This is a genomic window from Haladaptatus sp. R4, from assembly GCF_001625445.1.
Taxonomy (GTDB): domain Archaea; phylum Halobacteriota; class Halobacteria; order Halobacteriales; family Haladaptataceae; genus Haladaptatus.
The window spans coordinates 170,298-227,968 of record NZ_LWHG01000011.1; the positions used below are offsets into that span (position 1 = coordinate 170,298).

Consider the following 57,671-nt stretch of genomic DNA (forward strand, 5'->3'; position numbering starts at 1 on the left):
TGCTCACCGACGACCGGCACGAACTGAGCACCGGAAACGTCCCCTACCGCCTCCGCGTCACTTGCACGGAGTGCTGGGCGATGGCGAACCTCCCCGTTGGTTGTCTCGTCCGCGACCACCCCCGCGTCGTCGGATTCCACGCCGAACGCGACGCCTCGCTCGACGCACATCCCCTCTGGAACCTCGACTGGGCGCTTCACGGGGACTTCCTGACCGTCCTCGACGACAACCCGCCGCGCGTTCGACTCCGAATTCCCGCCGACGACGACGAACTCCGACTGACGTTCGATGCCGAGGGCTCGGTCGTTTCGACCAGCGTCGTCGAACGGTGAACCGAGGTCTTCGGATCCTTATCGCTCCGGGTGAATCGACGCGTCGAACCCACCCCTGACGAGCGGCTTGGCGATGTGGCGGCGCGCTTCCGGCGGCACCTCGTACCACCCGAGTTCGAGGTCGCGCTCGATTTTCCGCTCGACTTTGCCGTCCGCATCCGTACCGCATCGGCGACAGCGGTAGCCCTGTCCCGCACCTGCGCTCTTCATCGAGCGGCCACAGTCGGGGCAGTTCGGCGTCACGAGTTCGGTCGTGTCGAGGCTCCGGACGGCGAACTTCTCCAGCTTGAGGGTTCCGTCGGTGACCTCGCCGCAGGCCGCAATTCGGTCGCCGGGGCGGAGGTTCCGAACGTGATTTCGAAATCGCTTCGTGGGTTCGAAGGCGGCACACAACTGTTCGGTCGTGCCGTCCTCGATGGTGAAAAAGACGTGGCCGCCACGTCGGGTTTCCGGCTTCGAAGCGACCGTTCCGGCCACGCGGTAGGCGCGGTCGTCCTCGATTTCCTGGAGTTCGGCGTCCTGCAAGTGGGCGTCGGTCCCCTGATTCGTCACGAACAGCGCCGTTTTGACGACGGGTTCGCCCTCGATTCGCTCGGCGACTCGCCGGACGTCGTCCGGGTCGTCGCCGCGAATACCGTGGAGGATGGGACAGGGTGTGTGCGGAACACAGACCGCTTCGCCGGTGCCGCGGTCCACGGTGTCCCACACGTCTGGATACCCCGAATCGGCGGCCGCGAAGGTCGAATCGAAGTCCACCTCGCGGGGCGTTCCCCACCGTTCGTCCTCGCGGTAGGAGATGTGTTCGTAGGTCCATTCGGAGAACGCGGCGTGCGCGCCGATGGCCGCCAGCGCGCCGATCTTTCCGCGGCCGTTCTTCCACCCGACGTGTCGGTAGCCCGCCGCGTCGATCCGTCGCTCGGCGTCCTCCCGCGATAGTAACTCCCGAATCGCCTTCCGCGAGAATTCCGCGACGTCGTCCGGAATCCCGTCGGGAGCGTGCGGCGCGACGACGAGACCGGGATTCGTCCGCGGGTCGTCGGTCTCGGCGGCCGAATCGAGCGCCGAACGCGCGAGCGCGAAGGCGCGCTCGGGATCGAAATCCGTGTGTATCGCCAACGCGGCGTTCCCCCGTGTTTTGTGTTTCACGGCGGGATTGAGTCGGACGAGGAGCAATCGCTCGATGGTTCCCCCGGCGTCTCGAATTCGTTCTGCGAGTTGCGCCGCGAGGTAGGTCGTACACATCCCGCGTTCGCGGGAGTCGGTGTCGTCGAGACCGATGACGGTCACGTCCGGTGGTTACGGCGTGGCGAATTAACAGTTTTCGAAGAAACTATGCTATATAAATATACTGTCGGCAATTTACGTAATCGCAAGACTGCGGAGGGGTGGGTCGCCAAAGGGCTTTTATATGAGACTCACTTACCTCTCACCATGTCCCGGTCTGCACTGGTCGGAAACGTGACTGCGATGTTAGAGGATGCGGGCTTCGTAGTTAGCGACCGGTGTGCTATCCGACCAAAGAGCTTCGACGTGGCAGCGCGACGAGGACCAGACCTCCTGTTGCTGAAGATTCTCGGCAACATCGACGCGTTCGACGCCCAAACCGGCATCGAGATGCGCCGCCTCGGCACGTATCTCGACGCGACGCCGCTGGTACTCGGGCTTCGGACGCGAAATCAGGACCTCGAACCCGGCGTCGTCTACTTCCGTCACGGCGTTCCGGTGTTCAGCCCGGACACGGCAGTCGATCTGTTCGTGGAGGGCGTCCCGCCGCTCGTCTACGCCGCACCCGGCGGCCTGTACGTCAACATCGACGGCGACATCCTCCGCGACGAGCGCCAGGACCGCGGCTGGAGCCTCGGTCAACTGGCCTCCGAACTCGGCGTCTCGCGTCGCACCGTCTCCAAGTACGAAGGCGGCATGAACGCCAGCGTGGAAGTCGCCGTCGAACTGGAAGCGTTGTTCGACCGCGAACTGACGAGCCCGGTCGAGGTGTTCGACGGTGCCGACGAGGTGACGGCAGAGGACGAACCGGACCAACCGGAAGCCGAATCCGACGACCAAGACATGTTCTCCACGCTCACCCGCGTCGGGTTCACGGTTCACCCCACGAGCAGAGCGCCGTTCCGGACGGTCAGCGAGGACGACCGCGAGGACCGCGTTCTGACGAGTCACTCGGCGTTCACCCGCACGGCCGAAAAACGCGCTCGGATCATGAGTTCCATCAGCCAGGTCGCACGGACCCATTCGGTCTACTTCGTGGACAAGACGCGACGGGAAACCGTGGATGGCACCGCACTGGTCGAACGCGAGGAAGTCGAGGACCTCGACGACGCCGACGAACTTCAGAAGCTGATCCGCGAACGCGCGGAAGCCTGATCGATTCAGTCCTTCATCGCGGCGAGGAGCAACCGGACGTTCGTGCCAAACTGCTCCACGAATGCGCGAGGGAACCGTTTTCGTGCATGATCGAGCGCATCGTCGAACGCGGCGCTCGCCTCCTCGAACACGCCGCTACCGTGTCCGAAGAGGATACGCTCCGGTTCGAGTTCGCCGAGTGCGTCCCGCGGCGGAAACAGCCGATGGGAGAGCACGACGCCGATTCGCTCCTCGCCCACGGTGTAGCCCGGACCGGATGCGAGCAGGTCCGGAACGATAAGCGTCCTATCCTCCTCTCGGTAGGCCACCGCTTCCTGCCACAGCGAGAGCGGTTCGAACCGTCGGACGCGAAATCCTGAGTCGCCGAACGTCGTCTCGAATCGCTCGATGGGAGCATCGACCCGCTCCCCGACGCGACCCATCCAGCGCGGAACGTGAACTGATACGTCGTGCCGGGCCGCGATGATACCGGCGTCCCTGGCGTGATGACTACACAACACCGCAACGCCGACGACGTTTCCGAGGTCATCCAACAGCGCGTCGAGTTTCGGCGCGTCCAGCGGGTCGATGAGCCAGACGCCGTCGTCTGCCGTAACCGCGTGGCTCGTGCGCATCCCTTCCTCGGTCGGATGCGCCAGCCAACTGAAGCCACCATCCCAGCGGTCGATCACCCGAAAATCGGTCGCCGACGACCGTTCGTACACCGGCATGGCCCGGTATTTCCGCCCCAATCGTATCAATTAATTTGTCTGTACTCATCTCTGTACTGACGTCCTCCGACAAGCAACTCGCGGAAAAAAGCACGATACGCGACTGCGGTCGTCGTGGACCGACGTTCCGTCGTGATCGTGTGGTTTGTCGGTGCGGGAGTCCCCGCTCTCGTCACTGACGCGCTTTTACGCGCCGTAGGTCTCTTCGAGATACTCGTTGATGTCGTCGCTCTCCGGCATCCCTTCGACGCCGTGTTCCTTGTCCACCAGTACCGGAACGCCGGTCTGGCCGCTGATTTCTTCGACTTCTGTCCGCGCCGAATGACTCCGTGGGACGGAATGTGATTCGTACTCCAGACCGAGTTCGTCGAGTTTTGACGTGACTTTCGCACAGAACGGGCATCCCTTGAGTTCGTACAGTTCGAGGTTCGGCATACGAACGCGTAGGGAGGTGGGAAATAAGAGTGTGGTGTTCAGGAGAAAATCCGCTGGTTTTGAAGGCGAACCCTGGATCAGACGTTCCCTTTCAGGAGGTCGCTCGTCCGGACGAAGAAGTAAACGACGAACGCGGCGGCGAGCACCCAGTGTCCGGGCCGGATGTCATCGCGCTTGCCCGCGGCGAGTTTGACGATGGGGTAGGAGACGATGCCCGCGGCGATGCCGTAGGCGATGGAGTAGGTGAACGGCATGACCAGGATGGTCATTCCGGCGGGGACGGTGTTGGTGATGTCGTCCCACGCGATGTCCACGACGTTGCCGAGCATCACGACGCCGATGACGACCAGTGCGATGTGCGAGGCGTACTGGGGCACTGCGGTGGCCAACGGGACGAAGGCGAGCGAGAGGAGGAACAGGACCCCGATGACGAGCGCCGTCATTCCGGTGCGGCCACCCTCCTCGACACCTGCGGCGGATTCGATGTACGTCGTCACCGTCGAGGTTCCCAGCATGCCTCCGACCGTTGTACCGATGGCGTCGGCCATCAGCGGCTTGTCAACGTCTGGGAGGTTGCCCTCCTCGTCGAGGAAGCCACCGACCTTACGACGCCGACGAGCGTTCCGGCGGTGTCGAAGAAGTCCACGAAGAAGAACGTGAAGACGATGAGTCCGAAGGAGAACAATCCGCTGACGGAGGCCAAATCGTGAGCGCCGAGACCGCTCACGAACGCTCCGGCGACGGGCGTGATGTCGTAGGTTGCACCCGTCATCGTCGGGGTGAGGGTACCCGGCGCGACGAGGCCGAACCACTCGGAGGCGTAGCCGATGAGCGTCGTCAGGCCGATGCCGATGATGATCGAACCCGGAATTCCGCGTGCGTAGAGCGCGAAGGTGATGAAAAGACCGACGACCGAAACGACCGCGACCGGGTCGGTCGCGACGGGGCCGAGCGTGACCAACGTAGAGGAGTCGGCGGCCACGACGTGCATCGCTTCGAGACCGATGATCGCGAGGAACAACCCGATACCAGTCCCGACGGCGAATTTGACGGGGTCGGGGAACAGACGAATGATATATTTTCGTGCACCGATAGCGGTGAGCAGAATGAAGAGGATTCCTTCGACGACGACGGCGGCGAGCGCCGTCTGCCACGAAATTCCGAGCGTGCCGACGACGGTGAACGCGAAGAACGCGTTCAGGCCGAGGCCGGGTGCCTGGGCGAACGGTCGGTTCGCGTAGAAGGCCATCGTCAACGTCGCAACCGCGGCGGCGATGATGGTGACGACGGCGAGCATCGCCATCGTCTGGTCGTAGGAATATCCCGCTATATTGATTCCGTCCTGAATCGGTACATCTGGGCTGTCCGCGAGAAGGGACGGATTCACGATGACGATGTAACTCATCGTCAGGAACGTCGTTATTCCCGCCGTGACCTCCGTTCCGAGGTCGGTGCCGTGCTCCTCGAAGCCGAAATAGTCAGCCAGCAAGCCGGTTATCCCGGATCCCTGCTGATTACTGTTGATGTCCTTTAGCCCCATGATTCACAGATGAGCATAAACGCGAATACCTACTTAACAGTTCTCATAGTATCTGGGCATCTATACGCAATTATGCATATGTCTGGTTCCAATTCGGATTTGAGAGGGAAAAATTAACACAACGGTGATTATTGGTGCTCGTTACCGACGAACTCACTCGAACGACGCGAGTGCCCCAACCGGCGCGTCCGTGCGCTTCTCTGCCCGTTCGATGCCCTCCGTCCGGCGGCGATGAGCGCGAAGACGCCGCCGACGTCGGCGTCGGCCTCCTCGGCGATGTCCAAGAGCAGTTCCTGCGTCTCGCCGGAGCGAATGAGGTCGTCCACGACGAGGACGGTTTCTCCGGGGGCGATGGCCGAGGAGGGGAGATAGTACGTGAGTTCGATACCGGAGGCGAGTCGCTGGCGCGCCTCGATGAACTCCTCGACGGCGGTCTCCTTCGACTTCTTCGCGTAGGCACAGCGGGCACCGAAGTAACTCGCCATCGCGGCGGCGAGGGTGATGCCGTCCGTCGCGGCCGTGAGCACCACGTCGGGCAGGTCGAAATCGAACGTCTCGACGGCGACGGGTGCCACGAGGTCGAGGAACGACTGGTCGAAGACGACCCCGGAGTTGTCCACGTAGCCTTCGGGGTCGAGTCGGGTTCGTGCCTGTAATTCCTCGGCGAGTTGTTCACGCCCGACGCCTTCCACGACCGCTTCCGCACGGTCGGGACTGGGAAGGACGTGGCCGTTCACGTACCGATTCAGATCACCCGCCGGAAGTTCCGTGACTTCCGCGAGTTCGTCGTAGGTTCGGGTCTCCTTGAGCATTCGGAGGACTGAGACGGCCTGTAGTTGGAGATTGGCCTTCTCTGCTCGGTTCATACCCATCTAGTCATCATCGTGCAACCTTGAACACTTCGATGATAGTTTGCCGCCGTTTAGGCACACCTATGTTGGTTCGGCTGCTATCGGGTCAGTCGAGGAAATCCGGCCGAAGCCGCTTTTCGCCGTACTCGCCGTCCAGATGATTCCGGAAATCGGCGATCTCGACCGCCCCTTGCTGTCGTTCTTCCCTGTCGCGCACCGAGAGCGTCCCCGATTCGGCCTCGTCGCTCCCGACGATGACCATGTAGGGGACCCGGTCGTCGTGGCCCGCCCGAATCTTCTTTCCGAGCGTCCAGTCCCGCTCGTCGACTTCGACGCGGTACGCGCCGAGTTCGTCCGCGATTTCCGCCGCATACCCCGCTTCATCGTCCGTGATGGGAAAGATTCGAACCTGCTCGGGTGCCAGCCAGAGCGGGAATTTCCCGGCAACGTGCTCGATGAACACGCCCATGAATCGCTCCATCGACCCGAGGAGCGCGCGGTGGACCATCACCGGCCGGTGTTCCTCGTTGTCCTCGCCGACGTAACTGATGCCGAGGCGTTCTGGTTGCACGAAGTCCAACTGCACCGTTCCGATCGTCCACTCGCGACCGATGGCGTCCTCAACGTTGATGGCGATTTTCGGCCCGTAGAACGCGCCTTCGCCCTCCGCAACCTCGTAATCGAGTCCCTCGTCCTCCAACGCGTTTCGAAGCGCCTCGTGTGCTCGCTCCCATAACTCGTCGTCGCCGATTGCGTCGTCGGGTTTCGTCTCCAGTTTGAGGTGAGCGTCCAAGCCGAACACCTCGTACATCCCGTCGATGACCGACAGCGTGCGGGCGATTTCCTCCCGAATCTGGTCCTTGCGAATGAACGCGTGGCCGTCGTCCTGCGTGAATCCCCGAACGCGCAACATCCCCGAGAGCTCGCCGGATTGCTCGTTCCGATAGCACGTGCCGAACTCCGAGAAGCGAAGCGGCAGATCACGATACGAGCGTCGCTGCTCCCCGTAGATGTACGCGTGATTCGCGCAGTTCATCGGCTTGAGTCCGTACTCGTGGCCGTTTTGCTCCCACGCGAACATCTCCCCTTCCTCCTTGAAATGGTCGTAGTGGCCCGACTTCTTCCACAGTTCGGCGTGGTTGAGTTCCGGCGTCTTCACCTCGTGGTAGCCCAACTCGTCGTTCTTCTCGCGGACGTACTCCTCCAGCTCGCGGCGAATCGCCATCCCGTTCGGGTGGAAATTGACACACCCCGGCGAGTGGTCGGGCACCGAGAAGAGGTCCATCTCGCGTCCGATCTTTCGATGGTCGCGCTTTTCGGCTTCCTCCCGGCGTTCGAGGAACGCTTCGAGGTCGGCGTCCCGCTCGAAGGCCGTGCCGTAAATCCGCGTGAGCATCGCCTCGTCCTCGTCGCCGCGCCAGTAGGCACCCGCGATTTCGAGCAACGAGAGCGCGCCGACCGCTCCCGTCGATTCGACGTGCGGCCCGGCACAGAGGTCCTCGAACTCTCCCTGTCGGTAGAACGTGACCTGCTCCCCGTCCGCGACGATGTCGTCGAGCAGTTCTAGTTTGTACGGTTGGTCGGCGAGTCGCTCCCGCGCCTCCTCGGGTGACATCTCCTCGCGCTCGATGTCGTACCCCGCCGCGACGATGTCCTTCATCTCGCTCTCGATGGCCGCGAGGTCGGACTGCTCGATGTCGAGGCCGTCGAAGTCGTAGTAAAACCCGTCGTCCGTCGGCGGGCCGATGGCGGGCTTTGCGTCCGGAAACAGTTGGAGGACCGCTTGTGCGAGGACGTGCGCGGCGGAGTGTCGCAGCACCCGAACGTAGTCGTCACTCCCCGGCGTGACGATTCGCAGGTCGGCGTTCGACTCGATTCGATATTCGGGGGCGACGAGGTCGCCGTCGACGATTCCGGCGACGCAGTCCCTGCCGAGTCCCGGCCCGATGTCGTCGGCGACGTCCCCGACTGATGGTGCGTTCTCGAATTCGCGTTTCGATCCGTCCGGAAGCGATACGATTACCGATTTCTGTGATTGTTGGTTCATAGTTGTGACTCGTGATTCCGAAAGAGCGCTGGCCCGCTTCGACCGACCGGAAGCGCGTTCGGAGACGCGCGGCTCTCGGCTTCGAAGACGGGCGGGAAAACGACGATGGTGGTGACTAGATTAACGGGTGCGAACCCGGCGTGTAAAGCAGTCACCCAGCATCGTGTTGCTCGACTGATCGTAGTCGCGCCACGGTATTTAATCCTTGTGCGGGCCGCAACCGCTCGCACTTTCGACGACGAACCCGAACGCTTTCCCCGATTTGTGTCCATCACTCGCGTATGACCAGTATCGACGAAAAACGGGTGTACAGCGACCAGGAGGGGACGACGACGGTGTACGTCGGGACCGAACTGGGCGTCGCCCGCGTGGAAGTCTCCGGGGACATCATCGGCGAGTTTTCGTTGGCACACCGCTGTGTCTCCAGGGATACGGCGGCGACAGATGGCGCTCTCGCGGTAGCGACGGACGAAGACGTGCTCGATGCGGAGTTCTCACCGCTCGATTTCGGACCCGCCGTCGCGGTCGGGTTCGACGGCGAGGACCTCCTCGCGGCGGGCGACGACGGCCGACTCGCACGGTACGACGGCGAGTGGAACGAGTTGGCGACGCTGGACGACGTGCGAGCCATCGACGGAAATCTGGTCGCCACCGCCGACGGCGTGTACCGGGTTTCGTCCGACGACGTTCAACACGTCGGCCTGACGGACGTACGGGACGTCTCGGCAGCGGGCGGTCCGTTCGCTGCCACCGCCGACGGGTTGTACCGACTCGGCAACGGCTGGATGGACGTTTTCGAGGGTTCGTTTCGCGTCGTGAGTGCGACGACGGAGGATGCCTACGCCGCCACCGCCGAAACAGTCGTTTCACGCGACGGCGACGATTGGCAGGAAGTTTCCCTCCCGGTTTCGGGCCCCGTCGCGGCTATCGGGTTCGGTGACGGCGTGTACGCGGCGACCGATTCCGGAACGTTTCTGGTACGTTCCGGTGATGGATGGCGAAATCGCCATCTCGGATTGACCGGCGTCACGTCCCTCTCGGTTCGGTAGTCTCAATTCGATAGTCTCGATTCGACAGTCTCGATTCGACTTGCCCGGCTACTCCTCATCCAGCGCGTACAACCCTCGGTGGACGCGCCGGACGAGACCGAGTCGGGTGATATCCCGAAGTCGGTTTTTCACGCACTCTTGAGTGACGTCGAGTTCCTGTGCGAGGTATGCGGGTGTCGCACGTCCCCTCGAAAGCAGATTCAAAATCCCACGCTCGGTCGGCCTGAACTGGTCGTCTTCGAACGGAACGTCCACCAAAACCGTTTCGGTGGTTCGGTATTTCCCGTCGCCTGCCGGTTCTTCGAGTGTTAATTCGTACAGGCCACGATACGGTTTTTGCACGATATCGACCTCGCGGAATCCATCGAGAAGCGACCGGGCCGTCCCCGATTCGATCGCTAGCTCACTGGCGACGTAGGCGGGTGTACAACGGCCCTCCCCGAGGAGGTTCAACACCCCTTTCTCCGCCGGTGTCAACTCGTCCTCGTCGAGTGGAAGCGACGTTCCGATGTTCAACCGGGTTACCGAAACCATCGAACGATACTACTACCCTCCTGCATAAATAATATATTATATTAGCATATCAAATATTTCGTCATAGATGTAAGTTTTCATGTGTTGGTGTCCGTTTCTCACTGTCTCTCCACCTATCTTCCGATTCGGGGCACTGCCACGTCTTCTCGGCGACGAGTGAAAATCGGTTTAACCTGGCATATCCAGTGTGCTCGTATGATACTCAGTGGGTCTGCCTCGCAATCTTTGGCGGCCACACTCGCCGATGAGCTGAACGAACCGCTCGGATTCGTGGAGTACCAGTCGTTCCCGGACGGGGAACTGCTCGCAAGCGCACCGGACTTCGAAGCCCACCGTGCCATCGTCGTCGCTTCCACCGTCTCCAGCGACGCACATCTCGAACTTCTGCAACTACAGGACGCCGCCCGTGAATGGGGTGCCGAGGAAATCGTCACCGTCCTCCCGTACATGGGCTACGGGCGACAGGACAAGGCGTTCGACCACGGGCAACCGATTTCCGCCCGAGCAGTCGCCCGTGCCATCAGCAGCGGAACCGACCGCGTGTTCACCGTCAACCCGCACGAGGAATCCGTCTGCGACTTCTTCGACGTTCCCGCCGAATCCATCGACGCCGCGGGTCGCCTCGCGGACCCGCTACCCGACGACTTGACCGACCCCGTCTTTCTCTCCCCCGACGAGGGCGCACTCGACATCGCCGAAACGGTCCGCAACGCGTACGGCGACGGCGTCACCGATTACTTCGAGAAAAAACGCCTCTCCGGCACCGAGGTCGAAATGACGCCCAGCGACACCGACGTGACCGGCCGTGACGTGGTCATCACGGACGACATCATCGCCACGGGTTCGACCATGAGCGAGGCCGTCTCGCTCCTCCACGGGCGTGACGTCGGCCGGGTCTTCGTCACCTGCGTTCACCCCATGCTCGCCGGGAACGCCCGCCTCAAACTCGCAAACGCGGGCGTCGAGGCCGTCTACGGTACGGACACCATCGAACGAGCCGTGAGTCAGGTGTCCGTCGCCCCCGACATTGCGAACGTATTGTAACACCCCATCTTGGTTGCGCCGGACGCGTTGGCAGAGCGAAGGCGATTACAGCAGTTCTCTCACTTTCTCCGCGGTGAGTTCGTCGCTCCAGTAGATGTCGCCGTTGATTTCGACCGGTGCATTCTCTTCCATGAAAAAGTCTTCTAGTTCTCCTTTTGAGAGGTCAAACGTCGCTACTTCTCCGGTAGGTAAGTAGTGCCGAGGAGTATTTTCAACAGCTGTTCCTACAATTATTCCTCGCTGGTAATCCCCTGCTGGATATATCTCCAATTTGACTTCGAACATTCCTCCATCAGAAGATGAAATATGAGTCACATATGAGGTCATACCAGGAGTTTGGCATAATGTTGAATATGCATCACCAAGCACGATGTAGCGATACCCTAACAAGTGAATCCGGTGAATCAGAGATAGTGCCGTCTGAAATTGGAATCCTGAACTAAGTAATCGAACAAGCAACCGACCGATCTCCGTCGCAGTGGCGTTGCTAACTTTAGATAGAGTGACAATACCTGCTGTCGAACCACGTTTGAGGAGGGCCATTCCCTGCTCGTATGAGTTACACGCATTCAGTAGAAACATCCTGACATTCACTTCTGAGAGGTTTTGAACATCGAGATACCCATCTTCGCAGTGAATTCCTTTATCCGATATGTGGCCGATGTAGTGGAAGAAATCGGTTTGTGTGGAGAGTTGTTCCATCAATTCAGCTTTTGTCGTCCGATGATGGACTGTGACGTTGAACTGCGGAAGGTCCCATAGTTCGTAATCATCAACAACATTACTCTCGTCTTGCATCATCGGATCGTTACATACTATTGTTACATTTATGGTCGCTGTCGATGAACCCTCGTTGGTACGACTTCTCGTCGAGTATGAATGAAGCCCATCGTAGGTCAGTTTGCTCCATCGAAGTGGATATCCGGGGCCAACCCACGCACGTTGTCGCGTGTTCGACTTACCTTCCATCTCGAATATCTTGGCCGAAGGATTCGATTTGGTACTAGCTTTAGCAGAATTTTTCGAGAATCCTTCCCGGTAAAATTCATGGACCAATTCCGGTGTTTCTTCCTTCCTTTCGGATGGCGGTTGTGCCGTTCGAACGAATGCGAGTTTGTTCGCGAGGAAGGGGAGTATTTCGACGTTTTCGACGGTTGGAACCATATCGACAGCGAGATGCCATGAGGAAATCACTGGTTCAAACGTATCGAACGGGATGCCGAGATATGCTCGAAGGCGTTCTTCCAGTGACGTATCGAAAAGAACGTCCAAATCGATATCCAACCGTGGTTCGATTACTTCTCGTTCATAAAGTTCAACTGAATAAAATCCATCTGTTCGGACCAGGCAGTCCAAAAAGAATACTTGTCGAAGGATTCGCTCGATTGTTTCTTCGTAGCTATTGCCCGTCCCCAATTCGTACTCGAAATCCTTTGCGATGAGTCGTGGACTTCTTCCAGAAACGACTGACGAATTGAGATAATAGGCGAGTGACGTTGCCGGGTAGAGGTACTCTCGTTCCGGTGGAAGGACGAGCGTCGTTTCTGTCTCTCCAGAAGTCACCGAGGATGAAACGTGGAATTCGTTACCGCGTTCGATGAGTGGTGGATGTCCACGGAGTGTCGGATACGACCGTTCCGAACTTGTTGTCTTCAACACCGATCCGAACAGTGACATCGCTCGCATGATATCGTTGGTATCGTCCGTGACCGTGATCGTTCCTGGGGGTTTCCGTACTTTCGAGCGTACTCCGATGATAATACTTCGTTCTTGACCGAACGACAACTCCGAATCCGACCCTTTTCGTTCGAACGATATCGGTCCAGACAACGAGAGGTAGATCTTCATCGGCTTTCCTGATAGTTCGACCACATAGCTGTCTCTCGGCAATATCTCACCACACTGATTGTTGCTACTATCAAAACGAATCGTCCCATCGAGATCTCGAATGACAACCCCTCTATTTGCGTGCATCTCGATTGAACTCGTCTGAACCTCGACCGCTCTCTCGACCGGAAAATCCAGACCGTCGGCATCCACTTCCGTCGGAGAAACAGGCTTCGGTGTGCGAAGCACGAACCGTGATTTATCGAGTGGATCGATAAGTTCGAGTCCGTGACCATCGGAAAGGGTTTCGATTATCATGATTTAGGAAAAAACTCCGTATCTTCGTTATCGAGTGAAAATCTATTCTCGTTCCTCTGTAATAACTTTCTCCACTTCACCGACGGTTCCGTTTCGGACAAAAACAGTTCTGGAGTGGCGAACCAGATCCTCGTGATCGCTCTACACTTCCGCTTCGGCCAACGGCGCGATTGCAATCCACCTTTTGCTGCACTCCCTCGCATCCGCTCGGTCGCTGGCAAAATCTGGACCAAAAGCGCGTCGTGCTCCCTGACGGTCGCACTCGCGCCCACTCGCGTTTCGAGGCGCGGAACGCCTCGTCGTTCGCGGCCGGTTTCCTACACTTCCGCTTCGGCCAGCGGCGCAATGGCGATTTCCATCTCGACGCCTTCGACGTCCCACGTCTTTCGGTGGCCGTCCTCGACCGTGCCGACGCTCTCGGCGCGAACCTCGTCCTTCACGAGGTCCATGTGGCGCTCGACCAACTCGGCCACGCGGTCGTCGCGCACGTCGAGTTCGAGGTTGATCGCTTCCTCGATGTCCAGATCGAGTTCCTTTCGCATCTCCTGCACGCGGCGGATGACTTCACGGGCGTAGCCCTCGCTCTCGATGTCCTCCGTGAGCGCGGTATCGACGTAGACGACGCCGAGTTCCGTACCCTCGACGTCGAACGACGCGCCGGACACGTCGTCGGGCGTCTTCGTGACGAATTCGACCATCTCGTCGTCCAGTTCCACTGCTCGCGGTTCGTCACCGCTCGCACCGTCCGAGGCGCGTTGCGCCTCGCGCTCGCCCAGCGCGTCCTCCACGGCGGATTCGAGCGCGGAGAGGTCGGGTTCCGTGACGCGCGCCTCGTTGAGCGCGTTCATGACCTGTCCGGCGTCGCGCCGAAGGCGGGACCGAGCACGCTCATGTCGGCCTGTGCGCTGTAGGCGAGTTCGCCCCACCCCTCGTCGGGCGAGACCAACTCGACTTCGCGGGCGTTCAGGCGGTCGGCGAGCAGGTCGCCGTGGTTCTCGACGGCGTGGACGACCGACTCGTCCCGCGCGTCCACGACGATTCGTGAGACGGGCCAGCGGAGTTTCCGTTCGGCCTGCTGACGGGCGTTCGCGCCCGCTTCCTCGACGGAGCGGAGGACGGCCACGTCCTCCTCCAACTGCTCGTCCTGCCAGAACTCGTCCACCTCGGGCCAGTCGAGCATGTGGACGCTCTCTTCGCCCTCGTCGTCGGTGAGGTTCTGATAGATGTCCTCGCTGATGAACGGGGCGAACGGGGCGAGCAGGGCGACCAGTTCCTTCAGGACGTGGTAGAACGTCGCGTATGCGGCCTGCTTGCTCGCGCTGTCGGCCTCGTCCCACATGCGCTCTCGAACGACCTGGATGTAGAACCGCGAGACGTCCTCGACCACGAAGTCCAGCAGCGTGCGGAGCGCCTGGTCCTGTCGGAAGTCGTCCCAGTCCTCGGTCATCTCCGCTGTGACGGTCTGTAACCGGGACAGAAGCCACTCGTCCACGAGTTCCGTTTCGGCGTCCTGCACGTCGACCTCGCTCGGGTCGAAGTCGTCCAGTCGCATGTACGGCAGCGGGAACCGGAACACGTTCCAGAGGATGTTCAGGCTCCGTTGCATGTTCTGCATCTCGTCCCACGAGAAGCGCATGTCCTCGCCCTGCGGATTCTGCGAGAGCAGGAACAGGCGCATCGGGTCCGCGCCGTGGCGCTCGATTGCCTCCTCGGGGGAAACGATGTTCCCGATGGATTTGGACATCTTGCGGCCGTCCTCGGCGAGCGCCCACCCGTGCATCAGCACCTCGTCGTACGGCACTTCGTCCAGTGCGGCGGTGCCCATGCCGAGTTGCGACCAGAACCAGCCACGCGTCTGGTCGTGGGCCTCCATGATGAGGTCCGCGGGCCACAGTTCCTCGAAGTCGTCCGGGTTGCTCGGGTAGTCGAGCGTGCCCCACGACGCCACGGAGGAGTCCAGCCACACGTCGAACACGTCCGGAACGCGGGTGTACGTCGTCCCGTCCTTCGTGATGGTCAGGTCGTCCACCGTCGGTCGGTGCAGGTCAACGTCTTCGGGGTCCACGTCTTGATCGACGGCTTCGGCGAGTTCCTCGCGGGTGCCGACGACGACCACGTCGTTCATGTTCCCGTCCCATCCGTCCGCGGCTTCGCCGCTTCCGTTCGCGGACAGGTCCGCGTCCGGCGTCCAGATCGGTATCGGCACGCCCCAGTAGCGCTGGCGCGAGACGTTCCAGTCCGGCGAGTTCTCCACGAAGTTGCGGAAGCGCTCGTCGCGGGCTTCCTGCGGATGCCACTCGCTGTCGTCGATGTTGTCGAGCAGTTCCTCCTTGATGTCCGTCACCGTGATGAACCACTGGTCGGTGACGATCTGCAGGATGCCCGTATCACACCGCCAGCAGTGACCGTAGCTGTGGTGGACTGTCCCGGACGCGAGCAGGTGGCCGCTGGCTTCGAGGTCGGCCATGATATCCTCGTCGGCGTCCTTGACGAACTGTCCCTCGTACTTGCCAGCCTCCGGGCCGTACGTGCCGTCGCCGCCGACGGGACAGAAGATGTCGAGGCCGAGTTCCTGGCCTCGGTTGAAGTCCTCCTCACCGTGGCCGGGCGCGGAGTGGACGAGTCCGGTACCGTCCCCGTCCACTTCGACGTAGTCGGCTTCGTACACTCGAAGCGTCCCTTCGCCGCTCGGGTGGTCCGGCACCTCGTCGTCGAGCGGGTGGTCGTACTCCCAGCCGACCAGTTCGTCGCCGGTCAGTTCGTCAACGACCTCGTAGTCGTCGTAGCGACCTTCCTTCAGGACTTCCTCGACCTTCGGTTCGCCGACGTACAGCGTCTCGGTCTCACCGTCCTTCGTCGCTCGAACTTCGGCGTACTCTCCGTCGGCATCGACGGCGACGAACGTGTTCGCCGGGACGGTCCACGGCGTCGTCGTCCACGCGACGAGGCTTCCCTCTCGGTCCTTCAGGGGGAACTTGACGTATATCGACGGGTCGTCGACGTCCTCGTACTCGACTTCGTTGTTGGCGATGGCCGTCTCACAGCGCGGACACTGGCTGATGGAGCGCATCCCCTGCTCCACGAGGCCGCGTTCGTGAGCGCGCTGGAAGCCCCACCACGCGGCTTCCATGTACTCGGGACTCAGCGTCTTGTACGGGTTGTCCCAGTCCATCCAGACGCCGAAGGACTTGAAGTCCTCGTCCATCGCGTCGAGTTGGTCGTTGGCGAACTCCTTGCACTCCTCGATGAAGTTCTCCATCCCGAACTCCTCGATGTCCTTCTTGTTCTCGAAGCCCAGTCGCTCCTCGACTTTCGTCTCGATGGGCAGGCCGTGCATGTCGTAGCCCGGCCGGTCGGTGACGTCGTAGCCGCACATCCGTTTGTAGCGGATGTAGGTGTCCTTCAGCGACTTGTTCCACGTCGTCCCCATGTGCGCCGCGCCGGAGGTGTACGGCGGACCGTCGACGAAGAAAAATCGCTCCGCGCCCTCCCGCGCCTGCTTCGTCTTCTCGTAGGCGTTCACGTCGTCCCAGTACTCGAACACCCGGTCCTCCACCGAGTGCGGTTCGTACTGGTCGTCTACTTCGGCGAACCTGCTCATGTGCGATGTGAGTGCTCCCGACAATAAAGTGGGTTCGGTTATGCAGTCGAGACAGTACGACCCGTCCGGAGGGGATTTCGAGCAGGTGCCAGACGGCGGCGCGCTCGCCATCGTGAATAGGCACAGAAAATACTTGTACTCCAACTCGAATCTATCATCATGCTTCTCTTCGAAATCGTCTCTCTCACCGCCGTCCCTCTCCTACTGATAATTCTCTTTGGATTGGTGTCGTTCTTCTACTGGCTACGATGGGATGCGACCGCCCGCGGGAGTTCATCTCCGCTTTATTGGACAATTTTGGGACCGATAGTCTGGCCTGTCGCCCTCTACTACTTCCTCGTCGTTCGCCCGTCGCACGAGCGACGATATCCACCGACGCGACGGCAGGGTCTCGCGGGTATCTTCACCATCAGCTACATCGGCGCGATGGGTCTCGGGTTTGCATTCGGACCGCCCGACCCGTTCACGCAGGTTCTCTACACGCCTATCTACTTCGTGATTCTCCTTCTGATCACGTATCTCCTCGTTTACCGACGCCGATACGAACGGCTTCCGGAGGTCGCGTGAAGCGACCGACCGTCGAGTAGCGGATTTCGAGACCTTCCACTCTACGGTACAGGGTATCGTTACTAGCGACTCTGCTTATCCCTCTTCACGTCGGAACCCGTAGTCAGGCACTCCGTGCCGCCCACACCCCATCCACCATGTCAACCGTCCAATTCGACGACCTCTCGGACCGACTCGAAAAGTCCCTCACCGATTTCAACGGCGAGTCTTCCGACGAACGAACGCGACTTTCGACCCGCCTCGAAACAGCACTGGAGCGGCTTCAAGACGCCTTCTCGTCCGCCGAATCGTTCGAGGACGTGACCATAGCCGCCGAGAACCTCTGGACCGTCATCGACGAAGCCGAGGACGTGCTCGCCGGGTTCGACGCCGAGTCGTTCGGCAACACCGTCGATGTCGGCAAATTGCCCGACGCCATCGAGTTCGAAGACGTCCCGGACGCCGTCGAGGGCGGCGACCCGATGGCGGCCATCGACGCGAAGGAACTCGTGAAAGCCGTCAACTTCCGCGAGTTCTGGAGTTCCGACGAGATGCAGAACCTCTGGAAGGAGGGAACGGAACTGGCCGACGCCATCGGCGTCCTCTCCGGTGATGATTCGAACGACGACGGCGAAAACGGCGACAACGACGGACTCGGCGAGATGGACGGCGACACGGCCGAAATCGCGTCGGAGGCGACCGAAGGGAAACTCCAGTCCGAACTGCAGGAGAACGCCGAGGAGTTCCGCGAACAGATCGAGACCGCCCGCGAGCGATTGAAAGGGCAAATCGCCGAGAGCGAGTTGGGTTCCGGCGAAGGGTCTAACCGCGGCGACAGCAGCTCTTCCCCCGGAAATCGTCCGGACATGCAGGTCACGTTCTCGTACTCCACGATGCCGGACGACCGTCCGGATATCGACGCCACGTCGCACTACTCGACGATGCCGAAACGCGAATGAAAGGAGAACGGGATACAGAGAGAAATAGGAGACAGAGAGAACAGGAAGCAGTCCGGCTTACACGCCGGTGGAGTACCGAAGGATGCCAGCGACGCCGCCGAAGGCGTTCAGCAGTTGTTCTCCCTTTTCGAAGTCCGTGCTGATGAACTTCGTCTCGGTGCCGCGCTGTTCGGCGATGTTCATCAGGTACTCGATGGCGTCCTCGCGTTCGGTCATCTCGGCCTCGGTCCCGTCCTCGCAGGTGTGGCTCGGGTCCTGTTTTCGGCGGTCGATGAACTCGTACTCCTCCTGGTCGCCACACTCGAAGACGGCGACGTCCTTGCGGAGGTCCTCGGAGAGGAGCAGGCGGTCCACCGACCCCATCACGAGGTTCTTGCGCGTCGGCTCGAACCCGTAGGTCGCGAGGTCGCCCTCGTGGAGTTCGCGGAAGAACTCCTCCATCTCCTTTTTGTCCTTCATTACCTCCGCGTCGGCCAACACTTCCTGTGCGGCATCGACGAGGTCGTACAGTCCGGATTCGTCCGTGTAGGAGACGTCGAACTTTCCGAGCACCTTCTGGTCGAGTTCGTGGTGGAGGTAGTCACCGTCGAGGAACTCGTCCTTCGTCGGCGACGGACCGCCGACGAGAACACCGTCTATCTCGTGTCGCTTCGGGACGAATAGGTCGTCGGCCATCCCCGCGACCTCCTGATAGAAGTTGTCGATGGCTTCGAGGCGCAGTCGGTGGAAACGCTGGGCGGACTGACCACCTTTGCGCTGCTTGCCGGGGACGAGCGACGACGCTGACTTGACCGGTTCGACGCGCTTCCCTTTCAGCCACCCGACGTTCGCCTCGCGTCGGTCGAGAACGATGAGGCCGTACAGGCCCTTGTCGCCGAGCATCTCCTCCAACGGTTCCGTGAGGAACTGGGAGTCACAGTGGTAGCGGAACGACTCGACGGGGTCCGGCGGGCTTTCGAGCACCTTCGTGACCATGTCGGTCTGGCCGCCGCCGGTGTCGATGGCACCGCTGAACATGACGATTCCGCGGTCCGGTGGGAAGGTGTCGTAGTAGCGCAGTCGGTCCTTGATGGACGTGAGTGCGTCCTGAACGTTGGTTCGTGTCTGCTTCGATTTGATGTTGCTCGCTTCGCTGTGCTCCTGGGTGACGTGCGCGACCACGTCGCTGACCTGCTTGTCCTCCGGAATGTAGATAGTGACGAGTTGGGTCCCCGAGCCTTCGTACTGTTTCAAGTCCTCGATGACCTTCTGGAACTCGTACTTTTTCCTGTCGGACTGTTCTCCTTCCTGCTGGCTCATTACTCCCTTCTAGCCGCTCCAACTGGTAAGTAAGCTTTGACCTCGCTTGCGGCGTGCTACCGCGATTTCGTCCCCGCTTTGACTCTCAGGAGACTGCCGCCAGCAGGTCGTCGGTGTCCACGACGGTTGCGAACTCGCCAGCGAGTTGCGCGAGCGCGACTCGGTGATTCGTTTCGGCGGAAATCTCGGTACCGTCGGGTGCCACACGGTCGAATGTCGCCGTCGCATCCGAGACGAGGAACGGTTGAAAGCCAAGATTGTCCGCCATTCGCGTCGTGGTCGAAACGCAGTGGTCGGTCGTCAGACCGACGACAACGACGGTTTCGTACCCGCCTTCGCGGAGCCACGACTCCAGTTCCGTGCCGATGAACCCGCTGTTGACGCGTTTTTCGAAGACCGGTTCGTCGTCCACTGGTGCCAGTTCCGGGATGAATTCGAATCCCTCGGAGTCGCCCTGAAGCGGCGAACCCTCCTCAGTCGAGTTATGTCGAACGTGGACGACGGGGCGGTCGGTGCGCCGCCACGCGGTGAGCAGTTTTGCTGCTTTTTGCTCCGCGTCGGGATTGTTGCGCTCGCCCCACACGGGGGCGGAAAACCCCTGCTGGAAGTCGATGGTGAGCAAGACGGCGTCGTCCGGGAGTTCGAGTTCTGGTTCGGGTTCAGTTTCGGGTTCGTGTTCAGTGGTCATGCGTCGATGAGTATCCTGCTTTTCGGGTGTTCGCGTGTCGTCCGAATCGGGCATTCGTCCGGTGCCTGCGCTTCGTCCTGCGAGAAGAGGTACTGGGGCCACTCGTGGTCGCCTTCGACGCCCCAGTCACCGAGTTGCGCGTGCGGGCAGACGCCGTCGTAGCTCTCCATCCGTTCCTGGATGATCTCCCGTGCTCGCCGTCCCTTCTCCGTGTCGGCCGTTACGCCGTCGAACAGGGACCGCGGTTGGAACGTTATCTCCAATCCGACCGGGCAGTAACGGCTCTTTCTGTCCTCGTAGAACGGCGCGCGACAGGTCGGGAACATCGGTTCCCCGTTGAAACAGAACTCCCACTCGTTGTCCTCCGGGTCAGTCGGGATTTCCTCCGGCCACGGTTCCGGGTCGTGAATGTGGAGGAACTGCAGGATGTGCCACATGGATTCGTGGTAGCCTGCCTCCGGGAGTTGCTCCTCCGGCGGCTTGAAGAACACCGTCAGTGGCGCACGCTTGCTGTAGTCTTCGTATATCTCGTGATACTCCGCGATGGTTCCACCGAGCGAGAGGAGCGCGTCCTTGTCGGTCATCGACGGGCAGAACGTGTACAGCGCGTCGCCCTGCTGTTCGGTCTCGATGCCGAAGTAGCACGGGAACGGCGTCCCGTTCCGCTCCCCCAACAGACCGTTTCGAAAGCTCTCGTAGTGTGCGGCGGCCCAGTCCGGTACCGCACCCGAGTCCACGCGGTGCTGGATGGTGGATTGATCCACCAGCACGTCGATACCCGGTTCGTTCATGGAGGCCCTTTGGGAGCGAATCGTACTATGCGTTTTGACCTGCCGTTCGTCGTGGGATTCGAATGTCGAATTCAGGACAATTACGACACACGAGTCACCCAAGCCACGGCGGATGGAGTTCTTGCTCCGGATACGTCCCACGTCAGTACAAACTCCTTCGTGTTGTTTATTCTAGGGTTCGGGCTAAACAACGGACTAGGTTTATGTACGTGCTGTTGTTCGGTTTGACATAACGACCATGACTGGGACAGTATTGGCGGTTGCAAGCGGCAAGGGAGGTGTGGGAAAGACGACGACCGCGATCAACCTCGGAGCGATGCTCGCGTCGGCGGAGTATTCGGTCGTCGTCGTGGACACCGACCTCGGAATGGCGAACGTCGGCGGCTACCTCGATTTCGAGATCGACGGCGCGACGCTCCACGAGGTGCTTTCGGGCGATGCTGGCATCGAAGACGCGATCTACAACGCCCCCGGCGAGATCGACGTCGTTCCGAGCAGTACCGACATCTACACGTTCGCACAGTCACAGACGGCGGGACTTCAGCAGGTCGTCGCCGACCTACGCGAACAGTACGAGTACGTCCTCCTCGACACGGGTGCCGGTATCAGCTACGACACCATCCTCCCGCTCTCGCTCGCGGACGACGTGCTGCTCGTCACCACTCCGGACGTCGCCGCAGTGCGCGATACGGCCAAAACGGCCGAACTCACGGCCCGCGTCGATGGATCGGTTCGCGGCGCGGTGCTCACCCAGCGCGGCAACGACGTCCTCAACGCCGACAACGTCGAGGGGACGCTCGATAACGACGTTCTCACCGTCGTCCCGGACGACGAAACCGTCCCGATGGGTCTCGACGCCGGACGACCGCTCGCCGTCTTCTCGCCGAACAGTCCGTCCGCGAAGGCCTACCGGGAACTCGCGGACATCGTCCACCGCCGCGACGGACACCCCCGAACTGTCCGGCGAACCCACCTCACGATCTAACTCCGCCCCTGTCTCCGATTCCCCACCCTCTCCCTCGCTCGCCGACGCCGAATTCGAACTCGGGGCCAGTGCCCCCGAAGAACCGCCAGTTACGGAGCCCAAGCCGACCCCCGAAGCGACCGACGATACCCCCTCCGAGAAGCCGGACGCGTCCCCCAGTCCCGATGAGCGACCGCTCGATCTCGAAGCCGCCGATGCGTTCGAATCTGCCAATGCCCCTTCCGAGCCTACCGATTCGCCGTCCGACCCCGCCGATGCTGTATTCGAGCCTACCGACCCACCGTCCGACTCGGTACCTTCGGACCAACCGACCGAGGACGCCGAAACGGAATCCGATTCCGCGTCGGACCCCGACCCAGTCCACGACCTCATCGACCGAAAGGTCATCAAAACCGGCGACGCGGACGGTTCCGAACCGAGCGCGGAAGCGGCCCCGCTCGAAGACGTGCCGGAATCCGTGGAGAGTGCCGCCACCTCCGATATTCCGACGGACGACGCTGATCTCTCGACGGACGACGCTGATATCCCGACGGACGACGCCGCCGCTCCCGAGCAGGCCGTCGATACCGCGACACCGCCAAGTGAGTCCGTAGCTGAAGCGGACGATACGGACGAGTTCGACACCGTTCTCTCCGATGTCGGTGATACGTCGGAATCGACCACGACACCCGACACGGAAACGCCGACCGACCTTCCCGACGAAATCGTCGAAGCCGAACCCGAGGAGCGGAACGATGCGGACGAAATAGAGGCCGTCCCGTTTCAGGACGACCCCGTCCGTCCGGATCCGAACGACGACGTGGATGGTGACGATGACGTGGATGGTGACGAGGAAACGGACGGACTGTTCGGCCGAATCGGTTCGCTGTTCCGGTAAACGGGCACGTGGTTTTCTCACCGCGAGCGGATGGACCGTTTTCGACTATCGACCGCAAAAAGTGGTGTGACGCGATTTCGAGCGGCTACTCCCCGGGAGTCCCGCGAGCGAACGCGACGGGAGTTACATCGACTCCGGCGCTTCGATGCCGATGACGCCCAGCGCGTTCGCGATGGTGTGCCTCGCGGCGGCGACGAGTGCGAGACGGGCGTCCCGAACGTTCTCGTCCTCGGCCGTCAGGACCGGGCATTCCCGGTAGAACGTGTTGAACGTCTCCGCGAACTCGCGGGTGTAGGTGGCGACGGCGTGGGGTTCCAGGTCCTCGGCGGCCTCCTCGATGACGTGCGGGAAGCGCGCGATGACCTCGATGAGTTCTTCCTCAGACTCCGAATCGAGGATGGACGGGTCGATTTCCGCTGGAATTTCGCCTCCAGCCTCGTCGATGATCCCGCAACAGCGCGCGTGGACGTACTGGACGTACGGGGCGCTCTGGGCTTCGAAGTCCAAGGCGCGCTCCCATTCGAACGTGATGGTCTTCGTGGGTTGTTTCGAGATGATGTCGTAGCGAACCGCGCCGATGCCGACCTGTCGGGCGATGCGGTCGATGTCGGCTTGGGTGAGGTCGTCGTCGCGGATGCGGTCGTCCATGCGATTCTCTACTTCCTCGCGGGCGCGTTTCTCTGCCTCGTCGAGCAGGTCGTCCATATCGACGCCGGTTCCTTTCCTGGTGCTCATCCCACCCTCGGGGAGGTTGACCCACGAGAAGTGGAACGTGGTCAGTTTGTCGGTGTCGTTGCCGAGGATTTCGAGCGCTTGGGCGAGTTGATCGGCCTGTAGCTTGTGGTCCTCCCCGACGACCGTCACGGCGCGGTCGTAGTTGTCGAGTTTCCACTCGTGGTGGGCCAGGTCGCGGGTCGTGTAGAGGCTGGTCCCGTCCGAGCGCAGGAAGACGAGGTTCTTCTCGAAGCCGAACTCGGAGAGGTCGAGTTGCCACGCCTCGTTCTCGTAGACGGCGTGTTCCGTCTCCTTCAGACGGGATACCACGTCGTCGGTGCTCCCGTCGAACATGAACCGCGTTTCCTTGACGAACTCGTCGAACTCGGCGGGAAGGCGATCCAGCGTGACGCACATTCCCGAGAGGACGGTATCGACCACTTCGCTGATGCGCTCGTACGTCGCCTCGTCGTGCTCTTCGAGACCCTGCAAAATCGACGCGATCTCCGTTTCGGCTTCGTCGACGTCCCCCGGGTCCGCCTCTTCGAGGTAGGCGTTGCCCTTGCGGTAGTAGCGCACGAGGTCGTAGTCGGCGCGCTCGCGCTCGGGGCTCGGCAGGTCCTCCTCGTCGAACGTCTCGTAGGCCCACGTGAACACCGCGATCTGGCGGCCCGCGTCGTTGACGTAGTAGTGCCGGTCCACGTCGTTGCCCGCGAAATCCAGAATTCGGGCGATGGCGTCCCCGGTGATCGGGTTGCGCGCGCGGCCGACGTGCACCGGACCGGTCGGGTTGGCGCTGGTGTGCTCGACCACGACGCTCTCGCCGGTCGGTTCGAGGCGACCGTACTCGTCGTCCTGTGCCGTCTCGACCGTCTCGTCGTAGTAGGCTCGGCTCGGCAGGAAGTTGACGTACGGTCCTTGACCGACGGCGGCAGCGATGTGGTCGTAGCCGTCGACGTCGATTTCGTCCGCGATGTCGGCCGCGATTTTCGGTGGCGGTGCGCCGACCTCTCCGGCGAGTCGGAACGCCGCGCTCGAAGCGAGGACGGCGTCCACACCCTCCGGGGGTGTCTCGATTCCGAGGTCGTCAGTCGGAAGGTCGAGGCTAGAGAGTGCCGCGAGAAGGGCGTCCTCGACTTCTTCCCTGAACGTCAGGAACATACCCGTTCGTTTCTGGTGGGCCAGTAAATGGGTTTCTGTCTTCGTAGGTCCGACGACCTATCGTCGATTTCGGCTCACACCAAACTACGAAGGACGATCTCGATACCCGCGAAAAGGCAGAGCAACAGGAGAATGACGGGAGTAATGACGATGAATCCCGGGTAGAACCCCTCGACTTCCGTTCCGTCGTCTCCCCGTATCAACGCCTCAGCGACGATCACGACCAGCGCTATCGTCGGCAGAAAGAGGCCGAATCGCAACAGCAGATACGTCGGCAGCACCGTCAGCATGAAATACGCGACCCACACGACCAACAATCCTCGTACCGACCCATTGGTCGTCCTCGTCGCGTGAAACGTACCGACGATTCCGACGAGTACCGAGAACAGTACCGCCGTGACCGCCGGTGGATAATTGCCCATCGGAACCATTTATCATCCCCAACGAGTCCATCGTACAAATGTGTTCGCAACATGAAACGAACACGTACGCCGTCTTCACGTCGTCACGACACGCATCAACCGGCTACCGAGTGAATTCAGCCACAGCACGGTCAACCCGACGCCGTACGCGACCATGATCGCCAGACCGATGAACAGCATCAACAGTAGCCCACCCGGAAGCATGGCCGTGAGGACCAGCACGCCGATGGTGACCTCCCGCCACCGCCTCCGCATCGTCCGGTAGGGGACGACGTTTCCGTGATGGAACAACAGCATCGTCACCGGAATTTCGGCCAGCAGGCCGACGCCCGCGGTCAGCGCGAACACGAGCCAGAAGAACGCGCCCGTTCGGTAGGCGATTATCATGTCCGCCGCGTGTGCGTCCGCGACGAGGTAGGAGATGACCACCGGCGCGACGTACCCGTAGCCGACGAGACTTCCGCCGAGGAATCCCACCGCCAACGCGGCCCCCCACAGCAGAAACACGTCGCGGTCGGCGCGAGCCTCGAACCGGGATTCGACCGCGGGCCACGCGTAGTACAGCACCATCGGGAGCACCGCGAGCGCCCCGGCGATGAAGCTCACCTTCATCTCGAACGCGAGCGCCTCGACCGGATGCAGGAGGACGATACGCAACGCTTCCGGGTTCACACCGGCCGGAAGCCGCGTCAGGAAATCACGCTTTATGGCGCCGATACCGCCCCCGTAGAGGAACGTGAACGTCAGTCCGACGACGGCCATGAACACCGCCGCGACGTGGAACGATTTACTCCGCAGACTCCCGAGGATGAACCTGATATCGTAGTAGTAGCCGCCGATGTCCTCCTCGGTCGTCCCGTCCTCGGCGAACACCGACGCCATCCGGGATGCGGTCCCCTCGACTGCTGTAGTCAGCCCATCCTTCTCGTCGCTCGTCCCCTCGGTACTCACTTCGTCGCCAGCGGATTCTCCGTCGCTAGCCGATTCGTCGTCGGACGATTCCACGCTTCCCGCATCCTTCCCGTCGAACCGGTCGAGGATGGCCGCCGCTCGCTCGTGGTCTCCCTCATCGAGGGCGTCGTCCGCTAATTTCAGCGCTTCGTGTTCGGTGAGCGATTCGAAGGCTTCGGCTGGCGCGGCGCGAATCCCAGCGGCGTCGAGTCCCCCGAGGTCGAGTTCCACGGGACGGCCGAAGTCGCCGCTCCGGTTTCCCGTTCTTTTCGTAACTAGCCGCGCACAGCCAACCCCGACGAAGTACAACGTCGTCATCGGAATCGCCACGAGCGACATGGAAAACGGGTCGGGCGACCCGTTCACCATCGAACTGAGAACGACGATGCCGAAGACCGCGTACCGCCAGCGGTTCCGCAGCAGGTCGTAGGAGACGATATCGGCGTACACCAACCCACCCATGATCAGCGGCAGCTCGGCCGTCAGTCCCAACACAACCGTCAACAGGAGGACGAACTGCGTCCAATCCACGATGGAGTATGTCGGCTGAAACCCGGCCTGAATCGCGTTGTTCACGAGGAAATCGAACAGCAACGGGAGGAAAACGAGGTAGGCGTAGGCCACACCCCCGAGGAACAAAACCACTGCCAACGCGCCCACGAGAATTCGGGTTCGCCTCGTACCCGGTAGAGGAACCGATTCCCCACGCTCACTGTGGCGGGTCCGATAGACGACGAACAGCGCCGCGAGTAGCCCCCCCACGATGAGGCCGAGTTTCCCCTGGAGGAGGACGACGTCGAACGGCGTTACCGCGACGATTATCGCCTTCGACTCCAGCAGTCGCCGCTCCAGTGCGGGCCATATCCAGTACCGAAGCGCGTAGAACGTCGTCAGAAACCCGGCGACGAAGACGACGAACGCGACCCGTAGCTCCGAGCGTACCCGCCGAAGCGCGATACCCGCCACTCCCATCAGTCGATTGTATCCAGTTGCCCCCACGCAAATCTCCCCCCGCAGTCCCAGTCGTACTATCGTCTCGCATAACTATCAACTTTGCTCGCAATCGCCGGACGGGCCGTCAGTTGCTCCGCATCGTCCAACGAAGCATGTCCGCGAATTCCAGCGCCGACTCGTAGCGCTCGTCGGGGTTCGAGGCAGTCGCCGTTTCGAGCACGTTCGCGAGCGGTTCAGATATCTCTGCGTCGTTTCGGGTCAGTAGCGACTCGGCAATGTTTCCGAGTCGAGAAACGATCTCTTCGTCGCTCACGCCCTCCGATTCGTCGGTTCCGGTAAATCTCCAATTCGTGACCGTGACGTCCGAATCCACCACGATATTCCCGGCTGTGAGGTCCTCGTGTCCGACTCCTTCCTTGGACGCTCGATGGACGATTTCCGCCGTTCGAGCGACCGTGGAGACGATATCTCGCTGATCGAACGAGCCGCCGACTTCCGCCAACGTTCGTCCCTCGACTCGTTCCACTGCGATCCACGGCTCCGGGTCGATACCCCAGTCGTGAACCAACTGTACGCCGTCGAAATCTATCCTCGCCCACTCTTCCGCGGCCCGTTCGAAGTCTTCCGGTGCGTCGTGGAATCGCCGGAGGAGAACGCTCTCGCCCTTCGGTGTGTGAGCGAGATGGGTTTCGTCGTCCAGTCGGTCGCGGAGTTCGTAGCCGTTCCACGTCGGAACGGCGGGTTCGGTTGCCGACTCGCCTTCGTTGTCGTCCCTGCGATACAGATGATAGCCGCCACCGAACAGCGCCGCACCGAGGAGTCCGCCGGTCGTCAACCCGAGAGGAGAGACGGCAGTGCGGAGCGTATCGTACAACTGAGACCTTCCGGGGTCGGTAATCGCTCGTATCTCCCCGGAAACGGTGCTAAAGTACACCGTTTTATTGGAGATGTGGTGGTTCCCTGTCGTCCGAGTCGAGTGGTCGTACTGCCACCGAACGTGGCCGTCGCGGAGGGAAAGCGCGTAGGTGGTCTCTCTCCCCTCTTCTCTCCCTTTCCTACTGAAGACGATGAGCGAATCCCGCGTCGTTCCTATCGGAAAGTGGTAGTGGTCGTCGGCGGTCGAAAACTGCCAGCGGTGGCTTCCGTCATCGGTCGAGAACGCGAACAGGCGTTCGTGCGTCCCGACGTACAGCGTATTCCCGACCAGACGAAGTCGTCGGTAGGTGTCCGTGCCGATGTCGGCGTGCCAGAGCACGGTCCCGCTCGCCGCAAACAGTGCTCGGAGGGTTCCTCCATCGGTGAGATATACCGTGTCCCCTCCGATTACGCCGGGAAAATCGTACGTCTGGCTCTTAGAGCGGACCGACCACTGTTTGTTACCAGTATCAGCATCGACCGCATGGAGGAGCCCCGTTTCGTAATCGGTGGCGAACACGACCCCACCGGCGGACGAACGCGCCAGAATCCTCCTTCCCTCGGAAATGGTAGTGTTCCAATCGACGATGCCGTTTCGCGTGGAAATCGCGACGAGGCTCCCTTCGTCCGTCCCGGCGTAGACGTGCCCATCACTGGCGTCGGATAGGGAGACCCACTCACCGTTCGACGGCGTGACTGACCACTTCTCTTCGCCCGCTCCTCGCGAGAGAGCGACGATTGTCTCCCCTCTCGTGATGATCGAGGTCGACAACAGCGGACCGGTCGGTTTACCGCCGTTTCTGTGCCACCGTTCGCTTCCGTCCGTCGCCGAGAGCGCCGAGACGTTCTCCCCGTCACCGAGATACACCACGTCGGCCGTCGGAAAGAGGGTCGGAAAGTTTCCTTTCGTTTCGTAGCGCCACCGTTCGTTCCCGTAAATATCGACGGCATGAACGACGTTCTTCGTTTGTGCGTAGAACGCCCAGCCTACCGTTCTCGTGAGTCGTACGTACTGGTCGCCGAAACCGACGCTCCACACCGTCTTCGCTGTCGGCGCGTACGAACGAACCGGATTCGAGAGGTTCCACAGCGGAACGGAGACTCCCGTGTTTCGTATGAATTCACGTCTGGTGGCTGTCCGCCGCTCCATTTCCCGAAGAATGTCGGTGAATGCAAATATGTTTTCTTATGCGACGTGCTCCCGTCACCCAACTCACCGTATCGCTCCTGTAATCTCCCCGATTTTGTGTTGTCCTCCTCCGAAAATTGCTTCATCTTTGCCCGAACGGAGCGAATCAATAATATAGTTGGAAAATCAACCACTTCGCATGCATCTCCGCCCTCCTCGATTTCGGTCCCTCAGCGCCGTCCTCGGCCTCTTCATCGGATCGACCATCGCCCTCTCCCTGCCGTGGTTGTGGCCCGACGCCCCGGCGAACGCCGTGGAAATCGGAATCCTGTTCACGCTCCTCGGGTGGGTCGCCGTCGAGCAATTCGCGGCGGAGATCGACCGGGCAGTGGTCGCCCGACGGCACTGGTTACTCGCCGTCGTCGGCGTGCTCCCGTTCGTCGCCCTGCTCGTCACGCGAGCGCTCACGGGGAGTACGTCGAGCGGCGAAATCGTCCTGCATGCGTCCCTCTTCGGGATGGTCGCGTTCGTCGCGTTCGCGGCCTGTTCGTCACGGTACGCCACGATACGTCTCCAAACTGAATCGATTCGGGGGAACGTCGTCGGCGTCAAATCACGCCTGTACGACCTGCCGCTCACGATGGCCTCGTCCGCCATCGGCATGTTCGTCCTCCATCTCCTACTCCCCGGGACGTTCTCCCTCGACTTCCTTTCGGGGTCGGTCGTCGGATCGCTCATCGGTGCGGTCATCGGCGCTGCACTGGTCGGGAACCACACCGTCGAACTCGTCGCACTCGACGACGGCCTCGTCATCGCCTCGGACGGTCGTGGCGGCGGAAGCTTCGTCCCGTGGCGTCGAATCCGCGGCGTTCGCCTCGACGGCGACACGTTGCGGGTGGCCCGCGGCCTCCCATGGCCGATGGTGTACGAGGCCGACCTCTCGTCGGCCGTCCATCCCGATACGGTGGTGCACGAGTTCCGGTCCCGCGTTCACTGAAAACGCCCAATCGCGTTCTCTCGGTTCGGGAACGCCCGATTATTCTCGACCGAAGTGTTATTGTATCAACGAATAATTATTTCCGAACATGTTACGGTTGGACGATGTCGTCGCGGGCTACGGACGACATCGAATCTTGAACGGACTCTCGTTGGCGGCCGATGACGGTTGCACCGCTATTTTAGGCCCGAACGGAGCGGGGAAGACCACCCTGTTCCGCGTCGGTGCGGGCGTGCTCGAACCGAAACAAGGCTCCGTCTCGATAGACGGTATCGACCCCTACGAGAACCCTGACATCAAGTCCGAAGTCGGCTACATTCCACACGTTCCGTCGCTGACGCCGAACCTATCCGTTCGGAAAAACCTCGAATTCTGGGGCCGCGTCCTCGAACTCGACACCGAGTACGCGACCGGCCGGATCGACTCGCTGGCCGACTCCCTCGGCTTTCGTGACCTGCTCGAAACGGACGGTGGCGCGTTAAGCCGGGGACAGGCGCAGCGAATTGCACTCGCCCGGGGATTGCTCGCCGACCCGTCGCTCGTCTTCCTCGACGAACCGACGACGGGTCTCGACCCGTCCATCAGGTCGAAACTGCTCGACTTGCTTCGAACGCTCGCGGACTCCGAACGAACGCTCGTCTACACCACTCACAACCTCCACGAGGCGAAGGTACTCGCCGACGACATCGTCCTGCTGAACGACGGCGGAATCGTCGCGTCAGGGTCGAAAGACGAAATCCTGAATCGGGAGGATGGCACTCGGGAAATTCGAGTGAAGCTGACCGTCGACGATGGAACGTCGATCCTCCGGGAGTTGGCGTACGAACCGGTTCAAGACGGGGAGTACCTCCAGTTCGAACTCGATGACGAGACGACAATCGAGGGCCTCATCGAACTGCTCGCCGACCGAGGCGTGGGGGTAATCGACGTGGAGACGGAGAGCGAGCCGCTCCAGACGTTCTTCGAGACGGTAACTGGAGGCGAAGAACGTGCGTAGTTTCGACCGCTCGATCCACCTCAGCAAGGCGTTTCTGTGGCGGCAGTATCGCTCCCTCGGTGCACGGATGTTCCTCACGCCGATCGGGTACGGCGCGTTCTTCCTGCTGGTCGCACTCTTGGCCGCTCGCGCGCCGAACTTGTTGACCGGCACGACGGAACGCTCGATTCAACTGTCCGCCAGTCGCTACTTCGTCGGCGTCGATGACGCCGATGCGAGCGTACTCGCGTTGGTGCTCATCCAAGGGCCGTACATGCTGTCGATATTCGGCGCGGTTACGGGGCTTCGCGTCGGGAGGAAATTCGCTCAGCGCGAGATCGAGAGCGGCCGGTTCGAACTCGTCCTCGCCGCGCCCTACGAACCCGACGAGGTGTTTCGCGGGTTGCTCACCGGGTCGATACTCTTGACCCTCGCACAGTTGTTCGTCCTCGCGGTCATCGGTCTCGGCGGTGCGCTCGCCCTCCTCGTCTCCCTCGATGTTTCGTTAACGTCTCAGTTCGATCACCTCGCGTACGTCTCGTTTCTGACCCCGATTCCAGCGACGCTGTGGGCCGTCGTCGTCACCGTCGCCGTCTCATTCTTCTCGGGAACTGATCGGCTCATAAACAACGTCCGGAACGTCACGAACGTCGTCGCCGTCGCCCCCGCCCTCGGTACCCTGCTCGTCCTGAGTTTCTATCCCGACGTGGACCTGTTCACGGTCGCACTCGCCACCTTCGGACTCTGTGCCGTCGGGACGGTCGTCGCGTCCGTCGCCATCGATACGTGGTTTGCCGTCGAAACGGTGCTGTCGGGGTAATCTTCCATCCCGCTACATCCCGCGTGCTTTGAGCACCGCACCCACGGCGAGGACGACGACGACTGCGCCAAACCCGACCTCGATCGTGTTTCCGGAGAATTCCTGTGTGAGAAGGACGGCGTAGCCGAGCACGAGAACGCCGATGACCATCGAGACGCCGCCGATGAGGTCGCCGACTCGTTCCTCGTCGGCGACCGCTGCCATGTTGATTCCGTTGATGAGTCCGGTCATCCCCTGATATCGAATCAGGTATCCAACGACGACTATGACGACTCCGACGGCGGCGACTACCGTCGGGTTCGATCCGCCGACGGCGAGCGGTATCTCGCTGTTCGTGCCGTCGACCAACCGGTATACGCTCACGGGAACCATATAGAACCGTTTTCGTCCAGATGTTTTCAAATTACCGAACTGTATTGATTTCGAATGAAACTGCAACAGATTTTCATCCGAGAAAATAGAAGGGATATCTAGGATTCCCCATGAAAGTACGATCATTATCCCTCCTACTACTGGTACTACTAGCAGGGTGTAACGGTGGACTTATCGCTAATAAACAACCCACAGACACGAAAGAACAGAAGCAGCAGCTACGATTCGTGGTTCAAAATGACGCATCATCGAACCAGCCTATCGATCTGACGTTTCAATCAAAGGACGGAAAGACCGTACTCAACCGGTCAAAAACACTCAAGCCAGGAGAAACGTGGGTCGTTACAACGTTCAACGTTTCCTCTCTGAATTCGCCGGTGAACGTCACCGCTACGCTGCCGAAGCGAGGATACACCACCGAGCTCGTTCCGATCCGGTCGACGGAGCGAGGAGCCCGTCTCCACACGATTACGGAAGATGGAATCGGTCTATACGAATGTGACTCAAATACGACGTGTTGGAAACAGGAAGCCAACAAACTCTAAAACTGTCTCCCATTCTCTCCGTCATAACTGCGGTTTCTATCGAGAGTGCCGAGAATGTGTGGCTGAGGGACACCAGGGGTAATACGAGTAGACAGATACTCTAGTTGTTTCGAGAACGGAGATCTGCACACAGGTGTTGAAGGGTTTGATAGAATTATAAAAATATGACAGAATCATCGCTCGGAACCGGAATCCTCCTTTGGGTTAGTTATGTATGCTCTCTGTGAACACGAGTGGGACAACAGAGGAAAGAACGTTTTAGCTTCGAACGACATTCTCCCCACAATGAGCGACTCCGACACCGTCGAGGAACCCTCGACGAGCAACCGGAACTCTTCGGGTTCCGACGACGGACCCAAACAGGTGGACTCCCCGAACTACCATCACGAAAGCCACACCGCCGCCCAGACCTGCGGGTGGACGGCCAACGCCCTGCGCGGGGAGGGAAAATGTTACAAGAACATCTTCTATGGAATCGAGTCCCACCGCTGCATCCAGATGACGCCCGTCGTCAAATGCAACGAGCGCTGTGTCTTCTGCTGGCGGGACCACCGCGGCCACTCCTACGAACTGGGCGACGTGGAGTGGGACGACCCCGAAGCGGTCGTGGACGCGAGCATCCGCCTCCAGCGCAAACTGCTATCCGGGTTCGGCGGCAACGACGACGTTCCGCGCGAGGTGTTCGAGGAGTCGATGGAACCGCGCCACGTCGCCATCTCGCTCGACGGCGAACGACCCTCTACCCCTATCTGCCCGAACTCATCGAGGCGTTCCACGACCGGAACATCACGACGTTCCTCGTGAGCAACGGGACGAACCCGGAGATGCTGGAAAAATGCGACCCGACGCAGTTGTACGTCAGCGTGGACGCCGCGGACCGCGCCACGTTCGACCACGTCGTCCGGGCCGTGGACGACGACGCGTGGGAGAACCTCATCGACACGATGGACGTGCTGGCCGGAAAGGAGGACACGCGGACCGTGCTCCGGACCACGCTCGTCGGCGGGGAGAACGTCGCCAACCCGGACTGGTACGCCGCCTTCTACGAGCGCGCCGATCCGGACTTCGTCGAACTCAAGGCGTACATGCACGTCGGCCACTCGCGCGGCCGACTCGACCGCTCCGCGATGCTCCACCACGAGGATGTCGTCGAGTTCACCGAGCAGGTGGGCGAACACATGCCCGAGCACGACGTGCTGAAGGACGTTCCCGCCTCGCGGGTCGCGTTGCTCTCGAAGACGGAGGACACGTGGGTGCCGAAGCTCAAGAAGGACAGCGAGTTCTGGGAGCGCGATTCGACGACATGGACGCCGCTGGGTGGGTGAGAATAGACGACTGGATGTTAGTTCGGGTCGGTCTCGAAGGCGTCTCGAACGCTTTCGGGAAGGTCCGGCCGAGGTGCCGTTTCGTGTCGTTCGACTTTTTCGGATTTCCGGGTGTTGTCGTACACTGACCGAGCGACTGGCACGCCGCGAAGGTAGTTGTATTCGTAGAGGACGTTCACTCCGTAGTTCGTCAATCCGTAGAATTTTGACGGGAGATCTCGTTTGTCCGCACTGGGTTCGTAGCGATACAAATCGAGAAGTTCAGCTTCGATGAGGTTGTCGAGTTGGTCACCGATTGCGGCCTTGCTTTTCGGAATCATGTAATCCAGTTCATCGAGTGAGACGAGGTGGTCCGGATGGCCAAGAATATTCTGAAGAATGAGGTGGCGCGTCTCTTGGGAGAGCAACTCGAAGAGTTGGCGTTGCTCCTCGAACGGCCCTGCCTCGTTGACTGACGAACTATCGCTCATCCGTTGTTACTTCGGAGGGGAGGCAGATAATACTTCGGTTGAACCAATCTGGTCAAATTTCTATAAACCTAATTAGTTAGAAAGACCTAACCGATTCGAATGGAGAAATAGCACGATGGACGAGGTATCGATACCACCAAACGCGAACGAAATCGAAGCGGCTGTCGATGAAGCCGTTCACGGCCTCGAATTGGACCCCCACGAAGCAGCACGAATTTTCGGATTCATAAACGAGGAACTACCATATCTCCAAACACCGGAGACGACGTATTTCGTTCTCGGGAGCTACTGGGAACCCTACATTCGTCGGCTTCGAATCGTGGAAAACGAACTGAACAAACGGATCGGTGCCTATGCGTTCGTGATGGGTGATGTTCGGGAAATCGGTCTCGACCGACTTCCCGAATTTCGGATTCGATTCCATCTCCTTGCCACCTACGCGGATGCCCTCGTTGGAGTCTATGAACAGGACGCTGGCGGAGAAATGACCGAACTGGGGAAAATCAGCGAAACACCGTACTTCGAGAAATCCCATGCTCTTCCGCGCGACTATTCGTGGATGTCTGGTGAACGGATAGCTGACGAACGAGATGTCGTGGCTGCTGGAGTCGCCATTTACGAGAACGACGAGCTATCCGACGACGAAACGGGGAGGGAACTCACATCACTCCTCGAAACGGCTCACAAAAACGGAATCGAAGTCGAACGGGAGGAACTCGAACACACGATTCAAAAGCGCCTTGAAGACGGCACTGATCCCGCAAACTACAGCTGGGTACACATCAACGAGTTCCGTCTGTTCGAACTACACGACCGTTGTTATCCGTGGATAGACGAAGGTGACCTACGGGATTGTGTGAAAAACGTCCCAAAGTAACCCCGCTCGGTCCGCCTACACCCGTTCGAGGTCCGTCTTCGTCAACTCGCTCTCCGCGTTCCCCGTGTTCGTCGTCCCCGATGGTTCGAACAGCAACGCTTCGACTTCCTCTTCGGCAACCGGCCGGTGTTCGACGCCTCGCGGGACGACGACCAGTTCGCCTTCGTCCAGCACCACGTCGTCTTCCTCCCGAAACTCGATGCGGAGCTGACCGCTCGTCACGAGGAACAACTCGTCCGCGTCGTCGTGCTGATGCCAGACGAACTCGCCGTCCAGTTTGGCGAGTTTGACCGCCTGCCCGTTCAGTTCGGCCGCGAGACGAGGGGACCAGTGTTCGTCGAAGCTTCCGAACGCGTCGTCGAGGTTCACCTTCTCCATGCGTGTCGGTCGGTTTTGGCGGAAAAAGCTCTGTGGGTCACGGAATTCCAACTCTCAGTTCGGCGCGTAGAACACCCATCCTTCCGACGGAACCGTGATGTCAACCCATCCGTCGCTCCCCGTCGTCACGTTGCCTGCCGTACCGCTGTAGTCGTGGAGGGTGGTGTTCGTCCACGAGGTGTACACCGACTGGGTTCGGCTACTGCCGCCGTTGTTGATGCCGACGAGGAGGTTGTTGTACCGTTCGTACACCGCGAGGTCGCTGTCGGCGTGCCGCCAGTAGGTCTCGCCGCCAGCGAGGTTCTTCTTCACCCAAACCATGTTGTTGATGGCGCTGTCGTCCAGAATCTCGTTCGGGTAGAGGTTGTAGATCATCGGTACCCCTTCGCTGGTGAGGACGAACGCGTGGGCGAGGTGGTACTGCGTCGGCGAGTCCACGTCGTGGTTGTAGACGAACGGATGGGCGTGGTACGGGTCCTGTTCGACGACGCCCGCGCCCTGTAGTTGACTGATATCGCCGTTCGAAAACGCGTCACTGAGGACGTAGTACAGCGGGTAGTCGAACGCGTCCATCCCCGTGTCGATGTAGCCCTGCACGTAGTCGATACTGCCGTCGTACACTTCGCCGATGCGGGCCAATCCGAGGTCGTCCGCCTTCGGGTTGGCGTAGTCGTTCCAGTATTTCTCCTCGACGTGTTTGACCGCGTCGTAGCGGTAGCCGTCCGCGCCGACGTCGGCGATTTTCTCCATGTAGTTCATCAACTCGCCTCGAACGTACCCCGAGGTGGACGATTCGTACTGCGCGAGGTCGGGGAGTCCGAGCAACTCGCCGTGTTCGACCTGATGATCGTCGCTCCAGTCGTCGATTGAGCCGACGTCGTGGTGGAAGTCGTTGTAGGAAAAGCGCGGGAAGTCGTAGTCGTGTCCCGACGCCATGTGGTTCATCACGCAATCGACGTACACTTCGAGACCCTGGTCGTGCGCTTCGCTGATGAGCGACCGGAGTTCGGACTCCGTCCCGAACTCGCTGTCGAACACCGTGTAATCGACCGGTTGATAGCCGAGCGGCGGGTCGTTGCGCCCGCTCTGGTCGCTCCACGTCAGGTCGCTCTTCTGCGGTGCCTGTATCCAAACCGCGTCGTAACCCCTGTCCGCGACTTTCGACAGGTTGTCGGTGATGGTCGACCACGTCTCGTGGAAGTACTGGAAGTGAACCGGTTCTCCCGCGGCCGTCACCTTCCCTGCGAGCGCCGGGAGTCCGGCACCGAGGCCGACGACCGAAAGCCCGCCGACGAACGCTCGCCGCGTCAGATTCGCCCGCCTCGATTCCGTGCGTTTCGCCTCTTCGCTCCCTCGTTTCGACTCCCGTCGTTCGTTGCCTGCCTCTGATTGCCGTTCTCGACCGTCCTCGATATGGGTCGTGTTATCTTCTGCCACCATGCATCTGTTACGTATTATCACAACACACTTTAAACTAGCCACTGTTCGGTTAAATTTCAATTATCGTGTTTTGTATCCATCTTCTCGGACGAATTCGAAGGACGGTACGTGCCGTCAGAAAATTGGGTTCGAACGTCGCTCGAACGGGCAGTTAGTCGTCGGAGTTTCCCGGACTCGGACGACTGCCGCTTTCGTTAGAGTCGGAGACGAACGCCGAAACCGGCGTACTGACCTCCTCCAGGGATTTCTGTGCGGCGTCGATTCCCCAGAACCATTCGACGATGGCTCCCAGTAGCATGAGTCCGGCAGCGATACAGTAGCCGTAAAACACGTTTATCGGCTCGCCGCTGCCGATGAGGTTCCCGAACAGTGCCGGAGCGACGACCCCGCCTGCTGCCTGTCCGATGGCGAAGAAGATGGCGATCGCTTGGGCGCGGACCTCCATCGGGAATATCTCGCTGACCGTCAAGTACGCCGCACTCGCCGCCGCCGTGGCGAAGAAGAACACCACACACCAGAGTATCGTCTGTGTGAGCGCTGTGAGCATCCCGTTTAGGAACAGGAAGCCGGTGATAGCCAACAGTATCCCCGAAACGCTGTAGGTCCCGGAAATCATCGGCCGACGACCGACCGTGTCGAAGAACCGACCGAGGGCGATAGCGCCGATGAAGTTGGCAGCGGCGAAGGCGATTCCGTAGTACGCCGTATCGGGCTTCGGGATGCTGTAGAACTGATGTAAAATCAGACCGTACGTGAAGTAGATGGCGTTGTAGAGGAACGCTTGCGTGATGAACAGGATACAACAGAGGACTGCACGTCGGAAGTTGTCCACGAATACCGTTTTGACGATGTTTCCGAGGGAGATACTCCCAATCGGTTCGATGGTCATGGAGTCGTCCTCGTCCGGTTCCTCCAACTCCTCGTCCGTGCTCTCTTCGACCCGCTCTTCGACGTCCTCGACGACCTCTTCCGCCGCGTCCGGCTGCTCGTGAATCATGAGCCAGCGTGGACTCTCGGGGACGTACCGTCGGAGAACGAGAATGAGCAACGCCAACGCCGCGCCGAAGCCGAACACGTACCGCCAATTGGCTCCGGAGGTAACGACGCCCGAATTCAGGAAGAACAACGTGATCACCGACGCGACGGCTGCACCGATCCAGTAACTACCGCTGATGGCCAAGTCGGCGTGCCCGCGGTAGTCGGCCGGAATCAATTCGTCGATGGCCGAGTAGACGGCCGAGTACTCTCCACCGATGCCGAGACCGGCGAGAAAACGGAAGAACGCGAAGCTGTAGAACCCGATGGAGAGTGCCGTCAGTGCGACACCGCTGAGATAGACACCCATCGTGATGAAGAACAGCTTCTGGCGACCGTATCGGTCGGTAAGCCACCCGAACCCTATCGCTCCACAGACTTCCCCTATCAAGTAGACGGACGCCGCGTAACCCACCTGTGCGCTCGTCAACCCCAGCGTCGATTTACTCGTGAGCATCGGTCCGATGGCTCCGACGAGGCCGATCTCCAGACCGTCGAGCAGCCACGTCGCACCGAGTGCAATGATTATCAGCCAGTGAAAACGAGACCAGGGTAGTCGATCCATCCGAGCCGGTATCTTCGTTTCGTACTGCTCCGCTTCGGTATCGTTCTGTGACATTGTGGTACACGGACAACCGTCGGGAGATATCTCTCATCGCGAGGTGACACCCTCCCAATCCCTCAGGGTTGTCGAGTTACTTTTCGTCGTTTTCGCGGTTAAGGTGGATGGCTTCTAGTGCCGACAGTTTAAACGACAACGCCATCCCCGTTTGCGATTAGTCGAAGCCGGACCGGGAACCACCACACTTAGATGTCGTCGCTGGCTACGTAACACCCGGAACAGTGATATCGAGTCTCACTGCGTAACGTTTCTGTTACGCATCCCATTTTCGGCACGCTTAAACGAACGAAGCACGGAGTATCGTGTATGCCAGCGACATCGCTCGTGGTCGGGTACGACGAACTCGCCGCGCTGAAGCTTCTCGCGCTCGACGGAGCACTCGAAAGCGAGGTCAAAGTGTCGTGTGCCGACCTCGCCGACCGCCTCGACGCGTCCAATCAGACGGCCTCCCGTCGCCTCCAGCGGTTGGACGACGCGGGCCTCATCACGCGTGAAATCGTCAGCAACGGCCAGTGGGTCGCCATCACTGACGACGGCGAATGGGAACTGAAACGCGAATACGAGGATTACCGTCGCATCTTCGAGAACCTCTCGGGCGTCGATCTCTCGGGAACCGTCACGGGTGGGATGGGCGAAGGGAAACATTACATCTCGCTGTCGGGGTACATGGAGCAGTTCATCGAACGACTGGGCTACGAACCCTATCCGGGAACGTTGAACGTCGAACTCACGGACGAAAGCGTCCGCGCCCGCTCGGCGATGAACGCGCTCGACCCCGTTCCGATCGACGCGTGGGAAGACGGCGACCGAACGTACGGTCCCGCGGTTTGCTACCCCGCCGCCATCGAGACGACGAACGGTGATTCCTACGAACCGGTGCACGTCATCTCCCCCGAACGAACCCATCACGACGAGGACCAGTTGGAACTCATCGCGGAATCGAAACTCCGCGACGAACTCGAACTGGACGACGGCGAACACGTCACGGTCCACATCGAGGAGGTCCAATGAGCCACCCCGTCGCCACGTCGGTCAAGCAGGCGGTCGCCGCGTTCCGCGACGGTTCCCCCGTTCTCGTCCACGACGCGGCCGACCGCGAAGGTGAAACGGATCTCATCTATCCCGCCGGTGCGGTCACGCCGGAAGCGGTCTCTCGCCTCCGCAACGACGCCGGTGGACTGATTTGTGTCGCCCTCTCCCACGATGTCGCCGAACGGTTCGACCTCGACTACATGGACGAAATCATCGAGCACCCGGCGAGCGAGGGTCACGACCTCGGTTACGACTCCCGCTCTTCCTTCTCGTTGACCGTCAACCACCGCGACACCTACACCGGTATCACGGACGACGACCGCTCGCTGACGATTCGAGAACTCGCGGCCGCGGCGGCGACACCCGAGGATATCGACTTCGCGGCCGAGTTCCGCGCTCCGGGGCACGTCCACCTGCTCAAGGCCGCTCCTGACCTGCTCGCCGAACGACAGGGCCACACCGAACTCGGAATCGTCCTCGGCGCGGCCGCCGACCGGTCCCCTGCCGTCGTCGTCTGTGAGATGCTCGACGACGAAACCGGCAGTGCGCTCTCCCCCGACGACGCCCGCGCCTACGCCGAACGCCACGACTTCCCGTATCTCGAAGGGGCGGAGATTGTCGAATCGCTCGGCTGACCATTTCGCGCACGTCTCGGGATGTGACCGTAATTCTTCATCTCGTAACGAAATTTCTTCCCTCTCGTTGCGGTAATCTCGAAACAGGTATGTCAATTATGAAAAATGTTAATCTCCTTGTAAGTCGATATCCTTTGTATGGACTTCAAAGTAAGAGCAATCGTGTACGGAATCGTCGCGACCATCATCGTCGGCCTCCTCAGTGGGGCAGTCGTCCCGTTCACGGACATGACACTTCCCATCGTGGGCGCTGGACTGACCGGCATCATCGGTGGTCTCGTGGCTGGCTACGTGTCCGGAACGAAACTCGATGACGGCGCGCTCAACGGCGGCGTCGCAACCGCCGCCGGGGCCATCGTCGCCCTCGTCGTCCTGACCGTCGCCGGATTGTTGGCCGCCGGTCTCATCACGACCATGGGTCTGTTCGCCTTCGGCGTGATGTACGTGATCGTCGCCGCGATCCCCGGTGCCGTCGGTGGCGCACTCGGGTCCTGGCTGAAGGGTCGCTCGGACGAACGCACCGCCGCACGGCCCGCCTGATACCGAATCGAACGGTCCGTCGGACGCGAACCGCCTGAACCACTCGTTTTTCGACCGATTCGAACGCGTTTCATCGTCGAGTCCGCTCCGTTCATACTTGAATAGTTGAACAACCGTTCATCTATCTTCGTGCAACCGAAACGCAGCGATTTCGATCCCGTTCCGACTTCGCTTCCATCTTGACTTCGGTTTCGTCCAACTTCGCTTTCGTCCTAACTCCGCTTTCGTCCCGACTTCGCTTCCATCCCGACTTCATCACACTCGTGGTACTCGAACCGTTCACCCCACCGCGAGTAATTCCACACAATCGTCCGAAGACAATCGCCAAAACTCATTACTGTGGCCTCCAATGGGTCGTACGTATGAGCTTTGACGAAATGGACGTGGACACGATCTGGATGGACGGCGAGTTCGTCGATTGGGACGACGCACAAATCCACGTTCTCACGCACGGACTGCACTACGGGACGGGTGTTTTCGAAGGGGTCCGTTGTTACGACACCGAAAACGGTCCCGCGATCTTCCGCTGGGAGGACCACCTCCAGCGCCTCTACGATTCGTGTAAACCCTACAACCTCGAAATCGACTTCAGCCCCGAGGAACTCACGGAGGCGACCCTCGAACTCGTCGACCGCCAGGACCTCGCTTCCTGTTACATTCGACCCATCGCCTACTACGGCTACGACAGCCTCGGCGTCAGTCCCGGCGACTGCCCGACCGAAGTGACAATCGCGGCGTGGCCGTGGGGCGCGTACCTCGGCGAAGACGCCCTCGAAAACGGCGTCGAGGTCATGATCTCCTCGTGGCGCAAACACGCCTCCAGCCAGATCCCGACGAACGCCAAGACGACCGGCCTGTACGTCAACAGCCTCCTCGCAGGTGAGGAAGCCCGACGCAACGGCTACGTCGAAGCCATCGTCCTGAACAAGGAAGGCAACGTCGCGGAAGGTCCCGGCGAGAACATCTTCATGGTCCGCGACGGCGAGATTTTCACCCCCGGACTCTCCGAGAGCATCCTCGACGGCATCACCCGCAACAGCGTCATCACGCTGGCCGAGGAGATGGGCTACGAGGTCCACGACGACGCGACCATCAGTCGCGGCGAACTCAACACCGCCGACGAACTGTTCTTCACCGGCAGCGCGGCGGAGGTCACGCCCATCCGGCAGGTGGACAACGTCGAAATCGGAAACGGTAGCCGCGGTCCCGTGACCGAGGAACTCCAGACCGCCTTCTTCGACCTCGTGAACCGTCGCACCGACGACCACGACGAGTGGTTCACGTACGTCGAATAATCGATTTCAGTTTTTACGGTTTCGTCCGTCGTCAGAGAGACACGGAAGGCGCGATAGAGACGGCGACTGGACATCCCGAGCGACGAAACGGACGGCTATCGAAAGGCCTCTATTTCGGATGGAAACCCGATGACTGAAGCGCCTTTTCGGTCCACTTCATCGACCTGAAACGCACCGCTGATCGGCCGGAACACACTGCAGAAAGATAGATCGCGGAGTTAGCTCGTGACGGCGACTTCGCCTTCCGCTCGCTCCGGTTCGCGGGCCTGCTGTTCTTCCTTCTCGCTCTCTTCTTTCTTGGCCTTGATCTTCTTCATTCGGAAGATCTCCTCGCGCTCTTGCTCCTCGAGTTTCTGCTCGATGTAGCTCTCGGACTCGTAGAGGTCCGGCAGGAGCTTGAATTCTAGCGCGTTGACACGACGCTTCGTCTTCTCGATCTCGTCCAGCATCTTCTTCATCGCCGTCTCGATTTCGGCGGCGAGGATGATGCTTTCGAGCAGGTCCTCGTAGGCGTCCGCGGTCTCGTCGATACGGGCGCTCGTCCCGAGGACACCGTACCCACGCTCGTCCAGCGACTTCTTGACTTTCGAAGACTCGATCTGCGGGACGACGACGCCCATGATGTTCTTCGACTCCGTCGTGATTTCGGGATGCTCACGGAGTGCCGCGGCGGCCCCACGAACTGCGACGTCCCCTTCCATCGCACGAGCCATGTTGATGGTCTGCTGTGCGCTCTCGTAATCCTCGTCCAGACCGGACCGTACGTCCTGTGCTTGGTCGAGGATGTCCATAAACTCCATAATGAGTCCGTCACGCTTCTGCTCCAGCGTGTCGTGACCCCGTTCGGAGAGATCGATGCGATCCTCGATCGCCATGAGGTTCTTCCGAGTGGGTTTGACGTCCGTGGCCATGTTGGTTGATCATAAAAACTCGAACGGGATAATTCTTTACAGTCGAAAGCCGCTCCGCGGCGATATCCGCGACACGGAACTGGATATCTCTCCGTCGCTCGACACCATGTTTACCGCCGTAAAGAAAAAACCGCGTAGCCGCGTTTAGTCCGCCGCGACTTCTTCCGCTTCTTCCTCGACGTAGTGCTCCTCGATTTCGTCTTCGCTCACGCGATTGAGCTTCGTCTTCGGAAGCATCGAGATGAGTTCCCAGCCGATGTCCAGCGTCTCTTCGATGTCACGGCTCGTGTGGAAGCCCTGATTGAGGAACTCGTCCTCGAAGCGGTCGGCGAAGTCGAGGTACCTGTTGTCGTCCTCGCTCAGCGCTTCACGACCGACGATGTTCACGAGGTCGCGCAGGTCCTCACCTTCCGCGTACGCCGCGAACATCTGGTCGGAGAGACCGGAGTGGTCTCCACGGGTGAGCCCCTCGCCGATACCGTCGTCCATCAGCCGCGAGAGGGACGGAAGCGGGTTGATCGGCGGTTTGACACCCTGCGAGTTCAGGTCGCGGTCGAGCATGATCTGCCCTTCCGTGATGTACCCGGTCAGGTCGGGAATCGGATGCGTGTCGTCGTCGCCCGGCATCGTGAGGATGGGAATCTGCGTGACGGACCCCTTGCGTCCCTCGATACGGCCCGCACGCTCGTAGAGCTGTGCAAGGTCCGTGTACATGTATCCGGGGTAGCCACGTCGACCCGGAACCTCTTCGCGGGCGGCACCGATCTCACGGAGCGCCTCACAGTAGTTCGTCATGTCCGTCAGGATAACCAGCACGTGGTAGTCCTTGTCGAACGCGAGATACTCCGCCGTGGTGAGCGCCATTCGCGGCGTGACCGTCCGCTCGACTGCGGGGTCGTCCGCGAGGTTCATGAAGACGACCGAGCGTTCCAGCGCACCGGTCCGCTCGAAGTCCTCCATGAACTCGTTCGCCTCTTCGGCCGTGATGCCCATCGCGCCGAACACCACTGCGAACTCGCTCTCTTCGCCTTCCTCCTCGTCTTCGAGCACGCTCGCCTGTCGTGCGATCTGAAGCGCGAGGTCGTTGTGCGGCAGACCGGATGCCGAGAAGATGGGTAGCTTCTGTCCGCGAACCAGCGTGTTCATGCCGTCGATGGCCGACACGCCGGTCTGGATGAACTCCTCGGGATACTCCCGTGCGTACGGGTTGATCGCCGCGCCGACGATGTCACGCCGCTCGTCCGGAACGATTTCCGGACCGCCGTCGATTGGCTGTCCGGACCCGTCGAGGACGCGTCCGAGCAGGTCCTCGGTGACAGGCATCTTCAACGTCTCACCGAGGAATCGAACTGACGATTGGCGGTCGATACCTTCGGTGCCTTCGAACACCTGAATCGAGACGAGTCCCTCGCTCGATTCGAGCACCTGTCCGCGCAGCGTTTCGCCGGCCGGTGTCTCGATTTCGACCATCTCGTCGTATCCGATGGGCTCATCGACCTCGGCGAACACCAGCGGACCGCTGATTTCGGTAATTGTCTGGTATTCTTTCATTAGTATTTCTCCCTGAGCTCTTCGGTGATGTCCTCTTCGATCTCTTCGACGAAGTCCTCCCAGTCCTCGGTCACGCCGATACGGTTCAGGCGTGGGGCGGCCTCGATGGACGTGATTTCGTCAATCGGCACGCCAGCTTCGAGCGCTGCGAACGCTTCGTCGTTGAACGTCTCGATGGCTTCGAGCATCCGGTAGGTCTTCTCCGGCGAACAGAAGGCGTCCGTGTCGTTGAACGCGTTCTGCTGGAGCCATCCTTCACGGAGGTAGCGTGCGACTTCGAGCGTCAACTGCTGGTCTTCCGGCAGCGCGTCCTTTCCGACGAGCTGAACGATCTCCTGCAGTTCGCCCTCCTCGTCGAGAACGTCGGTCGCCCACTGGCGTTTCTCGGGGAAGTCCTGCCGGACGTTCTGTTCGTACCACGGATCGAGTTGATCCTTGTACAGCGAGTAGGATTCCTCCCAGTTGATCGCCGGGAAGTGCCGACGTTCCGCGAGGTCGGCGTCAAGCGCCCAGAACGTCTTCACGATACGCAGGGTGTTCTGCGTGACGGGCTCGGAGAAGTCTCCCCCTGGGGGACTAACTGCACCGATGGCCGTCACCGAACCTTCCGTACCGTTGATGTTGTCGAACTTGCCTGCGCGCTCGTAGAACTGGGCGAGTCGGGCGGCGAGGTACGCCGGGTATCCCTCTTCGCCGGGCATCTCTTCGAGACGCGAGGAAATCTCGCGCATCGCCTCCGCCCACCGCGAGGTGGAGTCGGCCATGAGTGCGACGTCGTATCCCATGTCGCGGTAGTACTCCGCGATGGTGATTCCCGTGTAGATGCACGACTCGCGTGCTGCCACGGGCATGTTCGACGTGTTCGCGATGAGGCACGTCCGCGACATGAGCGGTTTGCCCGTTCGCGGGTCTTCGAGTTCCGGGAAGTCCTCGATGACTTCCGTCATCTCGTTTCCGCGCTCGCCACAGCCGACGTAGACGACGATGTCCGCGTCGGCCCACTTGGCCAGCGAGTGCTGAGTGACCGTCTTTCCGGACCCGAACGGTCCCGGAATCGCGGCCGTCCCACCTTTGGCGATGGGGAACAAACCATCAAGAATTCGCTGCCCGGACACCAGCGGTGTCAGGGGCGTCTTCTTGTCGACGCTCGGTCGCGCCTCACGAACCGGCCACTCCTGTTGCATCGAGACTTCTTCGCCGTTGTCGAGTTCGACGATGGCCTCGTTGACGTCGTAGTTGCCGCTCTTCACGCTGACGACTTCGCCGCCCTCGTAGTCCGGCGGCACCATCACCTTGTGTTCGATGCTCTCGGTCTCGGGAACGGTTCCGACGATGTCGCCGGGTTCGACCGTGTCACCTTCGTTGACGGTTGCGGTGAACTCCCACGTCTTCTCCTGGTCGATACCCGGAGCGTCGACACCACGGTCGAGGAACGCGCCCATCTTGCTTTCGAGAACGTCGAGCGGGCGTTGCACTCCGTCGTAGATGGAGTAGAGCATTCCCGGTCCGAGTTCGACCGACAGCGGTTCGCCCGTGTTCTCGACGGGTTCACCGGGTGCGACGTTCGAGGTCTCCTCGTACACCTGAATCGTGGTTACGTTTCCTTCGATTTCGATGACCTCTCCCATCAGCCCTTCCTCACCGACGTACACGACGTCGTTCATCCGGGCACCGAGGTCCGTGGCGGTAACGACCGGTCCGCTCACGCTCTGAATGACGCCGTCCTCACGGACGACGTCGCTGTCTGTTGCCTGGCTCATTCGTTATCACCTTGTTCGTCTTCGTCCATAAGGTCGATACCGATCGCACGCTTGATCTTGTCGCGGAGTCCGCTGCTTCCCGCGCCACCGCCCAGCGCTACGAGGGTGGGCTCGATACTCGTCTCGACGTCGTTCCGGACGTTCCGAGAGAGATGTTCGAGGTCGTCGTCGTGCATCACGATGATGCCCACGTCGTCGTCCGTCAGTACGCGAGAAACTGCGTCGTCCAAGCTCTCCGCTTTCTCGTCATCCGGAACGTTTTCGAACTTCCGGACGCCTGCGAGGCGAAATCCGGTCGTGAAGTCCGGGCTCCCGATGACGGCTATCTCTTGGCTCATAGTAGTACCAGTTCCTCTTCGATTTGGTCCTCTGACAGTCCCGCTTCGCGCCCTCGTGCGATCGCACGGATGTTATCGACTTCACGCTGTTTGGCGAGAACGTAAGCGAACACTGGACACACGGATAACGGAAACACGTGTGAAAGGTGGTCCGAGTATTCGAGCAACGCCTTATCTAGAGCGTGCTCGAATCCAATCAGACTGTCGGCTCGCTCAAGCTCGTCCAGCGCTTCGTCCAGTTTATCCCCGTAACGGCTGTCACGAAGCCGGGCGATCAGTTCGTCGGGATTGCCTGCGAGTTGTGCCAGTGTCGATGCGTCGAACAGCCGTCCCCCGGAGATGTAGTACTTCGCGGGGTCGATGTCGGCGCCGCTTCGGCTGGCACGAAGGACGTTCCGGATGTTCCGGAAGTCGATTTCCGCTTGCAAGAAATCGACGTACATGTCCGTTGCGCGGTCCGGACCGACGATGATTCCGTCCATCAGCGCTTCGTAATACGCCCGATCGATGGCGTTTTCGAGCGGGATCAACAGCCCGGTCTCCTCGTGATCCTGATACGCTTCTTCGACGGCGTCGCCGAACATCGTATCGGACAGGAGATCGACGACTTCCTCGATGGTGGTCGCGTCGAGCATCCGGTCGAGGAAGCGGTTGGAGAACTCACCGGCGCGGATCAGGTCCGCCTCGACGAGTTCTCGATCCGCGTCGGAGTAGATGCCACGGATCACGGTCTTGATGTTCCAGTCGTCGAACTTCCGGAGATAGCGGGCGATGAGGTCGTAAAGTTTCCCGTCGGCCCACTGCAACAGGTCGTCGAAGTGCTTGGCGAGGTTGGCGTGGAGCGCGTACTCCACGAGGTTGACGCCATCGTAGCGTGCGCCGAGTGCGTTCACTTCCTCCTCGTACTCCGTCTCCTCCATGTACCGGGCGATTTCTCCCGGGCCCATTCGAATGAGCTTGCGGTAGTCCTCCTCGGAGAAGAGAGTGGCGCGGCGCGTCTTGACGCGCGCGTTGACGTACTCGTAGTTTGATGCGTCGCTGCTAATAACCTTCATTGGTCGTCAAACAGCTTCGAGCTGATGTCTTTTAGCTGATCGTCCCAGACGGTTTCGAGGATCGAGTCGAACGTGTTGTTCACTCTGACTCTCGACGCGTCGCCTTCGACGACGACGCCGCCGAGACAGTCGTACTCACCGGCGTGCTCGAAGTTTTCGTAGTCGTCCAGGATCTCGGTGACGAGTTCCTCGTCGGACGGACACGAGTAGACGCGGACCGATTCCTCGTCCTCGAACTCGGTCGCTGCGGCGTCGAGCAGTTCGCGCGTCAGCTCCTCGCGCTCGTCGCCGCCGAGCTCCGAGAGACGGTCCTCGACCGCATCGCGAACGTCCTGGATGACGTCACGACGGGCGCTCAGGCGCTTCTGTTTGGCTTCGAGCTTGGCACCCGAGAGGCGCTGGTCGCGTTCCTGTTCGATCTGGTTCTCGATCTCTCGTTCTTTCGCCGCTACGATTTCATCGGCGTCCGCTTCGGCCGCCTCGACGATCTCGGCGGCGCGGTCGTCGGCCTCTGCGCGGATTTCGTCCGCGCGCGTGCTGGCTTCGTCCCGAATGTCCTCAACTACTGTTTCCAAACTCATAGGTGGAAATGAAATTGGTCGTTATTGTACGATGAACACGACGACCAGCGCCAGAATGACGAGGGTCTCCGGGAGCACCGTCATGATCAGTCCGAGACCGAAGAAGTCGCGGTCCTCGGCGATTGCGCCGACGGCGGCGGCACCGATGCCACCCTCCGCGACGCCTGCGCCGAGTGCGGCGAGACCGACACCGAGCGTAGCACCTGCCTTCGGAGGGAAGGCCGGGGTAGTGTTTGCAGCGTCCTGTGCGAGCAGTACCGCGGTCTGTGTGAATGCGAGTATGAATTCGTACATGGTTTACTTAGTCCTCTGTGGTGTAGGATCTGTCGTAGCCGAACGGTTGGAACTTCTCCCCACCGCCCTCATAAAACTTCCCAAAGAATTCCACGTATTCCAGTCGCAGGGCCTGTAGACCTGCGCTGACGATGCCGAGCGCTAGCACGACAAGGTGGCCCAGGATCAGCAGGACGATTCCGAAGAGTACCCCGATGATACCCATGTGGAACAGCCCAGGGAAGACTACCTCGCCGTGGCTGACGGCGGACGGGGCCGTATCGATGAGGTAGTGGTAGCTCTCTCCATCGAAGGAGGCGCCGAACACGAGTAGGTTGACGACGAGCGCGATACCCGCCTCTGCGATGATCTCTGCGGTCAGCCGTGCGTAGGAGAGCACGTGCGTGACGACTTCCAGGCCATCTACGAGTGCGATGATCAGTCCTTCGCTGACGACGAGCGCGATCATGCCGACGAGGGCGATCGCTAAGCCCACCATCCCGGTCTCGGGTGAGAAGCCGGTAAAGCCGAGCGGAACAGGCTCCCCGTTGAACACCGTGAATAGGAACTCCGGTTTCGAACCCTTGGTGCTCGTACTGAGAATCCAGAGCCAGAGCCCGTTCATCAGCAGTATCCAGGAGCCTGCCTCCATGAAGGCGTGCTTGATCCCGTGGTCCAACTTCTCGCGGAAGTCGAAGATGAATCCCACGTTGATGTGGAGCAACCCGACGAGGATGCTCATGACTAGCCAGAGGTACGCCCACTCGACGGCCGACGGTGTCAGCCCCTTTTCCATCGGTGGACCGCCAGCCCCGTAGAGGGCGTGAGCGAAGTGGAAGCCGAAGAACTCGGCGAAGATGATACCGAAGACGATGGTGACTCCGCCGGACCAGAGCGCGATGCCGCCGAGGCTCTTGAACCCGCCGTCGAATCGGGTGAAGAGGTACCACCCCACCGTAAGGTAGATCAAGCCGTACCCCACGTCGCCGATCATGAATCCGAAGAAGATCGGGAGCGTGAGGAACAGCACGATGGTTGGATCGATCTCGAAGTATCGCGGCCTGTTGATGGTTTCGACCAACAGTTCGAACGGCCGAGTCGGGTCAGGGTTGTCCTGGACGACCGGCGGGTTCTCCTCCGTACCGCCGTCCATGGCGACGTGGTGTTCCTCCGTTGGGTTGCGATAGGCGGCGCGTTCGAGTTCGTCGACATCGGCGCGGTCGCCGACCGCCGACCGAATGGCGGTCACAAGGTCGTCGTAGCGGTCGGACGGGATCCACCCTTCGGCGATGAAGGCGTTCTCCGTCGTTGCAAACTGAAGCGGCGCTTCCTCTTTCTGTACCTCGATAGCGAGTTTTTCCTCGGCCGCCAACAGGAAGCCAGCAGCATCGAGTTTCACGTCGTTTAGCTCGCTCTCGACGCCGTTGAGCTTCGATTCGTGCTTCTGATAGTCGTGTTCGAGCTCCGCGACGTACTCCTCGGGGCTTCCCGAGGCCTCCGGAACGTCGTACGTCGTAAACTCGATACCGACCAATGCCTCGCCGAGTGCGTCTTCCGCCCCGTCTTCCGGGTAGACGAAGACGGCGACCGTCCGCTCCTCGGAGAACAGTTCGTACTCCTGAACGTCGCTCGACTCGGCGAGCGCGCGTTCGATTTCGTTCGCGTCCCCTTCGCCAACGGCGACCTGTAGATGGTCGTATCCCGACAACAGATCGAGGTCGATGCCGAGGGTGGCGAACGGCTTCATCGCGTCTATCCGTTCTTCGACGCTCTGTAGTTCTGCTTCGAGTTCGTTTCGTCGGGCGTCCAGGCGGTTGACCTGTGCTCGAATCTCTTCGAGTTCCTCTTCGAGGGCTTCGCCGGTAACGATTCGCTGCGGACCGGCGTCCTCCCCACTCACCTCAAGAATACTTTCGATCGAACGAACGGTGACGAGTTTGTCGGATGCCTCGTCCGCGCCAGTGACGGGGTTGCCCGGGTCGAATCCTTCCCACGACCCATCGTAATCCGACAGATGTACGAGATTCAGTTCGTGAATCGCTTCGATGACGTCGGGCATGACCATCCGCGACCCTGCCACCGAGACCTTGCTCATCCGTTCAGGTCTGAGCATGCACCGCCTCCCTGAATCTGTCGATGACTAATTCTATCGCCTCCTCTTTGTTCTCTTCGGCACGAGTTTCGAGCTCTTCTCGCTCTTTCTCGCCCTCTGCGAGGATCTGTTTGCGCTCGGATTCGATATCTTCACGCGCATTTTCGAGTCGTTTCTCTTCCATCTCGTTGGCCTCTTCTTGAGCTTCCGAGCGGATCTCCTCCGCCTTCGTGTGCGCCTCCGAAATCCGCTCTTCGCGGTCCTCCTCGGCTTGCGCGACGATGCCGTCAGCCTCCGTTTCGGCCTCTTTTATTCGTTCTAGAACGTCCGGTCTCGGCATATGTGGTAATCACGCGAATGGTTGCGCCAGAGGCTATAAACTACTTGCGGAACCATTTGGCTCCCCGTCGGGCGAAAATGGTGGGGATTCATCATCGTTCGGTCCCAACCGCAACGCAATTACAATGGGCATTCTCGAAGACAAACGTCGAGCACGAATCTTTTACAAATACCTCTCGAAGGTGTACGATCAGGTCAACCCGTTCATCTGGAACGAGGAAATGCGCGACGAAGCGCTGTCGATGCTCGACATCGAATCTGACGACCGAGTGCTCGATGTCGGTTGCGGGACCGGGTTCGGAACCGAAGGACTCCTCGAACATACCGACAACGTCCACGGTCTCGATCAGAGCGTCCACCAACTTGGAAAGGCGTGGGCAAAAATCGGAAAATATGACCCCGTCAGCTTCTACCGAGGGGACGCCGAGCGACTGCCGTTCAAGGACGATTCGTTCGATGTCGTCTGGTCGTCCGGTTCCATCGAATACTGGCCCGACCCGGTCGAAACCCTCCGTGATATCCGCCGTGTTACCAAACCCGGCGGCGAGGTTCTGATCGTCGGTCCGAACTACCCCGGAACGGGCGTCATGCAGAAAGTCGCCGATACGATCATGCTCTTTTACGACCGCGACGAGGCGGATCGAATGTTCCACGAAGCGGGCTACGAGGACATTCGTCACCGGGAGATGGGTCCGAGTTACGACCCCGATATCGCCATCACGACTGTCGCGCGCGTTCCTGAAGAATAGGTACTGTTCGAGGATTATAGAAGACGTTCGAGGATTTTCAGCGTGCAGTCGCTTCGATTTCGTTGACGAGCGTTCCGTTTTCGACGATCCGAACGGTGACTTCGTCCCCTCGTTCGAGTAACGGTGCGTTGGTTTCGGCGAGCGTGAAACTCGCCGTTTCTCCCACGTGCCACGTCGGATCGGATGCGCTGTTGAACGGTCCTGTCGGCCCGGCACGAAACCCGTCCGCCGAAAAGAACGGAACTGGCGGTTGATGGGCGAGCGGTTCTCCGTTCACACGCACTTCGATCTCGATCGAATCGACGTCGAGCGAATCTCCTGCCCGGTGTGTAAACGCTATCCGGTTTGTTGCCGCAGTAGCCGAAACCCCGATGACGGCGTGTTTCGGTTCCCGTACCGACATCGAATGTACCGCCACTGCCCCGATGGTTCCGCCGATGACGAGCGTGACGACGAGTAAAAGGACGACCCCGACGACGGGCGAGACGGCGCGTTTCGACACGCCAGTCAGTGGTTCCGTATTGCTATTTCAACCTTAGGCCGATCCACCAGCATTCCGTGGCGTTTCACCATTGGAACTCCCGTTCGTTACTCCGTACGGGGTGAGTGTCACTTTCACCGTCTCGGAGTCGTGTGTCGCGGTGACGGTGAACTCCCGACTCGGTGATACCGTGTATATCGTTCCAGTCGGTCCGGTATCCCCGAGTTCCGTCTCCCCGATTTCGATATGACCGTCGACCGGATCACCCTCCGAATCGGTCAGGTTTATTCGGAGCGGTCCGCCGGAGTACGTTCGATTGACGACGAGATGCAGATTCGTGCTGTTGTTTTGGAACGTGGTTCCGTACGGTACGTGGTCGTCGCCAGCCAGGACCTTATACTGTATCTCTCGGTATATCTTCTTCGTGCCGCTGTCGAGATACGCTCTGATGAGCCCCTGTGGGTGAACGATTCTCGTTTTCGTCACTTTGTCGTACACCTGGTATGTGCTTGGTGGATCCCCATTAGCCGACGCCCAGGGATATTGACTGACCGTGACGTTACGGGCTTTTTGAACCGATAAAAATCCGTTTACGCTTCTATTTCGATAGTCATCTCGATACGCTTCACGGATGTATTGGTCGTTGATCACTGTCGCGAGGACGACACCTGATTGGCTTGTTGCCACGTAGAGGGGCTTCGAACTCGTCCCGTAGCGGATACTACTGACTGCCGATTCACGTACTCGGCTACGCAGCGGTATCAAATCAGATTGAAATTCCCGCTCGTGAGGTGAGAACTTGACGACATTTTCCCCTTCGGACGTCATATACTTCATCGAACGTTCCAGGTCGTCAGCTTCCGTCTGAAGTATCGCGAGTTCTTTTACGTATTCGTCCGTATCGATCTCTTGACCGTTGAACTGCTGGCTCGCCGTCCGCTCGTGGGTCTGGAGGGATGAGAGTTTCCGTTCGAGTTTTCCCCTGAATCGAAGCAGTATCTGTCTCTTCTCTCCGCTCGTGCTCACTTTCGATAATTGCTCGTCGAGCGTGTACATCCGCTTCTCTGTTTTTAGCGTGTTCCTGTCCATCTCGAGCGCAGTGCTAAGACTCAGCGAAGGGGTAGCCGTATCACTTCTACCTGCCGTTCCGAGACTTAGGTGGGCGGACGTGTTGTTGAATCCCGATGGATGTGTCGGATTCTTCGCACTCGGTGTCGTCGTTGTCGGTGACGACGCCCCGACTCCAAACACTGCCGCAGGCGAACAGAGGATGAGAAGGACTGTAACTAAAACGGGGAACGCCCGATTCATATAGTTGGTTACGCAACTACTCATTAAAATACGTACGGGATTTCTTTGCCCTTGGATAAACTCCAGAGATTTACGTAAATCTTGTAAGTCAGTTGCTGATGTTTTATCGCACGGATGGAAAGTATTTTCTTGCCTGCTTGACCACACATGGATATGCGGTCACACTTCGCCCTCCTCGTGGTCCTCCTATCCCTCCTCATTGCGGGTACCACCGTTGTCGCGGGTGATATCAACTCACATTCGACCAGCAGTCATGTGGTACAAGACCGTACCGCGAAGAACGCGACGCAAACCAACGGGACGACGATGCGGATCAAACCCCGCTCCGATGGTGACGCCAGGTGGAACGTTTCGATGCAGTTCGCACTTACCGACGAGAACGAAACGGCAGCGTTCGAACGAATGGGTGAGGATTTCGAGAACGGTAACCTCAACAGCGGAAGCGTCAGTCTTTCTGCGAAGACGTTTCGAGCGATCGCTAGACAGGAACAGGCTGCGACGGGGCGTCAGATGCAGATTCGGAACCCGCAACGGAACTACTTCGTCAGCAACGACACCGGAACGCTATCGCTCACCTTCATTTGGACGAATTTTACGCGGGTGAACGGTGATCGGCTCTATCTCCACGACGTATTTCTGTATAACGACGGTGAATCGACGTGGCTTCGTTCGCTTTCCGAAAAGCAGACTCTCGTCATCGAGGACCCCGACGGGTATCGGATTCTCGACTCTAACATCGGACACAACAACGGAACCATTTCCGTGTCTGGAAGCTCCGAAAGCGCTCGTCCCCTTCCGGAACTCCTCGACGTCACATACACCGAAAAAGACACGTCGGGTCCGACGGAGAACTCTTTCCCTTACGAGTATGCCGCCGGATTCTTGGCCCTCGTCGGTCTCACCGGTGCCGGTGTCTACGCATTCCTCCAGCGCGATGACGACGATGATGAACTCGTCGTCGATTCCGACCCCGTCGATGGACAACCCGTACCGCCGGAACCCGATCCGGACGACGACCCTGAACCGGACCTCGACTTGCTGTCCGACGAGGAGCGCGTCGAACACCTGTTGAAACAGAACGGCGGTCGAATGAAACAGGCGACCATCGTCAAGGAGACGAACTGGTCGAACGCCAAAGTCTCCCAGTTGCTCTCGGCGATGAACGAGAGCGGGCGTGTGGACAAACTTCGAATCGGTCGGGAGAACCTCATCACGCTCCCCGGCGAGGACATCACCGATTTCGATACCGACGAGTAGCCGCCCGATCTCCCCCGCCAATAGGTAACAAATCCGATTAGTACGGCGTGTGCATTGTCAGCCGTTTCGAAAACGTTTACCCGCTACCCGGAAAGGAATTGATTATGAAGGTCCTTGTAACGGTGAAAGAAGTCGCCGAACTCGCGGATGACTTCGAGGTGGAAGGGACGAGGTAGACGACCGCTACCTCGAATATGACCTGAACGAGTGGGATGACTACGCCGTCGAGGAGGGTGTCCAGCTGAACGAGGCGGGCATCGCCGACGAAGTCGTAACCGTCACTATCGGCCCGGAACGCGCCGAAGAGACGATCCGGATGGCTCTCGCCAAAGGGGCGGACCGTTCGATCCGCGTCTGGGACGAAGCACTCGAAGACGCCGGACTGCTCGACGTGGAGACCAAAACCGAAATCCTCTCCGCCGTTGTCGCGGAAGAGGAACCCGACCTCGTGTTGACCGGCGTGCAAGCCGGTGACGACGCGTTCGGCGCGACCGGTGTCGCACTCGCCGACGAGATCGACTTCGAGTGGGGTGCGGTCGTCAACGGCCTCGACGTGGATGCCGACGATGGCGTCGCACATGTCCACCGCGAACTGGAGGGCGGCGTCGAGGAACTGACGGACATCGAAATCCCGGCCGTACTGACCATCCAGACGGGTATCAACGAACCGCGCTACGCGAGTCTGCGCGGAATCCGACAGGCACAGTCCAAGGAAATCGCACCGAAGACGCTCGGCGACCTCGGTCTGAACGCCGACGCGGTGGGGAGCGATTTGACACTGACCGACATGTACGAACCCGAGAGCGAGAGCGACGCGGAGATTTTCGAGGGAAGCACCGATGAGACGGCGGCGAAACTTGCTGACGTGCTCCGCGAGAAGGGGGTCGTCCAATGAGCGACGTGCTCGCCATCACGGAACACCGACGCGGTGACCTCCGCGACGAGAGTTTCGAAATCATCTCCGCAGGCCGTGAACTCGCCGACGACGCGGGTGGCGACCTGCACCTCGCCGTCATCAGCGGCGACGTGGATTCCTACGCGGACACGCTGAACCGCACCGGCGTCGATGCGATCCACACCGTCGAATACGGCGAGGAGTTCAACCACGACGTGTACGTACAGGCCATCGAGGCGCTGGTCGGCGACCTCGAACCGACGTTCGTCCTCATGCCGAACAGCGTGAACGGACTGGACTACGCGCCCGCCGTCGCCAACCGTCTCGACCTGCCGCTCGTCACCGACGTCATCGGCTTCGAGTACGGCGACACGCTCACGACGACGCGTGAGATGTACGGTTCGAAAGTCGAGACGACGGTGGAAGTCGAGGGCGACCAGTTCGCCCTGACGACCCGTGGTGCCGAGTGGCCGGAAGCGGAAGGCGTCGGCGACGCCGACGTCTCCGCGTTCGACTTCGAACCCGACGAGGACGCCATCCGCTCGACCGTCACCGGATTCGAGGAAGTCGGCGCTGGCGACGTGGACATCAGCGAGGCGGAGTTCCTCGTCAGTATCGGCCGCGGTATCGAGGAGGAGGACAACCTCCCGCTCATCGAGGACCTCGTGGAAGCCACCGGCGCGACGCTCTCCTCGTCACGTCCCATCGTGGACAACGGTTGGCTCCCGAAGAATCGGCAGGTCGGCCAGTCCGGTTCGCAGGTGACGCCGAAGGTCTACCTCGCGATCGGTATCTCCGGTGCGGTCCAGCACGTCGCCGGGATGAAGGGTTCAGACACCATCATCGCGGTCAACACGGACCCGAACGCACCCATCTTCGACATCGCCGACTACGGTATCGTCGGCGACCTGTTCGAAGTAGTGCCGGAACTGATCGAGCAGTTTAGCTAAGGATTTCGCGGTTTTTTGGTCCAGATTTTTGCCGCTCGAACGGAGTGAGAGCGGGAAAAAGGTGGTCGAAGTAGTGCCGGAACTGATCGAGCAGTTTCAGCTAAGGTTTTCGCGGTTTTTTGGTCTCTTCGTGAGCGAAGCTCTGACGGTGCAGAATTTTGCCGTTCGTCGTTGACCGTTGACCGACGGGAATCGGTCGTTATTCTCCGCTACTGCGAATCGGTCAGTCGCCCCGAATCCGCGTCAGAATCCGGTCCTTCCGTCGAATCGGCTTCGAGGACGTCCTCCAGCCATCGGCCACGGAAGAAAAAGAACGCGCCAGCGACGGCCGCCGTCACGTTCGATACTGCGATGGCGTACCACGCGCCGGTGGCGCCGACGCTGAAGACGAGGATGGCGACAACTGCGATGACAGCACGGACTCCCCACAACGACGTCACGGCGATTCCCATCGCCATCCGGGTGGACCCCGACCCGTAGAACGCTCCGTTCATCATGTGGTAGGCGGCCATGATGATCCACGTCGGCGCGACGATTCGGAGGAACGTCGCACCCTGATCGATTATCGCGTCGGAGCCTGCCCCCGTGATAAACAGGCCGACGATGGGTCGAGCGTACCAAAACGTCAGCACGCCAGCGACGAGGAAGGCCACCCCGAGGATTGCGACGGCGATGTACACCGTGCGTCGAGCGCGATCCCGCCGCCTGTTT

Annotated in this window: 48 protein-coding genes and 5 pseudogenes (2 of these 53 cut by a window edge); 20 read left to right on the forward strand and 33 right to left on the reverse strand. The window is 60.2% G+C overall.

The features are described 5' to 3' along the window. Window positions 1-332: the end of a hypothetical protein gene (locus tag A4G99_RS04540; RefSeq protein WP_066139965.1), read on the forward strand. Its footprint begins 541 nt before the window's first position; the window shows 332 of its 873 coding nt (coding positions 542-873); the start codon falls outside the window, past its left edge; the stop codon is at window positions 330-332. 18 nt (window positions 333-350) lie between these two features. Here the strand turns inward: A4G99_RS04540 and A4G99_RS04545 are convergent, their stop codons facing one another. After that, window positions 351-1,619, reverse strand: a complete 1,269-nt coding sequence (locus tag A4G99_RS04545; RefSeq protein ID WP_066139967.1) for a tRNA(Ile)(2)-agmatinylcytidine synthase — start codon at window positions 1,617-1,619, stop codon at window positions 351-353. Window positions 1,620-1,763: 144 nt separating this feature from the next. Between A4G99_RS04545 and A4G99_RS04550 the strand changes: the two genes are divergently transcribed. Further along, complete coding sequence (locus tag A4G99_RS04550) at window positions 1,764-2,711, forward strand: transcriptional regulator (RefSeq protein WP_066139969.1); 948 nt, start codon at window positions 1,764-1,766, stop codon at window positions 2,709-2,711. A gap of 5 nt (window positions 2,712-2,716) precedes the next feature. Here the strand turns inward: A4G99_RS04550 and A4G99_RS04555 are convergent, their stop codons facing one another. The 5 genes and pseudogenes from A4G99_RS04555 to thrS form a co-directional block, all read right to left on the reverse strand. After that, complete coding sequence (locus tag A4G99_RS04555) at window positions 2,717-3,421, reverse strand: hypothetical protein (RefSeq protein ID WP_066139974.1); 705 nt, start codon at window positions 3,419-3,421, stop codon at window positions 2,717-2,719. 186 nt (window positions 3,422-3,607) lie between these two features. Next, a complete protein-coding gene (locus tag A4G99_RS04560; protein ID WP_066139977.1) occupies window positions 3,608-3,856 on the reverse strand; it encodes a glutathione S-transferase N-terminal domain-containing protein in 249 nt (82 codons plus the stop codon). A 77-nt stretch (window positions 3,857-3,933) separates the two neighbouring features. Then, window positions 3,934-5,396, reverse strand: a pseudogene (locus A4G99_RS04565) (NCS2 family permease). Between the two features lie 153 nt (window positions 5,397-5,549). Continuing rightward, a pseudogene (locus tag A4G99_RS04570) lies at window positions 5,550-6,262 on the reverse strand (phosphoribosyltransferase family protein). A gap of 91 nt (window positions 6,263-6,353) precedes the next feature. After that, a complete protein-coding gene (gene thrS / locus A4G99_RS04575) occupies window positions 6,354-8,294 on the reverse strand; it encodes a threonine--tRNA ligase (RefSeq protein ID WP_066139980.1) in 1,941 nt (646 codons plus the stop codon). A gap of 281 nt (window positions 8,295-8,575) precedes the next feature. Here thrS and A4G99_RS04580 point away from each other — a divergent pair, with 281 nt between their 5' ends. Further along, the gene (locus tag A4G99_RS04580) at window positions 8,576-9,343 is read left to right on the forward strand and encodes a hypothetical protein (RefSeq protein ID WP_066139983.1); all 768 of its coding nucleotides are present in this window, start codon (window positions 8,576-8,578) and stop codon (window positions 9,341-9,343) included. Window positions 9,344-9,391: 48 nt separating this feature from the next. Here the strand turns inward: A4G99_RS04580 and A4G99_RS04585 are convergent, their stop codons facing one another. Further along, entirely contained in the window at window positions 9,392-9,877 is a 486-nt protein-coding gene (locus tag A4G99_RS04585) for a helix-turn-helix domain-containing protein (protein WP_066139985.1), read from the reverse strand. A gap of 195 nt (window positions 9,878-10,072) precedes the next feature. On the opposite strand from A4G99_RS04585, the gene A4G99_RS04590 reads away from it, so the two are divergent. Continuing rightward, window positions 10,073-10,921 (forward strand): ribose-phosphate diphosphokinase, encoded by an 849-nt coding sequence (locus tag A4G99_RS04590; protein ID WP_066139988.1) that lies wholly within the window; start codon window positions 10,073-10,075, stop codon window positions 10,919-10,921. Between the two features lie 45 nt (window positions 10,922-10,966). Here the strand turns inward: A4G99_RS04590 and A4G99_RS04595 are convergent, their stop codons facing one another. Both A4G99_RS04595 and ileS read right to left on the reverse strand, forming a co-directional pair. Further along, on the reverse strand, window positions 10,967-13,066 hold the full coding sequence (locus A4G99_RS04595) for a hypothetical protein (protein ID WP_066139989.1): 2,100 nt from the start codon (window positions 13,064-13,066) through the stop codon (window positions 10,967-10,969). Window positions 13,067-13,383: 317 nt separating this feature from the next. After that, window positions 13,384-16,667 (reverse strand): annotated as a pseudogene (gene ileS, locus A4G99_RS04600) (isoleucine--tRNA ligase). Between the two features lie 159 nt (window positions 16,668-16,826). Between ileS and A4G99_RS04605 the strand changes: the two are divergent. Further along, the gene (locus tag A4G99_RS04605; protein WP_066139992.1) at window positions 16,827-17,234 is read left to right on the forward strand and encodes a hypothetical protein; all 408 of its coding nucleotides are present in this window, start codon (window positions 16,827-16,829) and stop codon (window positions 17,232-17,234) included. Window positions 17,235-17,371: 137 nt separating this feature from the next. Further along, a complete protein-coding gene (locus A4G99_RS04610; RefSeq protein WP_066139995.1) occupies window positions 17,372-18,172 on the forward strand; it encodes a hypothetical protein in 801 nt (266 codons plus the stop codon). Window positions 18,173-18,229: 57 nt separating this feature from the next. Here A4G99_RS04610 and prf1 read toward each other — a convergent pair whose 3' ends face one another. The 3 genes from prf1 to A4G99_RS04625 all read right to left on the reverse strand — a co-directional run bounded on the left by prf1 (window position 18,230) and on the right by A4G99_RS04625 (window position 20,950). Next, window positions 18,230-19,471, reverse strand: coding sequence for a peptide chain release factor aRF-1 (gene prf1 / locus A4G99_RS04615; RefSeq protein WP_066139998.1), 1,242 nt, complete (start codon window positions 19,469-19,471; stop codon window positions 18,230-18,232). A gap of 85 nt (window positions 19,472-19,556) precedes the next feature. Further along, window positions 19,557-20,159, reverse strand: a complete 603-nt coding sequence (locus A4G99_RS04620) for a cysteine hydrolase family protein (protein WP_066140002.1) — start codon at window positions 20,157-20,159, stop codon at window positions 19,557-19,559. Further along, window positions 20,156-20,950, reverse strand: a complete 795-nt coding sequence (locus A4G99_RS04625) for a YqcI/YcgG family protein (RefSeq protein ID WP_066140005.1) — start codon at window positions 20,948-20,950, stop codon at window positions 20,156-20,158. Before A4G99_RS04625 ends, A4G99_RS04620 begins: the two co-directional genes overlap by 4 nt. Before the next feature lie 238 nt (window positions 20,951-21,188). Here A4G99_RS04625 and A4G99_RS26975 point away from each other — a divergent pair, with 238 nt between their 5' ends. Next, window positions 21,189-21,935, forward strand: a complete 747-nt coding sequence (locus A4G99_RS26975; protein WP_223301718.1) for an AAA family ATPase — start codon at window positions 21,189-21,191, stop codon at window positions 21,933-21,935. A gap of 1,000 nt (window positions 21,936-22,935) precedes the next feature. Here A4G99_RS26975 and argS read toward each other — a convergent pair. The 4 genes from argS to A4G99_RS04650 form a co-directional block, all read right to left on the reverse strand. Next, window positions 22,936-24,687, reverse strand: coding sequence for an arginine--tRNA ligase (gene argS, locus A4G99_RS04635; protein ID WP_066140009.1), 1,752 nt, complete (start codon window positions 24,685-24,687; stop codon window positions 22,936-22,938). A 74-nt stretch (window positions 24,688-24,761) separates the two neighbouring features. Then, window positions 24,762-25,109, reverse strand: a complete 348-nt coding sequence (locus A4G99_RS04640) for a hypothetical protein (protein WP_150123036.1) — start codon at window positions 25,107-25,109, stop codon at window positions 24,762-24,764. 75 nt (window positions 25,110-25,184) lie between these two features. Further along, entirely contained in the window at window positions 25,185-27,059 is a 1,875-nt protein-coding gene (locus tag A4G99_RS04645; RefSeq protein ID WP_223301719.1) for a twin-arginine translocase subunit TatC, read from the reverse strand. Between the two features lie 79 nt (window positions 27,060-27,138). After that, on the reverse strand, window positions 27,139-29,079 hold the full coding sequence (locus tag A4G99_RS04650) for a PQQ-binding-like beta-propeller repeat protein (protein WP_066140015.1): 1,941 nt from the start codon (window positions 29,077-29,079) through the stop codon (window positions 27,139-27,141). A gap of 178 nt (window positions 29,080-29,257) precedes the next feature. On the opposite strand from A4G99_RS04650, the gene A4G99_RS04655 reads away from it, so the two are divergent. From A4G99_RS04655 to A4G99_RS04665, 3 genes are all read left to right on the forward strand, one after another. After that, window positions 29,258-30,055, forward strand: coding sequence for a hypothetical protein (locus tag A4G99_RS04655; RefSeq protein WP_066140018.1), 798 nt, complete (start codon window positions 29,258-29,260; stop codon window positions 30,053-30,055). An 88-nt stretch (window positions 30,056-30,143) separates the two neighbouring features. Further along, on the forward strand, window positions 30,144-31,052 hold the full coding sequence (locus A4G99_RS04660) for an ABC transporter ATP-binding protein (RefSeq protein ID WP_066140020.1): 909 nt from the start codon (window positions 30,144-30,146) through the stop codon (window positions 31,050-31,052). Next, window positions 31,045-31,851 (forward strand): hypothetical protein, encoded by an 807-nt coding sequence (locus A4G99_RS04665; protein ID WP_066140023.1) that lies wholly within the window; start codon window positions 31,045-31,047, stop codon window positions 31,849-31,851. The genes A4G99_RS04660 and A4G99_RS04665 overlap by 8 nt, the downstream gene beginning before the upstream one ends. 12 nt (window positions 31,852-31,863) lie before the next feature. On the opposite strand, the gene A4G99_RS04670 is transcribed toward A4G99_RS04665, so the two are convergent. Next, window positions 31,864-32,223 carry a hypothetical protein gene (locus A4G99_RS04670; RefSeq protein ID WP_066140026.1) on the reverse strand — a complete coding sequence of 120 codons (360 nt, stop codon included), beginning with the start codon at window positions 32,221-32,223 and terminating at the stop codon, window positions 31,864-31,866. Between the two features lie 830 nt (window positions 32,224-33,053). Here A4G99_RS04670 and twy1 point away from each other — a divergent pair. After that, window positions 33,054-34,093 (forward strand): annotated as a pseudogene (gene twy1 / locus A4G99_RS04675) (4-demethylwyosine synthase TYW1). Between the two features lie 17 nt (window positions 34,094-34,110). Here the strand turns inward: twy1 and A4G99_RS04680 are convergent. Next, window positions 34,111-34,563, reverse strand: a complete 453-nt coding sequence (locus A4G99_RS04680; RefSeq protein WP_066140028.1) for a hypothetical protein — start codon at window positions 34,561-34,563, stop codon at window positions 34,111-34,113. 115 nt (window positions 34,564-34,678) lie between these two features. On the opposite strand from A4G99_RS04680, the gene A4G99_RS04685 reads away from it, so the two are divergent. Continuing rightward, window positions 34,679-35,440, forward strand: a complete 762-nt coding sequence (locus tag A4G99_RS04685) for a hypothetical protein (RefSeq protein ID WP_066140032.1) — start codon at window positions 34,679-34,681, stop codon at window positions 35,438-35,440. A 15-nt stretch (window positions 35,441-35,455) separates the two neighbouring features. Here the strand turns inward: A4G99_RS04685 and A4G99_RS04690 are convergent, their stop codons facing one another. The 3 genes from A4G99_RS04690 to A4G99_RS04700 all read right to left on the reverse strand — a co-directional run bounded on the left by A4G99_RS04690 (window position 35,456) and on the right by A4G99_RS04700 (window position 38,912). Continuing rightward, entirely contained in the window at window positions 35,456-35,818 is a 363-nt protein-coding gene (locus A4G99_RS04690; RefSeq protein WP_066140036.1) for a cupin domain-containing protein, read from the reverse strand. Window positions 35,819-35,872: 54 nt separating this feature from the next. Continuing rightward, window positions 35,873-37,255: an alpha-amylase domain-containing protein gene (locus A4G99_RS04695; RefSeq protein ID WP_223301720.1), complete on the reverse strand. Its 1,383-nt coding sequence runs from the start codon at window positions 37,253-37,255 to the stop codon at window positions 35,873-35,875. A 154-nt stretch (window positions 37,256-37,409) separates the two neighbouring features. Then, on the reverse strand, window positions 37,410-38,912 hold the full coding sequence (locus A4G99_RS04700; RefSeq protein ID WP_066140042.1) for an MFS transporter: 1,503 nt from the start codon (window positions 38,910-38,912) through the stop codon (window positions 37,410-37,412). Window positions 38,913-39,221: 309 nt separating this feature from the next. On the opposite strand from A4G99_RS04700, the gene A4G99_RS04705 reads away from it, so the two are divergent. The 4 genes from A4G99_RS04705 to A4G99_RS04720 all read left to right on the forward strand — a co-directional run bounded on the left by A4G99_RS04705 (window position 39,222) and on the right by A4G99_RS04720 (window position 42,417). Next, window positions 39,222-39,926, forward strand: a complete 705-nt coding sequence (locus A4G99_RS04705; RefSeq protein WP_066140044.1) for a DUF120 domain-containing protein — start codon at window positions 39,222-39,224, stop codon at window positions 39,924-39,926. After that, the gene (gene ribB / locus A4G99_RS04710; protein ID WP_066140047.1) at window positions 39,923-40,582 is read left to right on the forward strand and encodes a 3,4-dihydroxy-2-butanone-4-phosphate synthase; all 660 of its coding nucleotides are present in this window, start codon (window positions 39,923-39,925) and stop codon (window positions 40,580-40,582) included. Before A4G99_RS04705 ends, ribB begins: the two co-directional genes overlap by 4 nt. 138 nt (window positions 40,583-40,720) lie before the next feature. Further along, the gene (locus tag A4G99_RS04715) at window positions 40,721-41,122 is read left to right on the forward strand and encodes a DUF5518 domain-containing protein (RefSeq protein ID WP_066140052.1); all 402 of its coding nucleotides are present in this window, start codon (window positions 40,721-40,723) and stop codon (window positions 41,120-41,122) included. 362 nt (window positions 41,123-41,484) lie between these two features. Continuing rightward, on the forward strand, window positions 41,485-42,417 hold the full coding sequence (locus A4G99_RS04720) for a branched-chain amino acid transaminase (protein WP_066140056.1): 933 nt from the start codon (window positions 41,485-41,487) through the stop codon (window positions 42,415-42,417). 218 nt (window positions 42,418-42,635) lie between these two features. On the opposite strand, the gene A4G99_RS04725 is transcribed toward A4G99_RS04720, so the two are convergent. The 9 genes from A4G99_RS04725 to ahaH form a co-directional block, all read right to left on the reverse strand. Then, complete coding sequence (locus A4G99_RS04725; protein WP_066140059.1) at window positions 42,636-43,328, reverse strand: V-type ATP synthase subunit D; 693 nt, start codon at window positions 43,326-43,328, stop codon at window positions 42,636-42,638. Window positions 43,329-43,472: 144 nt separating this feature from the next. Beyond that, on the reverse strand, window positions 43,473-44,879 hold the full coding sequence (locus A4G99_RS04730) for an ATP synthase subunit B (RefSeq protein ID WP_066140061.1): 1,407 nt from the start codon (window positions 44,877-44,879) through the stop codon (window positions 43,473-43,475). Further along, the gene (locus A4G99_RS04735) at window positions 44,879-46,639 is read right to left on the reverse strand and encodes an ATP synthase subunit A (RefSeq protein WP_066140064.1); all 1,761 of its coding nucleotides are present in this window, start codon (window positions 46,637-46,639) and stop codon (window positions 44,879-44,881) included. Before A4G99_RS04735 ends, A4G99_RS04730 begins: the two co-directional genes overlap by 1 nt. After that, window positions 46,636-46,977 carry a V-type ATP synthase subunit F gene (locus A4G99_RS04740; protein WP_066140067.1) on the reverse strand — a complete coding sequence of 114 codons (342 nt, stop codon included), beginning with the start codon at window positions 46,975-46,977 and terminating at the stop codon, window positions 46,636-46,638. Before A4G99_RS04740 ends, A4G99_RS04735 begins: the two co-directional genes overlap by 4 nt. Continuing rightward, window positions 46,974-48,032, reverse strand: a complete 1,059-nt coding sequence (locus tag A4G99_RS04745) for a V-type ATP synthase subunit C (protein WP_066140070.1) — start codon at window positions 48,030-48,032, stop codon at window positions 46,974-46,976. The genes A4G99_RS04740 and A4G99_RS04745 overlap by 4 nt, the downstream gene beginning before the upstream one ends. Next, entirely contained in the window at window positions 48,029-48,613 is a 585-nt protein-coding gene (locus tag A4G99_RS04750; protein ID WP_066140073.1) for a V-type ATP synthase subunit E, read from the reverse strand. The genes A4G99_RS04745 and A4G99_RS04750 overlap by 4 nt, the downstream gene beginning before the upstream one ends. Window positions 48,614-48,634: 21 nt before the next feature. Then, window positions 48,635-48,907, reverse strand: coding sequence for a F0F1 ATP synthase subunit C (locus A4G99_RS04755; RefSeq protein WP_066140076.1), 273 nt, complete (start codon window positions 48,905-48,907; stop codon window positions 48,635-48,637). Window positions 48,908-48,914: 7 nt separating this feature from the next. Continuing rightward, window positions 48,915-50,999 carry a V-type ATP synthase subunit I gene (locus A4G99_RS04760; RefSeq protein WP_066140078.1) on the reverse strand — a complete coding sequence of 695 codons (2,085 nt, stop codon included), beginning with the start codon at window positions 50,997-50,999 and terminating at the stop codon, window positions 48,915-48,917. Beyond that, complete coding sequence (gene ahaH, locus A4G99_RS04765; RefSeq protein WP_066140081.1) at window positions 50,986-51,318, reverse strand: ATP synthase archaeal subunit H; 333 nt, start codon at window positions 51,316-51,318, stop codon at window positions 50,986-50,988. Before ahaH ends, A4G99_RS04760 begins: the two co-directional genes overlap by 14 nt. Window positions 51,319-51,442: 124 nt before the next feature. Here ahaH and A4G99_RS04770 point away from each other — a divergent pair, with 124 nt between their 5' ends. Beyond that, window positions 51,443-52,066, forward strand: a complete 624-nt coding sequence (locus A4G99_RS04770; RefSeq protein ID WP_066140084.1) for a methyltransferase domain-containing protein — start codon at window positions 51,443-51,445, stop codon at window positions 52,064-52,066. Window positions 52,067-52,103: 37 nt separating this feature from the next. Here A4G99_RS04770 and A4G99_RS04775 read toward each other — a convergent pair whose 3' ends face one another. Both A4G99_RS04775 and A4G99_RS26980 read right to left on the reverse strand, forming a co-directional pair. Further along, window positions 52,104-52,568 (reverse strand): type IV pilin, encoded by a 465-nt coding sequence (locus tag A4G99_RS04775; RefSeq protein ID WP_066140088.1) that lies wholly within the window; start codon window positions 52,566-52,568, stop codon window positions 52,104-52,106. A gap of 33 nt (window positions 52,569-52,601) precedes the next feature. Then, entirely contained in the window at window positions 52,602-53,033 is a 432-nt protein-coding gene (locus A4G99_RS26980; RefSeq protein WP_223301721.1) for a hypothetical protein, read from the reverse strand. Between the two features lie 978 nt (window positions 53,034-54,011). Here A4G99_RS26980 and A4G99_RS04785 point away from each other — a divergent pair. The 3 genes and pseudogenes from A4G99_RS04785 to A4G99_RS04795 all read left to right on the forward strand — a co-directional run bounded on the left by A4G99_RS04785 (window position 54,012) and on the right by A4G99_RS04795 (window position 56,960). Continuing rightward, entirely contained in the window at window positions 54,012-55,115 is a 1,104-nt protein-coding gene (locus A4G99_RS04785) for a hypothetical protein (RefSeq protein ID WP_223301722.1), read from the forward strand. 104 nt (window positions 55,116-55,219) lie between these two features. After that, window positions 55,220-56,010 (forward strand): annotated as a pseudogene (locus A4G99_RS04790) (electron transfer flavoprotein subunit beta/FixA family protein). Beyond that, window positions 56,007-56,960 (forward strand): electron transfer flavoprotein subunit alpha/FixB family protein, encoded by a 954-nt coding sequence (locus A4G99_RS04795; protein ID WP_066140091.1) that lies wholly within the window; start codon window positions 56,007-56,009, stop codon window positions 56,958-56,960. The pseudogene A4G99_RS04790 and the gene A4G99_RS04795 overlap by 4 nt, the downstream one beginning before the upstream one ends. A gap of 209 nt (window positions 56,961-57,169) precedes the next feature. Here the strand turns inward: A4G99_RS04795 and A4G99_RS04800 are convergent, their stop codons facing one another. Beyond that, a protein-coding gene (locus A4G99_RS04800) for an MATE family efflux transporter (protein WP_066140094.1) crosses the window boundary here: on the reverse strand, window positions 57,170-57,671 show its end. 1,004 nt of this gene lie beyond the right edge of the window; only the last 502 of its 1,506 coding nucleotides appear in the window; its start codon lies beyond the right edge, outside the window; it ends in the stop codon at window positions 57,170-57,172.

Bases quoted from the DNA above. Each gene is read 5' to 3' on its own strand.
- A4G99_RS04550 (WP_066139969.1), top strand. From the start codon at position 1,764: ATGTCCCGGTCTGCACTGGTCGGAAACGTGACTGCGATGTTAGAGGAT.
- A4G99_RS04555 (WP_066139974.1), bottom strand. From the start codon at position 3,421: ATGCCGGTGTACGAACGGTCGTCGGCGACCGATTTTCGGGTGATCGAC.
- A4G99_RS04560 (WP_066139977.1), bottom strand. From the start codon at position 3,856: ATGCCGAACCTCGAACTGTACGAACTCAAGGGATGCCCGTTCTGTGCG.
- thrS (WP_066139980.1), bottom strand. From the start codon at position 8,294: ATGAACCAACAATCACAGAAATCGGTAATCGTATCGCTTCCGGACGGA.
- A4G99_RS04580 (WP_066139983.1), top strand. From the start codon at position 8,576: ATGACCAGTATCGACGAAAAACGGGTGTACAGCGACCAGGAGGGGACG.
- A4G99_RS04585 (WP_066139985.1), bottom strand. From the start codon at position 9,877: ATGGTTTCGGTAACCCGGTTGAACATCGGAACGTCGCTTCCACTCGAC.
- A4G99_RS04590 (WP_066139988.1), top strand. From the start codon at position 10,073: ATGATACTCAGTGGGTCTGCCTCGCAATCTTTGGCGGCCACACTCGCC.
- A4G99_RS04595 (WP_066139989.1), bottom strand. From the start codon at position 13,066: ATGATAATCGAAACCCTTTCCGATGGTCACGGACTCGAACTTATCGAT.
- A4G99_RS04605 (WP_066139992.1), top strand. From the start codon at position 16,827: ATGCTTCTCTTCGAAATCGTCTCTCTCACCGCCGTCCCTCTCCTACTG.
- A4G99_RS04610 (WP_066139995.1), top strand. From the start codon at position 17,372: ATGTCAACCGTCCAATTCGACGACCTCTCGGACCGACTCGAAAAGTCC.
- prf1 (WP_066139998.1), bottom strand. From the start codon at position 19,471: ATGAGCCAGCAGGAAGGAGAACAGTCCGACAGGAAAAAGTACGAGTTC.
- A4G99_RS04620 (WP_066140002.1), bottom strand. From the start codon at position 20,159: ATGACCACTGAACACGAACCCGAAACTGAACCCGAACCAGAACTCGAA.
- A4G99_RS04625 (WP_066140005.1), bottom strand. From the start codon at position 20,950: ATGAACGAACCGGGTATCGACGTGCTGGTGGATCAATCCACCATCCAG.
- A4G99_RS26975 (WP_223301718.1), top strand. From the start codon at position 21,189: ATGACTGGGACAGTATTGGCGGTTGCAAGCGGCAAGGGAGGTGTGGGA.
- argS (WP_066140009.1), bottom strand. From the start codon at position 24,687: ATGTTCCTGACGTTCAGGGAAGAAGTCGAGGACGCCCTTCTCGCGGCA.
- A4G99_RS04640 (WP_150123036.1), bottom strand. From the start codon at position 25,109: ATGGGCAATTATCCACCGGCGGTCACGGCGGTACTGTTCTCGGTACTC.
- A4G99_RS04650 (WP_066140015.1), bottom strand. From the start codon at position 29,079: ATGGAGCGGCGGACAGCCACCAGACGTGAATTCATACGAAACACGGGA.
- A4G99_RS04655 (WP_066140018.1), top strand. From the start codon at position 29,258: ATGCATCTCCGCCCTCCTCGATTTCGGTCCCTCAGCGCCGTCCTCGGC.
- A4G99_RS04660 (WP_066140020.1), top strand. From the start codon at position 30,144: ATGTTACGGTTGGACGATGTCGTCGCGGGCTACGGACGACATCGAATC.
- A4G99_RS04670 (WP_066140026.1), bottom strand. From the start codon at position 32,223: ATGGTTCCCGTGAGCGTATACCGGTTGGTCGACGGCACGAACAGCGAG.
- A4G99_RS04680 (WP_066140028.1), bottom strand. From the start codon at position 34,563: ATGAGCGATAGTTCGTCAGTCAACGAGGCAGGGCCGTTCGAGGAGCAA.
- A4G99_RS04685 (WP_066140032.1), top strand. From the start codon at position 34,679: ATGGACGAGGTATCGATACCACCAAACGCGAACGAAATCGAAGCGGCT.
- A4G99_RS04690 (WP_066140036.1), bottom strand. From the start codon at position 35,818: ATGGAGAAGGTGAACCTCGACGACGCGTTCGGAAGCTTCGACGAACAC.
- A4G99_RS04700 (WP_066140042.1), bottom strand. From the start codon at position 38,912: ATGTCACAGAACGATACCGAAGCGGAGCAGTACGAAACGAAGATACCG.
- A4G99_RS04705 (WP_066140044.1), top strand. From the start codon at position 39,222: ATGCCAGCGACATCGCTCGTGGTCGGGTACGACGAACTCGCCGCGCTG.
- ribB (WP_066140047.1), top strand. From the start codon at position 39,923: ATGAGCCACCCCGTCGCCACGTCGGTCAAGCAGGCGGTCGCCGCGTTC.
- A4G99_RS04715 (WP_066140052.1), top strand. From the start codon at position 40,721: ATGGACTTCAAAGTAAGAGCAATCGTGTACGGAATCGTCGCGACCATC.
- A4G99_RS04720 (WP_066140056.1), top strand. From the start codon at position 41,485: ATGAGCTTTGACGAAATGGACGTGGACACGATCTGGATGGACGGCGAG.
- A4G99_RS04725 (WP_066140059.1), bottom strand. From the start codon at position 43,328: ATGGCCACGGACGTCAAACCCACTCGGAAGAACCTCATGGCGATCGAG.
- A4G99_RS04730 (WP_066140061.1), bottom strand. From the start codon at position 44,879: ATGAAAGAATACCAGACAATTACCGAAATCAGCGGTCCGCTGGTGTTC.
- A4G99_RS04735 (WP_066140064.1), bottom strand. From the start codon at position 46,639: ATGAGCCAGGCAACAGACAGCGACGTCGTCCGTGAGGACGGCGTCATT.
- A4G99_RS04740 (WP_066140067.1), bottom strand. From the start codon at position 46,977: ATGAGCCAAGAGATAGCCGTCATCGGGAGCCCGGACTTCACGACCGGA.
- A4G99_RS04745 (WP_066140070.1), bottom strand. From the start codon at position 48,032: ATGAAGGTTATTAGCAGCGACGCATCAAACTACGAGTACGTCAACGCG.
- A4G99_RS04750 (WP_066140073.1), bottom strand. From the start codon at position 48,613: ATGAGTTTGGAAACAGTAGTTGAGGACATTCGGGACGAAGCCAGCACG.
- A4G99_RS04755 (WP_066140076.1), bottom strand. From the start codon at position 48,907: ATGTACGAATTCATACTCGCATTCACACAGACCGCGGTACTGCTCGCA.
- A4G99_RS04760 (WP_066140078.1), bottom strand. From the start codon at position 50,999: ATGCTCAGACCTGAACGGATGAGCAAGGTCTCGGTGGCAGGGTCGCGG.
- ahaH (WP_066140081.1), bottom strand. From the start codon at position 51,318: ATGCCGAGACCGGACGTTCTAGAACGAATAAAAGAGGCCGAAACGGAG.
- A4G99_RS04770 (WP_066140084.1), top strand. From the start codon at position 51,443: ATGGGCATTCTCGAAGACAAACGTCGAGCACGAATCTTTTACAAATAC.
- A4G99_RS04785 (WP_223301722.1), top strand. From the start codon at position 54,012: ATGCGGTCACACTTCGCCCTCCTCGTGGTCCTCCTATCCCTCCTCATT.
- A4G99_RS04795 (WP_066140091.1), top strand. From the start codon at position 56,007: ATGAGCGACGTGCTCGCCATCACGGAACACCGACGCGGTGACCTCCGC.